Annotated in this window: 49 protein-coding genes, 2 tRNA genes and 3 pseudogenes; 21 read left to right on the forward strand and 33 right to left on the reverse strand. The window is 70.3% G+C overall.

Annotated features, from left to right (window positions below; all coding sequences use genetic code 11):
* A pseudogene (locus AB0F40_RS16155) lies at positions 1-407 on the reverse strand (hydrolase); the annotation flags it as partial.
* Positions 408-650: 243 nt separating this feature from the next.
* On the opposite strand from AB0F40_RS16155, the gene AB0F40_RS16160 reads away from it, so the two are divergent.
* Complete coding sequence (locus AB0F40_RS16160; RefSeq protein ID WP_357469362.1) at positions 651-2,246, forward strand: NAD(P)/FAD-dependent oxidoreductase; 1,596 nt, start codon at positions 651-653, stop codon at positions 2,244-2,246.
* Positions 2,247-2,278: 32 nt separating this feature from the next.
* On the opposite strand, the gene AB0F40_RS16165 is transcribed toward AB0F40_RS16160, so the two are convergent.
* Entirely contained in the window at positions 2,279-2,737 is a 459-nt protein-coding gene (locus AB0F40_RS16165) for an SRPBCC family protein (protein WP_357469365.1), read from the reverse strand.
* Between the two features lie 201 nt (positions 2,738-2,938).
* Between AB0F40_RS16165 and AB0F40_RS16170 the strand changes: the two genes are divergently transcribed.
* Complete coding sequence (locus tag AB0F40_RS16170) at positions 2,939-3,805, forward strand: SDR family NAD(P)-dependent oxidoreductase (RefSeq protein ID WP_357469367.1); 867 nt, start codon at positions 2,939-2,941, stop codon at positions 3,803-3,805.
* Here the strand turns inward: AB0F40_RS16170 and AB0F40_RS16175 are convergent.
* Positions 3,736-4,434 carry a PAS and ANTAR domain-containing protein gene (locus tag AB0F40_RS16175; protein WP_357469370.1) on the reverse strand — a complete coding sequence of 233 codons (699 nt, stop codon included), beginning with the start codon at positions 4,432-4,434 and terminating at the stop codon, positions 3,736-3,738. The genes AB0F40_RS16170 and AB0F40_RS16175 overlap by 70 nt on opposite strands.
* 101 nt (positions 4,435-4,535) lie before the next feature.
* Here AB0F40_RS16175 and AB0F40_RS16180 point away from each other — a divergent pair, with 101 nt between their 5' ends.
* Positions 4,536-4,814 carry a hypothetical protein gene (locus AB0F40_RS16180; RefSeq protein WP_357469373.1) on the forward strand — a complete coding sequence of 93 codons (279 nt, stop codon included), beginning with the start codon at positions 4,536-4,538 and terminating at the stop codon, positions 4,812-4,814.
* A gap of 57 nt (positions 4,815-4,871) precedes the next feature.
* On the opposite strand, the gene AB0F40_RS16185 is transcribed toward AB0F40_RS16180, so the two are convergent.
* On the reverse strand, positions 4,872-5,615 hold the full coding sequence (locus AB0F40_RS16185) for an SDR family oxidoreductase (protein ID WP_357469376.1): 744 nt from the start codon (positions 5,613-5,615) through the stop codon (positions 4,872-4,874).
* 26 nt (positions 5,616-5,641) lie between these two features.
* The gene (locus tag AB0F40_RS16190) at positions 5,642-6,802 is read right to left on the reverse strand and encodes a PQQ-dependent sugar dehydrogenase (RefSeq protein WP_357469379.1); all 1,161 of its coding nucleotides are present in this window, start codon (positions 6,800-6,802) and stop codon (positions 5,642-5,644) included.
* 96 nt (positions 6,803-6,898) lie between these two features.
* Between AB0F40_RS16190 and AB0F40_RS16195 the strand changes: the two genes are divergently transcribed.
* The 4 genes from AB0F40_RS16195 (at position 6,899) to AB0F40_RS16210 (ending at position 10,133) form a co-directional block, all read left to right on the forward strand.
* Positions 6,899-7,600 (forward strand): TetR/AcrR family transcriptional regulator, encoded by a 702-nt coding sequence (locus tag AB0F40_RS16195; protein ID WP_357469382.1) that lies wholly within the window; start codon positions 6,899-6,901, stop codon positions 7,598-7,600.
* Positions 7,601-7,791: 191 nt separating this feature from the next.
* Positions 7,792-7,950, forward strand: coding sequence for a hypothetical protein (locus AB0F40_RS16200; RefSeq protein WP_357469385.1), 159 nt, complete (start codon positions 7,792-7,794; stop codon positions 7,948-7,950).
* Positions 7,947-9,053 (forward strand): NAD(P)/FAD-dependent oxidoreductase, encoded by a 1,107-nt coding sequence (locus AB0F40_RS16205; RefSeq protein WP_357469388.1) that lies wholly within the window; start codon positions 7,947-7,949, stop codon positions 9,051-9,053. The genes AB0F40_RS16200 and AB0F40_RS16205 overlap by 4 nt, the downstream gene beginning before the upstream one ends.
* Before the next feature lie 495 nt (positions 9,054-9,548).
* Entirely contained in the window at positions 9,549-10,133 is a 585-nt protein-coding gene (locus AB0F40_RS16210) for a DUF305 domain-containing protein (protein WP_357469391.1), read from the forward strand.
* Positions 10,134-10,180: 47 nt separating this feature from the next.
* Here the strand turns inward: AB0F40_RS16210 and AB0F40_RS16215 are convergent, their stop codons facing one another.
* The 4 genes from AB0F40_RS16215 to AB0F40_RS16230 all read right to left on the reverse strand — a co-directional run bounded on the left by AB0F40_RS16215 (position 10,181) and on the right by AB0F40_RS16230 (position 14,382).
* Positions 10,181-10,855, reverse strand: a complete 675-nt coding sequence (locus tag AB0F40_RS16215) for a haloacid dehalogenase type II (RefSeq protein ID WP_357469394.1) — start codon at positions 10,853-10,855, stop codon at positions 10,181-10,183.
* A gap of 559 nt (positions 10,856-11,414) precedes the next feature.
* A complete protein-coding gene (locus tag AB0F40_RS16220; RefSeq protein WP_357469491.1) occupies positions 11,415-12,302 on the reverse strand; it encodes an ABC transporter ATP-binding protein in 888 nt (295 codons plus the stop codon).
* Positions 12,303-12,331: 29 nt separating this feature from the next.
* Entirely contained in the window at positions 12,332-13,363 is a 1,032-nt protein-coding gene (locus tag AB0F40_RS16225) for an iron chelate uptake ABC transporter family permease subunit (protein WP_357469397.1), read from the reverse strand.
* Positions 13,360-14,382, reverse strand: a complete 1,023-nt coding sequence (locus tag AB0F40_RS16230) for an iron chelate uptake ABC transporter family permease subunit (RefSeq protein ID WP_357469400.1) — start codon at positions 14,380-14,382, stop codon at positions 13,360-13,362. The genes AB0F40_RS16225 and AB0F40_RS16230 overlap by 4 nt, the downstream gene beginning before the upstream one ends.
* Positions 14,383-14,483: 101 nt before the next feature.
* On the opposite strand from AB0F40_RS16230, the gene AB0F40_RS16235 reads away from it, so the two are divergent.
* Entirely contained in the window at positions 14,484-15,467 is a 984-nt protein-coding gene (locus AB0F40_RS16235) for an iron-siderophore ABC transporter substrate-binding protein (protein WP_357469403.1), read from the forward strand.
* Between the two features lie 36 nt (positions 15,468-15,503).
* On the opposite strand, the gene AB0F40_RS16240 is transcribed toward AB0F40_RS16235, so the two are convergent.
* Positions 15,504-16,052 (reverse strand): FMN-binding negative transcriptional regulator, encoded by a 549-nt coding sequence (locus AB0F40_RS16240; protein WP_357469494.1) that lies wholly within the window; start codon positions 16,050-16,052, stop codon positions 15,504-15,506.
* Between AB0F40_RS16240 and AB0F40_RS16245 the strand changes: the two are divergent.
* Positions 15,954-16,469, forward strand: a pseudogene (locus AB0F40_RS16245) (leucyl aminopeptidase); the annotation flags it as partial. The gene AB0F40_RS16240 and the pseudogene AB0F40_RS16245 sit on opposite strands and share 99 nt — an antisense overlap.
* Positions 16,470-16,629: 160 nt before the next feature.
* Here AB0F40_RS16245 and AB0F40_RS16250 read toward each other — a convergent pair.
* From AB0F40_RS16250 to AB0F40_RS16260, 3 genes are all read right to left on the reverse strand, one after another.
* Entirely contained in the window at positions 16,630-18,744 is a 2,115-nt protein-coding gene (locus AB0F40_RS16250; RefSeq protein WP_357469406.1) for a beta-galactosidase, read from the reverse strand.
* 101 nt (positions 18,745-18,845) lie between these two features.
* Complete coding sequence (locus AB0F40_RS16255; RefSeq protein ID WP_357469409.1) at positions 18,846-20,942, reverse strand: right-handed parallel beta-helix repeat-containing protein; 2,097 nt, start codon at positions 20,940-20,942, stop codon at positions 18,846-18,848.
* 148 nt (positions 20,943-21,090) lie between these two features.
* On the reverse strand, positions 21,091-21,867 hold the full coding sequence (locus tag AB0F40_RS16260) for a FadR/GntR family transcriptional regulator (protein WP_357469412.1): 777 nt from the start codon (positions 21,865-21,867) through the stop codon (positions 21,091-21,093).
* A 113-nt stretch (positions 21,868-21,980) separates the two neighbouring features.
* Between AB0F40_RS16260 and AB0F40_RS16265 the strand changes: the two genes are divergently transcribed.
* Complete coding sequence (locus tag AB0F40_RS16265; protein WP_357469415.1) at positions 21,981-23,150, forward strand: mandelate racemase/muconate lactonizing enzyme family protein; 1,170 nt, start codon at positions 21,981-21,983, stop codon at positions 23,148-23,150.
* A gap of 42 nt (positions 23,151-23,192) precedes the next feature.
* On the opposite strand, the gene AB0F40_RS16270 is transcribed toward AB0F40_RS16265, so the two are convergent.
* A complete protein-coding gene (locus AB0F40_RS16270; protein WP_357469418.1) occupies positions 23,193-23,756 on the reverse strand; it encodes a TetR/AcrR family transcriptional regulator in 564 nt (187 codons plus the stop codon).
* 107 nt (positions 23,757-23,863) lie between these two features.
* Here AB0F40_RS16270 and AB0F40_RS16275 point away from each other — a divergent pair, with 107 nt between their 5' ends.
* Positions 23,864-24,529, forward strand: coding sequence for an SDR family NAD(P)-dependent oxidoreductase (locus tag AB0F40_RS16275; protein WP_357469421.1), 666 nt, complete (start codon positions 23,864-23,866; stop codon positions 24,527-24,529).
* Between the two features lie 176 nt (positions 24,530-24,705).
* On the opposite strand, the gene AB0F40_RS16280 is transcribed toward AB0F40_RS16275, so the two are convergent.
* The 7 genes from AB0F40_RS16280 to AB0F40_RS16310 form a co-directional block, all read right to left on the reverse strand.
* Entirely contained in the window at positions 24,706-27,375 is a 2,670-nt protein-coding gene (locus tag AB0F40_RS16280) for a right-handed parallel beta-helix repeat-containing protein (protein ID WP_357469423.1), read from the reverse strand.
* 179 nt (positions 27,376-27,554) lie between these two features.
* Positions 27,555-28,550: an aldo/keto reductase gene (locus AB0F40_RS16285; protein ID WP_357469425.1), complete on the reverse strand. Its 996-nt coding sequence runs from the start codon at positions 28,548-28,550 to the stop codon at positions 27,555-27,557.
* Positions 28,547-29,395 carry an amidohydrolase family protein gene (locus tag AB0F40_RS16290; protein ID WP_357469427.1) on the reverse strand — a complete coding sequence of 283 codons (849 nt, stop codon included), beginning with the start codon at positions 29,393-29,395 and terminating at the stop codon, positions 28,547-28,549. The genes AB0F40_RS16285 and AB0F40_RS16290 overlap by 4 nt, the downstream gene beginning before the upstream one ends.
* Complete coding sequence (locus tag AB0F40_RS16295) at positions 29,392-29,718, reverse strand: L-rhamnose mutarotase (protein ID WP_357469430.1); 327 nt, start codon at positions 29,716-29,718, stop codon at positions 29,392-29,394. Before AB0F40_RS16295 ends, AB0F40_RS16290 begins: the two co-directional genes overlap by 4 nt.
* A 2-nt stretch (positions 29,719-29,720) precedes the next feature.
* The gene (locus AB0F40_RS16300) at positions 29,721-30,629 is read right to left on the reverse strand and encodes a carbohydrate ABC transporter permease (RefSeq protein WP_357469433.1); all 909 of its coding nucleotides are present in this window, start codon (positions 30,627-30,629) and stop codon (positions 29,721-29,723) included.
* Positions 30,616-31,389: a sugar ABC transporter permease gene (locus AB0F40_RS16305; RefSeq protein WP_357469435.1), complete on the reverse strand. Its 774-nt coding sequence runs from the start codon at positions 31,387-31,389 to the stop codon at positions 30,616-30,618. The genes AB0F40_RS16300 and AB0F40_RS16305 overlap by 14 nt, the downstream gene beginning before the upstream one ends.
* A 185-nt stretch (positions 31,390-31,574) precedes the next feature.
* Positions 31,575-32,951 carry an ABC transporter substrate-binding protein gene (locus AB0F40_RS16310; protein WP_357469438.1) on the reverse strand — a complete coding sequence of 459 codons (1,377 nt, stop codon included), beginning with the start codon at positions 32,949-32,951 and terminating at the stop codon, positions 31,575-31,577.
* Positions 32,952-33,100: 149 nt separating this feature from the next.
* On the opposite strand from AB0F40_RS16310, the gene AB0F40_RS16315 reads away from it, so the two are divergent.
* The 4 genes from AB0F40_RS16315 (at position 33,101) to AB0F40_RS16330 (ending at position 36,756) form a co-directional block, all read left to right on the forward strand.
* The gene (locus tag AB0F40_RS16315) at positions 33,101-34,195 is read left to right on the forward strand and encodes a C-terminal binding protein (RefSeq protein WP_357469441.1); all 1,095 of its coding nucleotides are present in this window, start codon (positions 33,101-33,103) and stop codon (positions 34,193-34,195) included.
* Entirely contained in the window at positions 34,192-35,220 is a 1,029-nt protein-coding gene (locus AB0F40_RS16320) for an alcohol dehydrogenase catalytic domain-containing protein (RefSeq protein WP_357469444.1), read from the forward strand. The genes AB0F40_RS16315 and AB0F40_RS16320 overlap by 4 nt, the downstream gene beginning before the upstream one ends.
* Before the next feature lie 20 nt (positions 35,221-35,240).
* Positions 35,241-35,978, forward strand: coding sequence for a glucose 1-dehydrogenase (locus AB0F40_RS16325; protein ID WP_357469497.1), 738 nt, complete (start codon positions 35,241-35,243; stop codon positions 35,976-35,978).
* 166 nt (positions 35,979-36,144) lie between these two features.
* Positions 36,145-36,756, forward strand: coding sequence for a substrate-binding domain-containing protein (locus AB0F40_RS16330; RefSeq protein WP_357469446.1), 612 nt, complete (start codon positions 36,145-36,147; stop codon positions 36,754-36,756).
* 649 nt (positions 36,757-37,405) lie between these two features.
* On the opposite strand, the gene AB0F40_RS16335 is transcribed toward AB0F40_RS16330, so the two are convergent.
* From AB0F40_RS16335 to iolC, 11 genes and pseudogenes are all read right to left on the reverse strand, one after another.
* Positions 37,406-37,479 (reverse strand) — tRNA-Pro (locus AB0F40_RS16335).
* Between the two features lie 102 nt (positions 37,480-37,581).
* The gene (locus tag AB0F40_RS16340; RefSeq protein ID WP_357469500.1) at positions 37,582-38,766 is read right to left on the reverse strand and encodes a Gfo/Idh/MocA family oxidoreductase; all 1,185 of its coding nucleotides are present in this window, start codon (positions 38,764-38,766) and stop codon (positions 37,582-37,584) included.
* Positions 38,745-39,698 carry a TIM barrel protein gene (locus tag AB0F40_RS16345; RefSeq protein ID WP_357469449.1) on the reverse strand — a complete coding sequence of 318 codons (954 nt, stop codon included), beginning with the start codon at positions 39,696-39,698 and terminating at the stop codon, positions 38,745-38,747. The genes AB0F40_RS16340 and AB0F40_RS16345 overlap by 22 nt, the downstream gene beginning before the upstream one ends.
* A 42-nt stretch (positions 39,699-39,740) precedes the next feature.
* Positions 39,741-40,760 (reverse strand): inositol 2-dehydrogenase, encoded by a 1,020-nt coding sequence (gene iolG, locus AB0F40_RS16350; RefSeq protein ID WP_357469452.1) that lies wholly within the window; start codon positions 40,758-40,760, stop codon positions 39,741-39,743.
* A gap of 26 nt (positions 40,761-40,786) precedes the next feature.
* Positions 40,787-41,620, reverse strand: a complete 834-nt coding sequence (locus AB0F40_RS16355) for an ATP-binding cassette domain-containing protein (protein WP_357469455.1) — start codon at positions 41,618-41,620, stop codon at positions 40,787-40,789.
* The gene (locus tag AB0F40_RS16360) at positions 41,617-42,678 is read right to left on the reverse strand and encodes an ABC transporter permease (RefSeq protein WP_357469458.1); all 1,062 of its coding nucleotides are present in this window, start codon (positions 42,676-42,678) and stop codon (positions 41,617-41,619) included. Before AB0F40_RS16360 ends, AB0F40_RS16355 begins: the two co-directional genes overlap by 4 nt.
* Positions 42,678-43,658, reverse strand: coding sequence for a substrate-binding domain-containing protein (locus AB0F40_RS16365; RefSeq protein ID WP_357469461.1), 981 nt, complete (start codon positions 43,656-43,658; stop codon positions 42,678-42,680). Before AB0F40_RS16365 ends, AB0F40_RS16360 begins: the two co-directional genes overlap by 1 nt.
* A gap of 99 nt (positions 43,659-43,757) precedes the next feature.
* Complete coding sequence (locus AB0F40_RS16370) at positions 43,758-45,260, reverse strand: CoA-acylating methylmalonate-semialdehyde dehydrogenase (protein WP_357469464.1); 1,503 nt, start codon at positions 45,258-45,260, stop codon at positions 43,758-43,760.
* A gap of 79 nt (positions 45,261-45,339) precedes the next feature.
* Positions 45,340-47,283, reverse strand: a complete 1,944-nt coding sequence (gene iolD / locus AB0F40_RS16375) for a 3D-(3,5/4)-trihydroxycyclohexane-1,2-dione acylhydrolase (decyclizing) (RefSeq protein ID WP_357469467.1) — start codon at positions 47,281-47,283, stop codon at positions 45,340-45,342.
* Positions 47,280-48,281 carry a 5-deoxy-glucuronate isomerase gene (gene iolB / locus AB0F40_RS16380; RefSeq protein WP_357469470.1) on the reverse strand — a complete coding sequence of 334 codons (1,002 nt, stop codon included), beginning with the start codon at positions 48,279-48,281 and terminating at the stop codon, positions 47,280-47,282. The genes iolD and iolB overlap by 4 nt, the downstream gene beginning before the upstream one ends.
* A 923-nt stretch (positions 48,282-49,204) precedes the next feature.
* A pseudogene (gene iolC / locus AB0F40_RS16385) lies at positions 49,205-50,161 on the reverse strand (5-dehydro-2-deoxygluconokinase); the annotation flags it as partial.
* Positions 50,162-50,337: 176 nt separating this feature from the next.
* Here iolC and AB0F40_RS16390 point away from each other — a divergent pair.
* The 4 genes from AB0F40_RS16390 (at position 50,338) to AB0F40_RS16405 (ending at position 53,778) form a co-directional block, all read left to right on the forward strand.
* Positions 50,338-51,075, forward strand: coding sequence for a GntR family transcriptional regulator (locus AB0F40_RS16390; protein ID WP_357469473.1), 738 nt, complete (start codon positions 50,338-50,340; stop codon positions 51,073-51,075).
* A 163-nt stretch (positions 51,076-51,238) separates the two neighbouring features.
* Positions 51,239-52,348, forward strand: coding sequence for a transaldolase family protein (locus tag AB0F40_RS16395; protein WP_357469477.1), 1,110 nt, complete (start codon positions 51,239-51,241; stop codon positions 52,346-52,348).
* Between the two features lie 105 nt (positions 52,349-52,453).
* Positions 52,454-52,524: transfer RNA gene (locus AB0F40_RS16400), tRNA-Gly, on the forward strand.
* An 804-nt stretch (positions 52,525-53,328) separates the two neighbouring features.
* Positions 53,329-53,778 (forward strand): hypothetical protein, encoded by a 450-nt coding sequence (locus AB0F40_RS16405; protein WP_357469480.1) that lies wholly within the window; start codon positions 53,329-53,331, stop codon positions 53,776-53,778.
* A gap of 30 nt (positions 53,779-53,808) precedes the next feature.
* Here the strand turns inward: AB0F40_RS16405 and AB0F40_RS16410 are convergent, their stop codons facing one another.
* The gene (locus AB0F40_RS16410) at positions 53,809-54,252 is read right to left on the reverse strand and encodes a hypothetical protein (RefSeq protein WP_357469483.1); all 444 of its coding nucleotides are present in this window, start codon (positions 54,250-54,252) and stop codon (positions 53,809-53,811) included.
* Positions 54,253-54,371: 119 nt separating this feature from the next.
* Here AB0F40_RS16410 and AB0F40_RS16415 point away from each other — a divergent pair, with 119 nt between their 5' ends.
* Complete coding sequence (locus tag AB0F40_RS16415; RefSeq protein WP_357469486.1) at positions 54,372-55,283, forward strand: ABC transporter ATP-binding protein; 912 nt, start codon at positions 54,372-54,374, stop codon at positions 55,281-55,283.
* Positions 55,280-56,821: an ABC transporter permease gene (locus tag AB0F40_RS16420; protein WP_357469489.1), complete on the forward strand. Its 1,542-nt coding sequence runs from the start codon at positions 55,280-55,282 to the stop codon at positions 56,819-56,821. Before AB0F40_RS16415 ends, AB0F40_RS16420 begins: the two co-directional genes overlap by 4 nt.
* The last annotated feature ends 393 nt before the right edge of the window (positions 56,822-57,214 follow it).

Below are 57,214 nucleotides of genomic sequence, written 5' to 3' on the forward strand. Positions count from 1 at the left end.
TCGGGGCGGGCGAGCCAGTGCGCGTCGGGTGTGCTGATCAGGATGGGGACACCGCCGAGGCGGCGGCTCCACTCGACCTGGACGCCGTACATGTGCGGGTGGCTGGCCACGATGTACGCGAGGCCGCCCAGGCCCTGGACGGCGGCGATGCCGGCGTCGTCGACATAGCCAGGGACATCGAACATCAGGTTCCCCCGCGCGGTCCGGACGACCTTCGCGACAGGACCGATACCGACGTCGGGCACCGCCGCCAGGCCGAACAGGTCGGGCTCCAGCTCCCTGACGGCGATGCTCTGCCCCTGCGCAGCCAGTTCCTCCAGCGTCGTCCAGTGCTGTCCGTCGGCCGGAACCAGCTCCCGCTCGTCGGCACAGATGGCGCACACCGCTGGCCGGGACGCGTGCTCCACGCCGCATCTCCCGCAGATCCAGAACGTCATTCGGCCGCCTCTCTCCGTCGGGCTTCGCCACGACACCTCCGACCCCGTCAGGAGAAGTGTTCGGCAAGCAGCATCCTCTCGCACTGCGACGCACTGGCGACCGCGGTCGATCGTGGGCACGCTGGACCGGAGCCGACGGAGGAGGTCGATGGTGGGCAACGTCGTGGTCGTACAGCGCCCGAAGACCAGCAGCCCCGGGGTGGTGCCGGGCCCGTGGTGAGGGCCGTCGACGCCGTGGTCGTCGGCGCAGGACCCAACGGCCTGGTCGCGGCGAACGCGCTCGTCGACGCGGGCTGGGACGTCCTGGTGCTCGAGGCGCAGGACACCCTCGGTGGCGCGGTCCGCACCGCCGAGGTCGCCGCGCCCGGGTTCCGCACCGACCTGTTCAGCGCGTTCTACCCGCTCGCGGCCGGCTCGCCCGTGATCCAGGGCCTGCACCTCGAGGACCACGGGCTCGCGTGGTCACGCGCTCCGTCGACCCTCGCCCACGTGCTCGACGACGGCCGGGCCGCGGTGCTGCACGCCGAGCCGGCGGACACCGCCGCAGGTCTCGAGGAGTTCGGCCGGGGCGACGGCGACGCCTGGCTCCGGATGTTCGCCGGCTGGCAGCACGTGCGCGACCCGCTGCTCGACGCGCTCTTCAGCCCGCTCCCCGCCGCCGGTCCGGCGCTGCGGCTGCTCCGTCGGCTGGGCGTCGGCGGAGCGCTGGACCTCGGTCGCCTCGCCGTCCTGCCTGTGCGCCGCCTGGCGGACGAGACGTTCCGCGGCGAGGGCGGCGGGCTCCTGCTGACGGGCAACGCGATGCACTCCGACGTCCCGCCGGACGCCGCCGGCAGCGGCCTGTTCGGCTGGTTGCTGGCGATGCTCGGGCAGGACGTGGGCTTCCCCGTGCCGGTGGGCGGCGCCGGGTCGCTCGCCGACGCGCTCGCCGCCCGGGTGCGTGCGAGCGGCGGCGAGATCGTCACCGGAACGCGCGTCGAGCGGGTGCTGGTCGCGGGCAACCGGGCGGTCGGTGTCCGGACCGCGCAGGGCGAGCTGGTCCGTGCCCGGCGTGCGGTGCTCGCGGACGTGACCGCTCCCGCCCTGTACCGCGACCTCGTCGGCATCGAGCACCTGCCGCCACGCCTCGTGCGCGACCTCGACCGGTTCCAGTGGGACCACCCGACGTTCAAGGTGAACTGGGCGCTCGACCGCCCGCTGCCGTGGACCGCCGAGGGGGCGCGGGGCGCCGGGACGGTGCACCTCGGCGTGGACCGCCGCGGCTTCGTCGACGTCGCCGCCGCCCTGTCGAAGGGTGAGGTCCCCGAGCGGCCGTTCCTCGTCCTGGGGCAGATGACGACGTCGGACGCGACGCGCTCGCCGGACGGCACCGAGTCCGCGTGGGCCTATACGCACGTGCCCCACGGCGTCGACTGGACGGCGGACGCCGTCGCTGACGTGGCGCACCGCATGGAGGAGACCCTCGACCGCGTCGCACCCGGCTTCCGGAGCACGGTGGTGGGCCGGTCCGTCCAGAGCCCTGCCGATCTCGAGGCGGCGGACGCCAACCTGGTCGGCGGCGCGGTCAACGGCGGGACCTCGGCGGTCCACCAGGAGCTGATCTTCCGGCCGACACCGGGGCTCGGCCGGCCAGAGACACCGGTCGAGAGGCTTTACCTCGCGAGCGCGTCGGCCCACCCGGGCGGCGGCGTGCACGGTGCGTGCGGGTGGAACGCGGCGCGCGTGGCGCTGGCCGCGTCGAGCCGGTGGGGCACGCTCCCCCGGGCTCTCGTGCGCAGCGCGTGGGGGCGGCTGCTGCGCGACACGTGACGGAGCCGGGCCGCGCGTGCCGCGCCTCCCGGTCAGCGCGAGCGCTGCTCGGGTGCTCGCCGCTCGGCGAGGAAGATGAGGCGCCGCAGCGTCTCGACGTTCCGCGGGCCGATCATCGCGCTGCGCACCGGCCGGGGCAACGCCTTACCGGGGCCCTTGTCGGCGTCCTCGGTGACGCGGATCCTGCACCCGCTGCCTGCGCGGTCCGGCTTCACCTCGATCAGCACGCGTGCCTCGCCGGCGGGCCAGCCCCTCGCCTGCAGCTCGATCGACCGTTCCGGGTCCCAGCCGCGGACGACGGTCTCGTCGTCGATCAAGGCCGGCCACAGGCCGACGGAGTGGAGGATGCGTGCACCCGGCTCCGGCCACGCCGTGTCGACCGCCCGGATGCGGGCCGTGCCGACCACCCAGGTCGAGTACGTCCAGCCGTCAGCGAGCACGCCAAGGACCGCTCCAGGGGTGCATCGGGCGGCCCGCGTGACGCTCACCATCCCTTGACCGTAGCGAAGTCCCGGGCACTGGCAACCGGCCGGGGCACGCGCCCGCGTAGCCAGATGCGGGCAACCTGGAAGGTGCCTAATGTCGAAGTGGCGGCTTCGAGACGAGGAGCGAACCCGACCGAGGGAGCGCCCGATGACCGAGCACCTACTCCTCCGCGCCGACACGTGCGCGCTCCTGCGCAGCGGTCCGTCATGAGGCGTCGCTCCCGGCACGGGACGCGGCCCGGGGGTCCGACGGCGAGGCCGGACGTCGCCCTCGTCACCGGGGCGTCCAGCGGCATCGGGTTCGCGGTGGCGCGCGAGCTCGCACAGCGGGGCTACGGCGTGCTCGTCGTGGCCGAGCGGGGCGTGGACGAGGCAGTGCGCCAGTTGCGCGAGCACACGGCCGCCCAGGTCACGGGCCTCGAGGTCAACCTCGCCCTGCCCAGCGGCGTCGAAGCGGCCGTCGCTCGTGCCCGGGAGCTGGACGTGCGCACCTTCGTGTTCAACGCAGGCGTCGGCGTCCACGGGCCGTTCCTGCACACGCCGCTGCAGGACGAGCTAAGGCTCGTCGACCTCAACGTCCGCTCCGTGGTGCACCTCGCGCATCTCGTCGTCCCGGATCTGGTGGCAGCCGGCGGGGGGCGGCTCGTCGTCGTCTCGTCGATCGCCGCGACGATGCCCGCACCCCTCTTCGGCACGTACGCCGCGTCGAAGGCGTTCCTCCGCTCGTTCGCCTGGTCGCTGCGCGGCGAGCTCGCCGGCACGGGCGTCACCGTGACGACGGTCCTGCCCTCAGCGACCCGTACGCCGTTCTTCCGCGCGGCCAGGATGGAACGCACCCACATCGGGCGGGCCCCGAAGTCCAGTCCCGCGATGGTGGCTCGGCGGGCGGTCGAGGCGCTCCAGGACGGCCGGGCAGAGATCGCCACCGGCTTGCAGGCCAAGGCGATGGTCGCGATCGCCCGGGTCCTCCCCCAGCCCGCGCGCACGGCGTTCCACGGCTGGTTCTACGCGCCGGGTACCCCGCCGCCCTCGTCTCCCGCTGGTCCCGCTGCTCCCGCCACGTTCGCGGAGTGACGTGGCTCCAGGACGGCGATCACGTCCGCCGCCGAGCACTTCTGCGTTGAGGCCATCTCGACGATCCGCCGGGCGACGTCCCGCACAGCGACGTTCGTGACGTTCGAGGTGGTGCGCAGACGCTCGAAGGCGTCCTCGGTCTCGATGCCGAGGGAGAAGGCGATGATGCCCTTGGCCTGCTCGATCGGGGCACGTGTCGCGGCCGACGCGCGGATGGACGCCGACGCCGCCTCGCCCGCCCGGGCGCTCACGGCAGCCGTGACATCGACGAAGTAGCCCACCAGCTCGGAGACCTTCCGGGTGCGAGCGTCGCGTCGGCCCCGACCGATCACCGTCAACGTCCGCTCCCGCCCCCGCGCGTCCATGATGCGGTGCACGCTGCTGAACGGCTCGCCGCTCACCGCAGCACTCGCCAGCACCCGGGACACCCGGGCCCGATCCTCCGGATGCTTGTGCGCGAGGACGAGCGTCGTGGTCGGCACCACCTCGCCGGGCTCGAAGCCGTGGATCTGAAATGTCTCGTCCGACCACCACCACCCCTGTGTGGCGATGCTGTACCGATACCGTCCGACGACATGGTTCAGGCCGAGCGTAAGAGCACGCTCGATCTCCATCGGTTCTGCAGTCATGGGCGCAGGCCTCCCTCATCGCGTGATGCGCTGACGAGCCGCGGCCTGACTCTCGACGACCGTAGCGAGAAAGTCCGCTCACCGAAAGCCCAGGGTGAAAATTGGCTCTACACGAGTCCGCATTCGTCCGAGAACGGCCGGGTTCGCCGACGCCGTCGGGCCAGGGCCCTGAGCGCGAGGTAGCCACCACCATCGGCATGATCGGCGTCCTGTTCGACCAGCCGATCCTCATCGTCGGGGCCATGGTGACCGGTCCTGACTTCGGTCCGCTGGTCGCGATCTCGATTGCGCTGGTCGGGCGGCGCTGGCGCACTGCCCGGCGTGGTGGCGGTTCCAGCGGGGCGGCGGGCCGGTCCGGCCCGCCGCGGTTGTGCACATGATCTGTACTCCTTGTTGCGAGTCGTGGTGCACGGTGGTGCTGCGGGTGGGCCGGAGGCTCAGGCGAGCCCACCGTTGGCGAAGACCGTCTGCCCGTTGATCCACCGGCCCGGCCCGGCCAGCGTCGCGACGATCTCTGCGATGTCCTCCGGCGTGCCGAGCCGGCCCATCGGGCTGGCGCCGGCGATGCGGTCGACGACCTCCTGGGGCTTGCCCTCGAAGAACAGCTCGGTGGCAGTGGGGCCGGGAGCGACGGCGTTGACGGTGATGTCGCGGCCCGCCAGCTCCTTGGCCAGGATCGGGACCAGCACCTCGACCGCACCCTTGGTCGCCGCGTAGGCGCCGTAGGCCGGCAGGTGCGTGCGGGTCACCGTGGTCGAGAACGCGATGATCGCGCCGCCGTCGCGCACCTTCCGGGCGGCCTGCTGGGCGACGACGAACGCCCCGCGGACGTTGGTGCGCAGCAGTCGGTCCAGGACGTCGAGGTCGAGCCCGGCCACAGGGGCCAGCGGCATGATCCCGGCGGAGTTGACCACGACATCGACGCCACCGAGCCGTTCCTCCACCGCCTCGAAGACCCGCTCGACGGCGGGCGCGTCGGCGATGTCCGCCTGGTACGCCAGACCGGTACGGCCTGCGGCCTCGATCTCCTCGACCGCGGCAGCGGCCTCGGACTCGTTGGAGGTGTAGACGATGGCGACGTCGTACCCGTCGGCGGCGAGGCGGCGCGTGATGGCGCGGCCGATGCCACGCGACCCCCCGGTGACGACGGCGACGCGGGACGTGGTGCTGGCGATGCTCATGGTGCTCCTTGGTGTGGTGATGCCGGTCATTCGGTGGTGTCGAGCTCGAGCCGGAGGATCCGGTCGTCGCCCGGGCGGGCCTCGGTCCCGCCCCAGGTCGCGCCGTCGGTGTTGGACGTGACGAGCCAGAGCGCGCCGTCGGGCGCGACCTCGACGGTGCGGATGCGGCCGTACTCGCCGGTGTAGTGCTCGATCGGGTCCCCGGTCGCCTCGGGTCCGTCCACGGGCAGCTGCCACAGGCGCTGCCCGCCCAGGGCGCCCATCCAGAGAGACCCGTCGGCGTAGGCGATGCCGGACGGCGACGCGTCGTCAGGATGGATGGTGAACAGGGGCGGCTCACCGGTGTCCCCTGCGACGCCCTCCGTCTCCGGCCAGCCGTAGTCCGCGCCGGGACGCAGCACGTTGACCTCGTCCCAGGTGCGGTGCCCGAGCTCCGAGGCGTACGCCGTCCCGTCCGGACCGAAGGTGATGCCCTGGACGTTGCGGTGGCCCGAGGAGTAGACGGCGGTCCCGGACGGGTTGTCCTCCGGGATCGAGCCGTCGAGCGCGATCCGCAGGATCTTGCCGTTCAGCGACCCGTCGTCCGCGGCGTTCTCGGGCAGGAACGCGTCGCCGGTGCCGATCCAGAGGTGGCCGTCCGGGCCTATCCGCAGACGGCCGCCGTGGTGCCGGTCGGCGGTCTCGATGCCGTCGAGCAGCACCCGCGAGACGTCCAGCGAGTCGAAGTCAGGCCCGATCTCCAGGGCGACCACCCTGTTGGTCGACGAGCCGGAGGCGTAGGCGAACACCGTGCGGTCCGTCGCGAAGTCGGGCGATGCGACCAGGCCGAGCAGGCCACCCTCCGAGCTGGTCTCCACGTCGGGGACCACGCCGACCTCCCGCGGCTGTCCACCGTCGGCAGGCACCCGCAGCACCCTGGCCGTCAGCCGCTCGGTGAGCAGTGCCGACCCGTCTGGGAGGAAGGCCAGCCCCCATGGTGCCTCGAGCCCTGTCGTGAGCTCGGTCAGCTCGCCAGGCCCGGAGGCAGACGCCGCATCGCCCGCCGGGTCCGGCGTTCGCGCCTCGCCTGCCAGCCCGGCCTCGCCACCGGGGGCGGACGTCGGTCCACCGCACCCAGCGGTCACCAGAACTGCCAAGGACGCCGTGGCGGCCGCTGCCACCAGGGCAGTACGCCTTGCGTTGAGCACGGGCGTTCCTTCCGTCGAAGTGTTATCGCCGGTAACGCTACCTGCGTTATCGTGTGTACGCAACTGTCGATATCAGATCTGCGTTATCGTTGATACATGAGCGAGCCCACCAGCACCCGGCAACGGATCCTCGACGCGGCCGCAGGCCTGCTGGAGGAGCACGGGCGAGACGGCGTCACCACGCGCGCCGTGAGCGCCGCGGCCGGGGTCCAGGCGCCGACCATCTACCGACAGTTCACCGACATGAACGGCCTGCTGGAGGCCGTGGCGGCGCACGGCTTCGACACGTACCTCGCCCGGAAGCACGCCATCGACCTCACGGACGACCCGGTGCAGGACCTGCGCAACGGCTGGGACCTCCACGTCGAGTTCGGCCTCACCCACCCGGCCCATTACCTGCTCATGTACGGCAGGCGCACTCCGGGTGAGACGTCGGCAGCCGCCCAGCGCTCGGCCGACCGGCTGCACCTGCTCGTCGAGCGCGTCGCCGCGGCGGGCCGTCTGGCGGTCACCGTTCAGACCGCCGCCGCGATGATCCACTCCGCGGGCAGCGGTCTCACGTTCCACCTCATCGGGACGGCGCCCGGCGAACGCGACCCCGACCTGCCCCGCCGCCTGCGCGAGGCCGTCCTCGACGCGGTCACGGGTGACGCACCGCCCAGTGCCCCCGGGTACGCACAGCACGCGACGGCCCTCAAGGCCGGACTGAGCCAGACCGACGGACTCCTGAGCGCCGGGGAGCAGGCCCTGCTCGGCGAGCTCCTCGACCGGCTCGGCGACTCCCGGCCCGGGCGGTAGCACCGCGGTCACGTGCCCGTCAGAGGCGTCACGCGCGCCTCAGTGGTGAGCGACGCACAAGCGTTCTATCAGCCAGTAGCGAAGTACTTCTCTGTGTGACTTCTGAGGCGGTGGGCACCTGAGCAGGTCAGACGTATTCTTGCTGGCTAATCAACGGGCGATGCGCACCGTGTTCGCGAGAAGGAGTCTGAGTGGCGGCGCTGACCGAAAGCGGCGATCAGGTGCTCAGCTGCCTGCAGACCGAGCATGGAGGGCTGGCCGACCGGATCTTCGGCGAACTCGGCCCACAGCCACCAACTGCGTTCCACGAGATCCCCGGAAGCGTGATGGAACGGTCGTCGCCACCGTGACCGGCCCGGCCACCCGCGCGGTCGAGGTGCTGGTCATCGGCGGTGGCCAGGCAGGCCTGTCGATGGGCGAGCGCTTGCGGCACGCCGGTCGCGAGTTCACCATCCTGGAGGCGAGCGACCGCATCGGGCACAGCTGGCGGTCACGGTGGGACTCGCTGCAGCTGTTCACCCCTGCGCGGTACAGCCACCTGCCTGGTCTGCCGCTGCCGCTGCCGTCATGGTCCTACCCCGGCAAGGACCAGATCGCCGACTACCTCGAGGAGTACGCCGCCGAGCTGCGTCTCCCGGTGGAGGCCGGAACGCGGGTCACGGCATTGCGGCGAACGGGACCGGGGTTCAGCGTGGAGACGGCCGCAGGGCCATGGGAAGCCGCTCAGGTGGTGGTGGCCACCGGCCCGTTCCAGACCCCGTCCGTCCCGGCGGCCGCACGCGGCCTCTCGGGTCACGTTGCCCAGGTCCACAGCAGCGGATATCAGCGGCCGGCGCAGCTGCGCGGCGGGACGGTCCTGGTCGTCGGTGGCGGGAACTCGGGCTATCAGATCGCGTTGGAGCTTGCCCGCAGCGGCCGTGGCGTGCACCTGTCGAGGGGGCAGCACAACGTGAGCGTGCCGCAGCGGCTCCTGGGCCGCGACCTCTTCTGGTGGCAGGAGGTACTCGGCGTTCTCGACATCCCTGGCGAGAGCCGGGCCGGTCGCCGTATGCGCGCGAACGACAGCACCGTGATCGGCCTTCCGCTGCGCCGGCTCACCGCCGCCGGCGTCACGCTGCACGAGCGGGTCGTGCGCGCCGAAGGGAGCTCGGTCCAGCTCGCCGACGACACCACCCTGAAGGTCGACGCGGTCGTCTGGGCCACGGGGTTCCACACCGACTTCTCGTGGATCCAAATACCGGAGGCCCTGGACGAGTCAGGCAGCCCCGTCCATCACCGCGGCGTCAGCACCGTCCGTGGCCTCTACTTCCTGGGCCTCCCGTGGTTGCACACCACCGGCTCGGCGCTGCTCGGCTTCGTCTGGCGCGACGCCGCCCACCTGGCCGCCACGATCAAGGCCCGGTGTCCTCCCGCCGACGACGGCACGACCGGCACGTCCGGCCGGTTCGGCTGAGCCGGTCCGCCTGGGCGTGCAGGTACTCCTGTTCGGGACTGCTGGTCGTCAACCGCGCGGCCCGCACGTAAGCCTCCCGGGCCGCCGCGCGATTCCCCTCGGCCTTGAGCAGGTGTGCGCGCACGGCGTGCAACCTGTGGCGTAGTGGATGGTCAAGCTGGTCTCGGGCGCGCTCTTCCTCCGGGCGTGGTTGGTGTCCTCCACCTGCTGAACGGTTCCCTCGCCGGATCCAGGGGCAGCGTGCAGGCGACCGACCTGTCCCATCCGGCCTCGGCCATCCGCCGACCGCAATCCGGCAGCACTGTGCGACGGCGCCGTTCGGGACTCGGTCCCGGGAGGACGCGTCGCCGATTGGCCCGAGTGCGAGCGTCCGCGACGCTCCATAGCGTGGTTGGAGGCCGGATACCGCCCCTGCGCCGAACTGCGGAGCGCCATCTCCTGGCAAGGCCGCCCGAGGAAGTGAACCTTCCGTGAGCACGGTGAGGAGTCTGAACTGTGGCGACGAAGGAACCTGACAAGCACGCCGAGCGGCACCAGTCTCATGATTCGAGGATGTATCTGCGGTTCGCCGCGATGATCCTCACCGCGATGGTGGTCATGTACTGGACCATGTTCGTCGGGTCGTGGGAGTGGAGCCATGTCCGCTTCAGTCAGAGCCGCGTGTTCATGGCTCTCACCATGGGCGGCGCGATGGGTCTGGTGATGCTCGCGTGGATGCTGAACATGTACAAGAGCGCCAAGGCGAACGTCGTGGTGGTTGTGGTGAGCGCCCTGTTTCTAGCGGGCGGGGCATTCCTGGACCGTAGTCAGGTCACGGTGGATGACACTGCGTTCATGCGCGCGATGATCCCGCACCACTCGCTGGCCATCACGCGCTCCGAGCGCGCGCAGATCCAGGACGTACGGGTGTGTGAACTCGCAGTCGAGATCAGCGAGGCCCAGCGCCGCGAGATCCTTGAGATGGACTGGCTGATCGACGACATCAATCGCAACGGCGTAGCCGCGACACCCGAGGAGGCGCAGGCACGGGCGGTGCCAGACTTCTCGGAGCCTGCAGAGCGTGAGTGCCCCGCACGCTGAGCTGACGCCGACGCCGACGCCGGTGAGAATCAAGTTGTGCACTGGCGTCATGCGGCCAAAGCCAGCGCGAGAGCGGTGACAGAGTCCACGGTAACCTCCGGCGGGGTGAAGCTGGTCGGGTACGGTCGGCCGCTGCGATTGATCCACGCCGTGCGCAGGCCGCAGCGCCGCGCCCCGTCGATGTCCCAGGGATGGACCGCGGCGAGCATCGCCTCGCCAGCGTCGACGCCGCACGCGGCCAGCCCGTATGCGTAAGCCTCCGACGCGGGCTTCCACCGATCTGCGTCCTGGACGCTGAGCAGCTGCTCGAACAGATCGCGGACGCCGGCCCGGCTGAGCAGTCCGTCGGCCACGGCGGTCGCCCCGTTGCTCAGGGTGACCAGCCGCTTCCCTGCGCGGTGCAGGGCCCGTAACCCGTCCGGGACGTCGGGATGCACGTCCAGCCCGCCGAACCCCGACATGACCTCCGCGACGGCGTCGTCGATGCCCCGGTCGAGAAGCTCGCCCGCCAGGAGCTGCCGGAGGTTCTGCTCGGCGAGCGTGGCAAAGTCTTCGTTGGCGCCCGCCGCAGTGAGGGCGAACCCGTCGCGGAGTACGGTGGCGAACCAGAGCGTGGCGAGGTGCGACGGTGCGCCCACAGCGCCGAACCGCTGGGCCAGCGTGGACATGTCGCTGAGGGTCTCGTTGACGTCGAAGATGATCAGCGTGGGACTCGTCGGCATGGCGGATCGGGGCTGGTGGCGTGAGGCCGAGTCAGGCGTTGACGCTGTCAGTGGTCTGGACACCGGTTTCAGTTCTTGCGCAGTGGCTGCAACAAAACGTCTCGTCGTTCGCCTCGATGCCGTGCCCGAGAATGGTGCAACCGCAGTGCTTACACCGCGGAGCCATGTCCTGAGCCGCGCACTCGAACGAGTCGTAGACACCGCTCGCGCCATCGTCCTTCGTGATCGTAAACGTGTGGGCGTAGTCATTACCGCACCTGTCACAGGTCGCCATATCGTCCTCCGTCTCATCGTCCAGCTGGGGCCTAGTGCCCGAGGCCGGGCCTTGCTTCAGGCTCGCGACGGCTTCGTCCGCTCGCAACAGTTCGTGTACGCGTGCACGTGCTCGCGGACATCCCGAGTTCCGCGGGTGAGGAGCAGTGAGCGGACGTGGCCCTTCGGCGTGGCCGTCGCCGTCACCGTGGTCCTCGCCACGGGGTAGGCGTCGTCACGGCCGTGGCCCAGATCGCGCAGGTCGGATCAAGCGGGCGCTCGACCGGGCCGCATCTTCATCTGGAAGTCAGACCCGGCGGGGCGGACGCTGCAGCCGCGGACCCGGAGCCTTGGCTGACGGCGCACATCGCGTCGAAGCGCTGTGCGGCACCACGAGCGGCCGGCCGGTGAGTGGATCGTCGATCACCATGCTGGCCAGGCCGAACACCGCTTCGATGAGCTCTTCGGTGACGATCTCCTCGGGTGTGCCGGTGGCGACGATCGCGCCGTCCTTCATGACCACGAGGTGGGTCGCGTAACGGGCGGCGTGGTTCAGGTCGTGCAGCACCGCGACGAGCGTGGTGCCCTCGTCGTTCAGCCGGGCGAACAGGTCGAGCAGCTCGATCTGGTGGGCGATGTCGAGGTAAGTGGTCGGCTCGTCGAGCAGGAGCAGCGGCGTCTGCTGCGCGAGGGCCATGGCCACCCAGGCTCGCTGGCGCTGGCCACCGGAGAGCTCGTCGACGGGTCGTTGTGCGAGCGCCTCGGTGCCGGTGGCCGCCAACGCGGACTCCACCGCCGCCCGGTCCGCAGCGGTGTCCCGGCGAAACAGGTCCTGGTGCGGGTACCGCCCGCGCGAGACGAGGTCGGTCACGGTGATGCCGTCCGGCGCGACGGCGGTCTGCGGCAGCAGCCCGACCTGCCGTGCGACCTCCTTGGTACGCAGGTCAGCGACCGAGCGACCGTCGAGCACGACCATGCCCGCCGTCGGACGGAGCAGGCGTGCGAGCCCCCGCAGCAGCGTCGACTTGCCGCAGGCGTTCGGTCCGACGATCACCGTGAACGACCCGTCGGGCACGTCCAAGGTCAGCCCGTCGGAGACCACCCGCCCGTCGTAGGCGAGCGTGACATCGTCGGCGCGCAGGCGGGCTGTCGGTTCCACGGGTTCCTCCGGGCGGTTCGACGACGGGTCGAGCATGATGTTCGAGGTGAGATCGGGCGTGGGGCTCACAGGCGCCTGGCCTCCCGGACCAGCAGGCTGAGCAGGTAGACGCCGCCGAGGACGACGGTCACCACCCCGACCGGCACCGGGTTCGGCGGCACGTACTGCGCCACCAGGTCGGCACCGAGCAGCAGGAACGCGCCGGTGAGCGCTGCGTGCGGCAGCGGGATCCCCGGGCCGGCATCGAGCCGTCGGGCGATCTGCGGCGCGGCGAGCGCGACGAAGGCGATCGGCCCGGTCACGGCGGTCACAAGGGCGATGAGCAGGATGCCGAGCCCGATGATGGCGAGGCGCGCGGGCTCGACCCGCACGCCGTGCGCGGCCGCGGCGTCGTCGCCCAGCTCGAGCTGCCGCAGCGGGCGGTACGCTCGGACGATCAGCGGCACGGTGACGAGCAGCACGCCGGCGGCCGGGGCGACGTCGGCCCACGAGGTGAGGCTGAGCGAACCGGTCCCCCAGATCGCGGCGCCCATGGCCACCTCGTCCTGCGCGCGCAGGAGCAACCAGGTGTTGACGGCGTGCAGCGTTGCCGTCACCCCGATGCCGACCACGATGAGCCGGAAGCCCTGGATGCCGCGCCGGTAGGCCAGCAGGTAGACCAGGATCGCTGTCGCGAAGCCGCCCAGCAGCGCGCCCGCCGTCGTGGTGACGACGCTGGTGCCCAGGACCAGCGTGACGATGATGACGCCGGTGTACGAGCCGGTGGCGAAACCGATGAGGTCGGGCGAGCCGAGCGGGTTGCGGGTCAGCGTCTGGAAGAGCGCCCCCGAGAGGGCGAGCGCGGCCCCGAACAGCACTGCCGCGGTGACGCGCGGGAGGCGCCACTCCAGCACCACCGTGGTCTCGAAGCCGCCCGATCCGGTGAGGGCGCCGAGCACCTGGGGAACGGTCAGCGGGTAGTCGCCGAGCATGAGCGCCACGACCGCGAGCGCGCACGTCGCCGCGGCGAGCAGCAGGGCCACCGCTGTCGGGCGCGACAGGCCACGCCGGACGCCCGCCGGGCTCGCGCCGCCCCGACGGGCGCGGACGGCGGTCACAGCGCGAAGGCCTTGCGACGGCGGACCAGCGCAACCAGCACCGGCGCCCCGACGAACGCGGTGACGATGCCCACTGGCATCTCGCCCGGCCAGAGCACCACGCGGGCCAGCACGTCGGCGGTGAGCAGCAGGACCGGAGCGAGGAGCACGGTGAGCCCGATGATCCAGCGCTGGTCGGGTCCGCCGATCCACCGGGCGACGTGCGGGACCATGAGGCCGATGAACGAGACGGGCCCGACGATCGCCGTCGCGCCCCCGGCCAGCAGCGTCACGGCGAGCACGGCGGCGGCCCGCGTGGCCCAGACGGTCGAGCCGAGCGTGGTCGCCACGTCGTCACCGAGCGCCAGGGCGTTCAGCGATCCACCCAGCAGCAGCGCCGTCCCGAGGCCCACCGCCATGAAAGGCAGGACCGGGCCGGCCACCTGCCAGCCGCGGTCGACGAGCGAGCCCGTCTCCCAGGCCAGGAGCGCGTTGAACGTCCGCGGGTCCGCTATGCGCAGCCCTGAGACGATGCCGGCCAACACCGCGGTGAGCGCGACGCCGGCAAGGGTGAGCCGGACGGGGTCGACGCTCCCGCCACGCGATCCGCCGACGAGCGCAACGGCGACCGTCGCGACGAGGGCACCCGCCAGGGCGAACCACACGTACTGGTCGGGGCTGCTGAGCCCGAACCCGACCACCCCGATCGCGACGAAGAACGACGACCCCGCGGTGACGCCGAGGATCCCGGGGTCGGCGAGCGGGTTGCGGGTGACGGCCTGGATGAGGGCACCGGCGACGCCGAGGGCTATGCCGACGGCACAGCCGATGACCGTGCGGGGAACGCGGAGCTCGACGACCGCTCGCCGGTCCCCCGCGGAGACGTCGTGGCCGAGCAGTGCCTGGACGACGACCTCGGGCGGGACCGGCCTGCTCCCGATCGCGAGGCTGGCCAGCAGCACGGCGAGGAGCGCCACGAGGCCGGCGCCGAGAGCGAGGTAGCGGGTAGCGACGCGACGCTGGACGAGTGGCTTGGACATGTCGGAGGATAGGCTAACCTAATTCGAAAGCGCTCCGGCACGCCGCCCGTCGTTCGTCCGCGTTCCACAGCAGCCCATTCCACAGAAGAGAGCTCTGCCCGATGCGTTCCGCACGCCTGTCCGCTGCCCTCCTCGCTGTACCCCTCCTCGCGCTCGCCGCCTGTTCCACCGCGGCCGACGCGTCGTCGTCCGACGGCGCCGCGCCGGCCGACGGCGCCTACCCTGTCACCATCGACACGGCGTTCGACGAGGTGACGATCGAGGAGAAGCCGGAGCGCGTGGTGGCGCTCGGCTGGGGTGACGCGGAGATCGCGCTCGCGCTCGGAGCCCAGCCGGTGGGAGCCTCCGACTGGCTTGCCTTCGGCGGAGAGGGCGTGGGTCCGTGGTCCGAGGGACTGTACGACGAGGCACCGGAGATCCTCGGCACCCTTGAGCTGTCCTACGAGGCGGTGGCGGCACTGGAGCCCGACCTCATCCTCGACGTGCGCAGCTCGGGCGACGCCGAGCGCTACGAGCGGCTCTCGTCGATCGCACCGACGGTCGGCGTCTCCGAGGGCGGCGAGTCGTACCGCACGCCCCGTGATGAACAGGTGACCATGATCGCCGAGGCCTTGGGCGAGCCGGACGAGGGTGCCAAGATGCTGGCCGACCTGGAGGCCGCCTTCAAGAAGGTCAGCGCCGCGCACCCGGAGTGGAAGGGCCGGACCATCACCGCCGCCACCCGCTCCAGCGAGGGCTGGGGCGCCTACGTCAACGACGCGCGCACCGAGTTCATGGAGCGGCTCGGCTTCGTGTCCAGCCCCACCATCACCGAGCTCCCCGTCGAGGCCAACGGCTGGAGCGTCAGCATCTCCGAGGAGCAGCTCGACCTGCTCGACGCCGACCTCATCGTCGCGTTCCCCATCTGGATCGACGTGGAGCAGATCACCGAGGACGCCGGCTGGAAGCAGATCCCGGCCGTCGCCGACGGCCGCTCCATCGTCCTGACCGACGACCTCTCGGCCGCGTACTCGCTCGGCACCCCAGCGTCCTGGCAGTACGCCCTCGAGGAGCTCCCGCCCCGCATCGAGGACGTCCTGAGCTGATGACCGGCCAGGCCGCACCGGGCCGCGCCGCTCCCGTCAGTCACCGTGCGTGCGGCGCATCCAGTCGGCGAGTCGTGGGTTCTGGTAGGGGCCGGGCTGCTGCAGCTGGGCGATGACGCGGTCGACCACCTCGGCAGGCTTGTCCTGGCTCATCTTGTTCTTTGCGGCGCAGCGTTCGAGTCGCATCCGGAAGCCGGCCGTGCCGTGCACGATGCGCTCGGCATACGCCGCGTTCAGCTCGTCGCGACGCATGCGGAAGGGGTCGGGGAGCAGGCCCTCGAAATGGTCGACGAGCCGTTCGAGCACGGCGAGATTCTCGTCGTCGTCGAGCAGCACCGGGGTGCCGTAGCCGTGCACGACGGCGAAGTTCCACGTCGGGACGGCAGGTGACGTGCCGTACCAGCTCGGCGAGACGTAGCCGTACGGCCCCTCGAAGATGACGAGCAGCTCGCGCTCGCCGAGCCCGTGCAGGCGCTCGTCGGGGCGTCCGACGTGCTCCGGATCTACGGGGGAAAGACCGTCGAGGTGACGAACACCGACGCCGAAGGGCGCCTCGTGCTCGCGGACGCGCTCGTCGCCGCCCAGGAGGAGTCCCCGGACCTCGTCGTCGACATCGCCACGCTCACCGGCGCCCAGGTGACAGCGCTGGGTTACCGGACGACCGGAGTCATGGGAACGCCATCAGCCCGAGAGCAGGTGCTGCTCGCATCCGACACCGCTGGTGAACCGATGTGGACGATGCCGATCCCCGAAGAGATGATCCGATTCTTCGACTCCGACACCGCCGACCTCAAGAACGCGGGCGCCAGAGCAGGAGGGATGCTCGCGGCCGCCGCGTTCCTCCGCGAGTTCGTCGACGACGGCGTCGAGTGGGCCCACCTCGACATCGCCGGACCGGCGTACAACGCGGACACGCCACACGGGTTCACGATCCTGGGTGGTACAGGCGTGCCGGTGCGAACACTCGTGGAGCTGGCACGGGCGGCGAGCGAGGGTCTCTAGCTCGACCGTCGACGGGACACAGACGACAGCCCGTCGGCCTGCTCGAACAAGCAAAGATGATCACGCCGACCATCGGCACGACGTACGTCCACCAGGGCGCGTGAACCTACTTCGGGTCGCGAGACTCGTCCTAGAATGCCGGTGCTGCGCTCTCGCCCTCCTACTCCAGAAGGACTCGGACGTCCCACGGTCCCAGCCCGACCAGCGCGTCGGCCTCTAGTGGCTCGGCGGAGAGCAGATCCGTGACGTCGGCAGGCAACCGCACCGAGCAGGCCTCCCACGACCAGTTGTGCAGGACACGCAGCCGACGACCTGCAGCCGTCGTCGCTGAGGTCGCCGTGACCGAACCGGTCGTCAGAGAGCTCCAGGCGTCCCTGTCAGCTGGCACCGCCCAGGACACCAACGCAGCCGACAGTTCGGCGTTGGGAACGGTACCGACGACGGTGAGGCGCCCCAGCCCCGCCTCGGCTGTGGTGATCGCCGGGTACTGGCCGAACGCGGGGTGCTGATACTGGGCGAGGACCCGAACCGAGTCGTCCGAGACCTGCAAGTAGTCGAGCCATGCTGCGCCGGCGGCGGCGTCGGGCAGCTCCAGTGCGCCGTCGGAGCCCGTCACGCGCACCGGTGTCGCCAGGTTGCTGAACTCTTGGTAGCTGACGCCGGCGCTGGCGGCGAGCCGCGCCGGCTTGACCTCCGTGCGCGCTCGGGCCTCGGTGTCCGCATATCCAGTGCGCGGTCCGAGCACCAGGTGTCCGCCCGCCTCGGCGTAGTCGCGCAACCAGTCGAGCAGCGCGTCGCTGGCCACGTAGAGCGCCGGCACCAGCAGGACCGGCAGCTCGGCGGCGACCTCGGCCGGTTCGCGGAGCCGCGTGCCGTCGCCCTGTTCGACCAGCTGGACGTCGTGGACGATTCGCACCGGCGCACCGGCGTCGAACGCTCCCCGGTAGAAGGCGTGCACTATCCGCTGGTAGCTGCCGGGGTCCGCGGATCCGTCGTCGCGGGCGAGCGCCGGCTGACCTTCGAGGCCCCACATCGACTCGTTGGACCACAGCAGCCCCACGGTGGCGTCCGGGACGAGTCCGCTCAGGTGATCCTCAGCAGACTTGATCTCCGCACCCAGCGCGGCCAGCTGTTCGTAGACCCGCCCGGGCCGCTGGTCGTGCGGGAGAATTCCGATCCAGTACGTCTCGGTACCGAAGTGCAGTGTGTGCCAGTGCCAGTACTCGATCATCCGGGCGCCCCGGACGATCATCGCCCAGGCGGCCTGTCGCCACTGGCCGTCGAACGCGGGCGCGTTCATGGCCGGGCCGCCGATGGCCCCGGCATTCGTCTCGGTGACCAGGAACCGCGCCTGCTTCGAGGAGTACATCCGGTCTGCGCTGTGGAATATCGCCCAGGTCCCGCTCGTGGTCCAGCCCAGCGGGAGCTGTTCTGCGGCGGGGAGAGCGAGACCGTCCTGCATCGCGTAGTACGGATTGCCCGCGGTCACATCCAGCGCTGCCGTCAGCTCCGGGTCCTGCGCTCCTGGCCTGTCGTAGGCGATGCAGGTGGTCACGAACTTCTCGGCGCCTGCGATCTCCCGGACGATCCCGGCCTGCCAGCCGATGAACTCGGTGACCATCCGGGCCTGGAACTTCCGCCAGGCAAGGTCGTACTGCGGTTGGGCGTTGTTGTCCGGTCGCCAGAGATCCGCCCAGGTGGTGAGCCGATGCGACCAGTAGACGAGTCCCCACTCCCGGTTCAGGGTCTCGACGTCGCCGTAGGTGCGGCGCAGGTCGTCGACGAAGGCCTGGAACACACCCTCGTTGTGCAGCAGCTCGAGACCGGGTTCGTTGTCCACCTGGAACCCGACCACAGCGGGATGGTCGTGGTAGCGCCCGACGACTGCGCGGATCACGCGCTCGGCGTGGAAGCGGTAGGCGGCGTGCGTCAGGTCCATCTCTTGACGGGCTCCCCAACCGATGCGCTCTCCGGTGCGTCGTTCTCCGGCGATCTCGGGATACTTGCGCGTCAGCCACGGGGGTACGGCGTAGGTGGGCGTACCCAGCACGACGGCGATCCGTCGCGAGTGCGCCCCGTCCAGGACTGGCTGCAGCCAGTCAAGGTCGAACACTCCGTCCTCCGGCTCCCAGGTGGCCCACGTGGACTCGCCCACCCGGATCACGGTGAACCCAGCTTCCTGCATGAGGTCGAGGTCCTGGTCGAGCCGGGGGGAGGGTTGGTACTCGTGGTAGTACGCGGCGCCGAAGAGCACGCGGTCGTCAATGTCTGTCAAGGCAACGAGGTCCTAGTCTGGAGGGGTAGGTGAGACGGGCGACGGCGCCCTCGCGCCAGGAACGACGCGGGGGCGCCTCGCCGGCAGTGCCGGCAGCTGCGCTACGGGGTCTCGGTCGCGGCGACGGTCTGGCACCGCGGGTCGATACCGCCGAGGTTGGCGTTGAGTTCCGTGCGGTACTCGGGGGCGACGCCCGCCGCGCAGATGACCTCCCACGCAGCGCTGGGCCAGTCGTTCCCGCTGACCTGCACGTTGTCGATCAGCCGGTTGTTGCGCTCCTCGGCGTTCGGCATCTGGGCACCGCCGGAGTTGTACCAGTTCTCCTGCAGCGTGTTGTCGTTCGTGCCGTTGCCGGCGCTGTACGCGTTGGTGAACACCCATGGGTTCACGCCACTCAGGACATTGTTCCGGGCGAGGATGCCGCGGCTGCCTTCGTCCAAGTAAAGGCCGACACCGTGGACGTTATACAAGTAGTTGTTCTCGATTACCGTCCCCGGGCTTGCCGAGAGGTTGTAGATGTTTCCGGAATCAGCAAAGTCGCCTTGGATGTCGTGCACAAGGTTGCCCGCGATCAGGTTGTCCTTCAGCGTCGTCGGCGTCTCATAGAGCGGGTTGTACTGGTAGTACCCGCGGCGGAGGTACTCCTGAGAGCCGCCTGCGTCGTTGATTCCCCATCCGTAACCGGTATCGATCGCGTAGGCGAGGTCGCTGAGCTCGTTGTTCACGATCTGCGCCCTGGTCACGTAGGTGCTGAGAATGCCGGTGGTGTCCTGGTACTCCACGGCGATGTCGCTGATGGTGTTGTTCGCGATGCGGATATCGTGGTTCGTCATCCTGGGGTCGCTGGGGTGATGGGCGTCCGCCCGAATCCCGCCCACCATCAATGCGTGCGCACCGATCTCGGTGAACACGTTGCCGGTCACGTCGATGTTGCTCGCGCCAAGCCCGGTTCCGGTGAGCATCGCGTTGTCGTCATTGCCGATGCCCAGGGCCGCCGTTCCGAGGTTGCGGAAGGTGTTCTCGGCGAACGTGATGTTGTCGGCGGCGGACACCTGCACTCCGGAGGGGATCTGGTGCCAGCTGTCGCGCGTCCGCTCGTACGGGTCACAGCCACGGCTGCAGTTCTCAAACGCATCGGCGGGTCGATAGTCGTATTCGCCCTTGATGTAGCCACCAATCTGCTGACTGACGTACCCCTCGGCCGAAGAGGGGCCGAGCCAGGAAGTCCCGGTAAAGGTGAGACCGCTGAACTCCAGGTGGGAGACGGGGGCGTCGTAGGTGCCGCCGATGCTGACGAGGGTCTCCACCCGCGGGAGCTCGATGTCGAGGTCCTGTGGGTTCACGCCGTCCGCGGGCTTGTAGTAGAGCTTTCCTGCGTCGGGGTCGACGTACCACTCCTCCGCCTCATCCAGGAAGCTGAGTGAGTTCACCAGGAACCACGTCGAATCGGCGAGCAGCGAGTTCTGCACCGTGTCCCAGCCCCACGTGTTGTTGTCCCAGGCGGGCTGGGTCATCGTGATCGTATCGCCCTCGATGCTCTCCACCGGCGAGTAGCGATCCGTGAAATCTCCCAGCGACTCGAATTCGATCCGGTCCTGGTCCGGAAGGTCCGCCAAATAGGCGAGCGCAGGGTTGTTGATCGTCATCCCCGTGGGGGTGAGCGTCAGGTCGCTCAGCGCCAGGCTGGTCGCGGCCCGCGGCGCGGCGACGCCGTCGACGTAGAGCTGCCGGGTCTCGAAACCGGCCGGCGTGTCCGCGACGTAGATGTTCGCGGCCTCGTCGTACTGCTGCCAGCCCGTGAGCTGGGTCGAGCCCGTGATCTCGGGCTGCGCGCCCTCAGCAGCCGTCCAGCGCACGGTGTGCCCGTCCCGGCCACCGTCCGGCGCACGGAACTCGAGCGGGCGGTCGATGCGGTAGGTGCCGTCGGCGAGCACGACGGTGACATCGCCCTTCCCCTTGGCGGTCGTGTGTCGCACGACGCCCTGCACGTGCTCCAGCGAGCACGGGTGCTGCTCCTGGCACTGCCCGTGGTCGCGACCGTCGGGTGACGCGTAGTAGATCCTGTCCTTCTCCGGTGGTGCCGCCTGAGCGACCGATGTGCCCAGACCGCTCAGGAGCAGGGCTGCCGCGCTGGCAGATCCGGCAGCCGCTCGCCACCGGCCCTTCCTTCGAACAGAGACTTCGCGCGTGCGTGACATCAATGTCATGGCTGTTCGCTTCCGTGATGTTGAGCAGGGCTGCTTTGCCCCGGGGCCTTACGGAAGCATACGTATGACGTATGCGCAAGAGGCGTCGCAGCGCAAGTCTGCGGTGATGCAGTGGTGACGCAGCGGCCTCCTTGGGGGCCTACTTGGCGCCCTTGGTCCCTCGATGGTCGGCCGGCCTCCGGCGCGTCCAGGCGTCCACGATGTGCCCGAGCATGGTCGAAGCCGCCTCGTCGGCCGACCCTGCCGCAATGGCGGCAAAAACCTGTTCGTGCTCCTGGAGGGTCTGCTCGTGGAAGGTGGCGGGCACGTCGACGGTGTACCGGCTGCTGTCCCGTGCCCGCTCGAACAGCGATCGCGCGATGCTCTCCGCCAGGCGGTTGTGCGACATCGCCATCACGGTCTCGTGGAAGGCGACGTCGGCCGCCAGGAAGCGCGGGACGTCGTCGAGGGACGTCCGCATCTCCTCGAGGACACCCCGCAGCGCATCGAGCTCGGCGGGAGAGCGCGAGGTCGCTGTTTCCCGCGCCATCGCCGACTCCAGCTGCGCCCTGACCACCGTAATCTCGTCAAGGACTCCCAACGAGCGATCGTGGGCGATCAGCGCCTCGAGCACCACGCGATCGAGCATGTTCCAGGACCTGGTGGGCTGGACGACCGTGCCACGGCCCTGGCCCACGGTCACGAGGCCTTTTTCCTCGAGCTTCTTGACCGACTCGCGCAGGACGGTCCGACTGACGCCGAACTGCTGGCCGAGCGGCAGCTCAGGCGGGAGGGTATCCCCGGGCTCCAGCTCGCCGGACACGATCAGGTCCACGAGCGCCTCGACCACCACAACCCCCAGCCGCTTGGCCGGCGCGCGCAGGGGCAGCGAGAGCGCTCCGGTCATCTGGTCGTCAGCACCATCGCGTTCCGTCATGCGTGAACTATAGCGAAGGGGCCCAAGATCAGCAGACGTGTGATGTATGCTGTTTGCGGGCGTCAGGGCGGCGCCGCTACCCGGTGACGGGCCCGCGCCTAAGGAAGGCAACTATGAAGATCACTGGCTTCCGCACGCTCACGACCGTGCAGGACTGGGGGCGCCCGGTGGGAGACGTCAACGGCTTCATCGACGATGGCATCACTGACGTCCCCCTGGTCGTGATCGAGACCGACGGCGGGCTGGAGGGCGTCGGCGTGGGCTCGCACGCGGACCTGGACCGCCTCTTCCCCGCACTCGAGGGCCAGGACCCGCGGGCGACCTCCAGCCTCCACGACCGCATGCTGGCGCACGTCTTCAAGAGCGGGCACGCGGGCGCCACCTTCGGCGGCGTCGGGGCGTTCGACATGGCGCTGTGGGACCTGAAGGCCAAGATGGCCGAGGAACCACTCTGGCGCACGCTCGGCGCCGCCGACCGCTTCGTCCCCGCCTACGCCTCAGCCCTCGAGGTCGCCGTGCCGGACGAAGACCTCGGGGCGCTGCTCCAGGGCTGGGTCGACCGGGGCTTCGCCAGCGTGAAGATCAAGGGCGGTCTCGACCTCGACCGGGACGCCGCGCGGCTCCGCCTGGTCCAGGACCTCTTCCGGCAGAACACGCCGCGACCGGCGCTCATGCTCGACGCGAACGAGTCGTGGAACCGCAAGCAGGCCGTCCGTCACATCAGCGAGCTGGAGCGCGAGTTCGACCTCACGTGGGTCGAGGAGCCCCTGCGCCGCTGGGACGCCGAAGGGATGGCGATGCTGACCCGCTCGGTCCGCGCGGCCGTCGCGACCGGTGAGAACCTGACGGGCCTCGAACAGCTGCGGCCCCTGCTGGACGCCGGCGCGGTCGACATCGTGCAGGTGGGCAGCATGTGGGGAGTGACGCACTTCCTCCGCGCCGCCGCCGTGGCCCACGCGCACGACCTGCCCGTCAGCCCCGTCGGCTCGCTCGCCAGCCCGGTGTGGCACGCAGCCGCTGCCGTCCCCAACCATCTAGCGCTCGAGGTGCAGAGCCTGACCGACCCTGTCGGCCTGCACACCGACCACGAGGTGGCCGACGGCGGCGTCGTCCTCGGCGACCTGCCGGGCAACGGTCTCTCGATCGACGAGCATGCCATCTCCGAGGCGCATGGCCGTGCGGGATGGTCCCGGGCGGCCGGTCCGCACGTCCGCCCCGCACGTGCCGGTCTGCGGCTCGTCGCGGAGGACGCGTCGGGCCGGCTGTCGTCCGAGGGCCGCTGAGCCCGACAAGTGAGCCCGGCAAGGCCCGCCGTCAGGACCAGATCAGCTGGTCCATGCGGACAGAAGAGTGCGGTCGAGCACCTGTCGCCAGCCGCCGGGTGCGGCAGGTTCACGGCTGGCGGTGCCGGCGAGCCACAGGAGGGCGAAGAGGTCCTCCGCGACGAAGTCGGGCGAGAGCGACCCGTCGGCGTGCGCCTGGTCCACGAGCTCTTGCCCCAGCTTGCTCGAGGCATCGCAGATCCCGAGGAGCGCGACCGCTTCGGGGAAGCGGCGCAGGATCGCGTCGTTGAGGGCCGGATCCTGGGTCTGCAGGTCGATCATGCCGTGCACGAACACCTCGAGGCGCACGCGGGGCGTTGCCTGGGCCAGGACGAACGCGCCGAGCTCCTGAAGCTTCTGACCGGCGACCTCGGGGACGACGGCGTCGATGAGCCCCTCGCGCGAGCCGAACCGGTTGTACAGGGTGCCACTGCTGACTCCCGCCGCCCGTGCGATCTCCTCCATCGGTGCATCGAGCCCCTTCGCCAGGAAGATCTCCAGTGCCGCGGCGCGGATCCTCGCGACGTTGTCACGAGCGTCGCGTCGCAGTGTCTTCGGTCCGGTCACAGCAGCTCCCATCGTCGACTCCGGAACAATTTGAGGGCCCCTCAAGTTAGGTGCTAGTGTCAGATCTTGAGGGTATCTCAAAATACTACGTACCGAGGAGCACCACCATGCCTGTTGTCGCAATCATCGGAGCCGGACCCGGCCTGGGCATCGAGATCGCCCGCGCCTTCGGCGCCAAGGGTTTCACCGTCGCGCTCATCGCCCGCAATTCCGCCAAGCTCGAGCAGCTCGCCACCCAGCTGGGGGACGAGGGCATCGAAGCCGCCGGTTTCCCCGCCGACATCGCTCAGCCGGACACGATCACCCGCGCCTTCGCCCAGATCAGGGAACGCTTCGGACGCGTCGACGTCCTGGAGTTCTCCCCCGCCGACCGCGCCCTCGGCGCGACCAACGTCCTGGACGTCGACCCCACCACGCTCGGCCCTCAGCTCGACTTCTACCTCCACGGCGCGATCCACGCGATCAAGCAGGTCGTCCCGGACATGATCGAAGCAAGGAGCGGCACGATCCTGGTGACCAACGGGGCCGGCGCCATCGACCCCGTGCCCTTCCTGGCCGACATCAACATCGCCGCCGCGGGCCTGCGCAACTGGACCCTGAACCTGCACAAGGAGCTGAGCCAGCACGGCATCTACGTCGCCCACATCGCCATCAGCGCCTGGATCGGAGGCGGCCATCCCGACGCCGAACCCGGCGCGATCGCCGCCGCGTACCCCAAGCTCTACGAGGCCCGCACCGAGCCCGAGCTGCACTACATCGCCCTCGACGAATAGCGAGCACCCACCTGGCGCTCTGAGGTCTCCGCCGGGTCAGGTAGTGGCCGCGGCGAGTCGACTCAGGAGGCGGGAGGTCTCGTCGTCGGTCAGGGAGGCGCCGAGGCCATGGAGAGAGCCCCCGGACCGACCGGTCCAGGGGCTCTCTCCGTACGTGCTGCAGACGCGGCTCTTTTTCAGCCGACGCTGAGGTCGCTGAAGACGTTCACCGCCGCCCTGCCGCGATCGTGCGAGGTGGAAAAGACGCCCGCGTCCTGCGGCGCCGCTGCTGGCAGCGTGATCGGCGCCCCGACCGGGACGAAGTTCACGCCATCGTAGGAGTACGAACCCGACAGCTGGTCGCCGGAACGAGACAAACGCACCCATACCGGGCGGAAGGTGTCGACCTCCGCTGTTGCCTGCGCCTGCTCGAGGTAGCCGTCCCCGTTACCGTCCCACTGCATGACCACGCCATTGCGCCCGGCGACGGCGAGCACGGCGTACCCGGTGGACTCCCCGCTCGCAGTGAGATCGTCGCGGACCATCACGCCGCTCTTGGCCCACACGTCGGTGTCGTTGAGGGAGTCGACGCGCGCCGTGACGCTCGCGCCGTCGGTCAGGGCGGCGGGGCGGTAGACGCTGGCGTACTCATCGTCCCGCTGGTCGCCGCCTCCCCACACGTCGGCGCCGGCCGCCGCTACGCCCAAGCTGTCGCCCAGCTGCCCGGTGTATGACCGGGCGACCTGCTCCGCGGTCACGAGGAGCCCGTCGCGCACCGGGGCGTCGACGGTGCATCCATCAAGGCCGAAGAGGTTCGCATTGAGCGCGGTCCGGTACTCCGGAGCCACCCCGGCCGCGCAGATGACCGCACGGGCCTCCGCGGGCCAGTTCGTTCCGTCCACTCGGATGTTGTCCACGAGACGGTTGTTGCGCGCCTCGGCGTTCGGGATCTGCGCGCCACCGGAGTTCAACCAGTTGTTGCGCAGCAGGTTGTCGTTCGTGCCGTTCCCGTCGCTGTACGCGTTGGTGAAGACCCAGGGACTCGTGCCGTCGAGGACGTTGCGCTCGTACGTTGTGTAGCGGGTTCCTTCGTCGAGGTACAGGCCCACGCCCGAGACCCTCGTCAGGTAGTTCTCGGAGACCACGGTTCCCGGGCTCGCCGACAGGTTGTACAGGTTGCCTCCGTCCGCGAAGCGCGCCTTGGTGTTGCGGATGAGGTTGCCCGAGATGGTGTTGTCTCGCAGCGTCGTCGGGGTGTCGTAGCGCGGGTGCCAGTTGTAGTAGCCGCGACGCTCGTACTCGTCGGATCCGCCGGGGTCGTTGGCGCCCCAGCCGTAGCCTGTGTCGATGCCGTTGTAAGCGACGTTCGCAACCTCGTTATGGATGATGTCGATGTTCGTCACGTAAGTGCTGAGGATGCCCGAGTTGTCCTTGTAGTCGACGGCGACACGGTTGACCGTGTTGTTCTCGAGGACGATGTCGCGGTTGGTCATGGCCGGGTCGCCCGGGTGGTGGGCGTCGGCGCGCACGCCGCCGACGGCGATGCCATGACCTGCGATCTCGTTGAAGACGTTACCGGCCACGGTGATGTCGCTGGCGCCAAGACCGACACCCGTCAGGTGGGCGTTGTCGTCGTTGCCGATGCCCAGTGCCGTCGAGCCAAGATTGACGAAGCGGTTCTCGACGAGGGACACGTGCGAGGCGGCGGAGACCTGGACCGCGGCTGGCTCCTGGTACCAGGCGTCGAACCGGGCGCGCTCGAAAGCCTCACAGCCGCGAGAGCAGCTGGCGAAGGCGTCGTCGGGTCGGAACTCGTAGTCCTCGGCGATAAAGGTTCCGTTCTGCTGGTTCGCGTACCCGTACGTGGACGGCCCGAGCCATGAGGTGCCGGTCAGCTCGAGGCCGCGGAGCTCGAGCCCGGTGACGGGTACGTCATAGGTTCCCCCGATGCTCACCAGTGTCTCCAGCCGCGGCAGCTCGATGTCCAGCTCATCGGGGTCGACCCCCTCCCCAGGCTTGTAGAAGAGGCGTCCGGCCCCGGGGTCGAGGTACCACTCGCCGACCTCGTCGACGAAGGCCAGGGAGTTCTGCAGGAAGTACGTCGGAGCGGCGAGGAACGAGTTCTGGAAGGTGTCCCAGCCCCAGGTGTTGTTGTCCCAGGCGGGCTGGTCCATCGTGATGAGGTCGCCGTCGACGCCCGCCACCGGCGAGTAGCGGTTCGTGAAGTCGCCGAGGGACTCGAACTCCATCCGTTCGGCGTCCAGGAGGTCGCCGAGGTACGCGAGCTCCGGATTGATGATCCTCAGGCCCTCGGGCGTGACCTCGACGTCGGAGTTCTCCAGTGACAGCGCGGCCCGGGGGGCGACGACCCCCTCGACGTACAGCTGGCGGGAATCGATCCCGGCCGGTACCTCGGCGACATACACGCCGGATTCCTCGTCGTGGACCGACCAGCCATCGACCTCCGTTGCACCCGAGAGCACCGGTTGCTCGCCGGGCGCGGCGGCCCAGGTCACCGTGTGACCGTTTCGCCCGCCGTCCGCGGCCCGCAGCTCCACCGGGGCGTCGAGCCGGTAGGTCCCGCCCGCGAGCTCGACCGTGATGTCCCTCTGCCCCTGCGCCGCCTCACGCCGGACGAGCTCCTGGGCGCGCTCGATGGAACACGGACGCTGCTGGATGCACGCCGCCCCCCGCGCCTCGTCGTCCGGGACCACGTAGACGATCCGATCGGTGGGCTGGGGCGCCGCGATCGCCACGGGGGCCAGGGCTGTCGCGCCGAGGGCTGCGGCTGCGGCGAGCGCGGACAGCGTTCGCGCTGTGCTGCGGGACCGCCCAGCCCGGGAAGTTGGTCGTGACGTCGTTGTCATCTGTCGCTCCTCATGAGTGAACATCAGTCTTTGGATCCAACCATACGTATGACGTTACAACAATAGTGAGTCCGGCCGTCGTGGCTGCATACGGTGACGCCCCGGCCGGTCAGGGTGCGGGCACGGGGACATGGCGGCGAGCACCCGGGCACCTGCCAGGCGCCTTCCTCAACGCCTCATCAGCGAAGTACTACAGCTCCGGGATCCAGCAGGCCCGACTCCATCAGCTCCGACCAGAGCTCGGCCGGCACACCCTTGTCGTGCCTGTCGAGGTTCGCGTCGAGCTGTGCGGCGTCGCGCGCACCGAGCGCCACCGCCGCGACGGCGGGGTGCAGCAGCGGCAGCTCGACGGCGGCGGCGGGCAACGTCGTCCCGTGCCGTTCGCACACCTCGGCGAGCCGCCGCGCGCGCGCGAGCATGTCTGCCGGCGCCGGCCCGTACTCGTACCTGGCGTCGTCGGGGGGCCAGGCTCTGCTGAGCAGACCCGAGTTGAACACGCCGGCGACGACCACGGCGGCGCCCCCGGCCCGAGCGGGCTCGAGCGCCGACTGCAGCCCGCCCTGCTCGAGGAGCGTGTACCGTCCTGCCACCATCACGACGTCGGCGAGCCCGGGCGTGAACAGTCCCGGCACCTTGTGCGGAACGTTGGTCCCCACGCCGATCGCGCGCACGACTCCCTCCGCGCGCAGACCGGCGAGGGCCTCGAGTGCCTGGTGGCCCGACTCCGGCGCGTGCTGGTCCGGGTCGTGGGCGTAGGCGATGTCGACGTGGTCCAGCCCGAGACGCTCCAGCGAGGCGTCGATCGACCGCCGCACGCCGTCGCGGCTGAAGTCCCACACGCGGTGCACGTCGCCGGGGACGACGAAGCCGTCGTCGTCGAAGGCGGTCGGGCGGGGATTCGGCTCGAGCCGCCGCCCCACTTTGGTCGAGACGATGAACTCCGCACGGGGGCGACCCTGCAACGCGGCTCCCAGCCGGCGTTCCGACAGCCCGAGACCGTAGTGCGGCGCCGTGTCGAAGTATCGGATGCCCCGTTCCCACGCGCGGTCGACCGTCGCCGTCGCGTCCTCGTCCGTCATGGCGCGGCCGAGGTTGCCGAGCGTCGCGGCCCCGAACCCGAGCTCGGTCAGCCGCAGCCCCGTGGCCCCAATCGGGCGTGATGGCAGGGCGGTCATCGCGAGAGCCCGTAGACCCGGGCGGTGTTCTGCCCGTCAATGGCCGCCTTGTCGGTCGCCGAGAGGCGGTCGGTGAGCGCGAGGTAGGCCTGCAGCCACGGCTCGTAGCCCCCTTCGAGCTCCGCGAGCGGCCAGTCCGAGCCGAACAGCAGACGGCCGGGGCCGAACGTACGCAGCGCGTGGTCGATGACCGGGCGCAGTCGTGCGGCGGTCCATCGGCCTGGTTCGTCCTCCGTCACCAGTCCCGAGAGCTTGGCGACGACGTTCGGTCGGGCAGCGAGCAGGGCGAGGTCCCGGGCCCAGTCGATGAGCTCCGTGCTCCGCAGCGGCACCTTCCCCAGGTGGTCCAGGACGAACGCCGTCCGGGGATGATCTCGCGCGACGTCCGCAGCCTGGGCCAGCTGATGGTGTCCCACCAGGACGTCGAACGTGAGCCCGAGCTCCCCCAGGGCGTCGAGTCCGCGCCCGACGTCGTCGCGTGAGAGCCAGCGGTCGTCGTCCTCGACGAACGTGACGTGCCGGATCCCGACGAGCTTGTCGCCCCCTGGCCCCGCCCGCAGCGTCGCGACCTGCGCGGGCACGTCACCGGTGAGGTCGACCCAGCCGACCACGCCGGCCACGGCGTCCAGCTCACGGGCGTCGGCAAGGAGGTCGGCCGTCTCCTCGATCTCGTTGACGGCTTGGACCACGATGCAGCCACCGACACCGTTGCGGCCCAGCTCGTCCACCGCCGACGCCGGGGGGAAGTCCTTGTCGATGCCTGCCATCGTCTCGGGGTCGATCCAGGGCTGCGGGTGCTTCGCACGCTCCCACACGTGCAGGTGGGCGTCCAGGGTCTGCCTCATGCGAGGTGCCAGACCTCCTCGAGCCGCCGCCACCTGTCGCCGGGCCGTGCGTCGCGCCCGAAGGGCACCTGGCACGGGTCGGTGCGGGCGAGCCACTCCTTCATCACCGGGTCGGCGTCCACCTGTGCGATGTCGGCCCCGTGGTCGTCGCCCGTGTACTCGTAGTAGCCGAACAGGGTGTCCTCGATCTGGAAGATCGAGTAGTTGGTGATGTGGTGGGCGGACAGGGCCGCTTCCACCTGCGGCCAGACCGCGGCGTGCAGCCGCAGGTACTCCTCTCGCCGCTCGGGCACCATGTCCACCACGAATGCGAAGCGTTGCACGTCTACTCCTTTGTCCCGCCGGCCGTCAGGCCTGCGACGAGGAACCGCTGGGAGAACAGGAAGATCAGCAGCACCGGGGTGACCGAGACCAGGGTCGCCACCGCTAGCGTCGGCAGCTCGATCGTGGTCACCCCGACAGACGTCGGGTTGAAGGCCGGCACGTTGCTGAGCATCTCGGTGAGGCCCACCTGTATGGGTGCCGCCGGTCCGGGCACGGTCAGGAACGGTAGGAAGAAGTTGTTCCAGTTGGCCACGAAGCTGAAGAACCCCACCAGCGCTATCACCGGAAGTGCCAGCGGCATCGCGATCCTGCGAAACACGGCGACCTCCCCGCAGCCGTCGATCCGCGCGGCGTCGAGCAGGTCGCGCGGGACGCTCGTGGAAAAGTAGATGTACGTCAGGTACACCCCGAACGGATAGAACGAGAACGGCAGGATCGCGGCGAGAGGAGTCCCGATCAGGCTGACGGCGGAGAGCTCGAGGAAGACCGGGAGCACCAGCGCGGTGTTCGGGATCAGCATCACGACCAGGGTCGTCGTCAGGAGCACCTTCCGTCCACGGAAGTCGCCGAGGGCGAGGGCGTAGCCGGCCGGGATCGTGGTCACCAAGGTGATCACGAGGGCGGACAGCGAGTAGTACGCGGAGTTCCCGAGCCAGCGCAGGATGATGCCGTCCTGAAAGTGGACCAGCGCGTTCCAGTTGGCGGCAAGGTCCCCGAGGGTTCCCGGTGTGAACGGCCCCGTGGTGATCAGGTCGTACGGCGACTTCCCGGAGGCGATCAGCAGCCACACCATGGGCACGACGAAGAAGAGAACGAAGAAGACCGTGACGACGACGGCGAACGCGCGTCCGAGCCAGTCCCTCGGACTGAGATCGTGGCGGGGTCGCGTGCTCTTGCTAATCGCGCTCAAAGAGGCCTCCTCGGATGACGAAGAACGTGCTCAAGCCGAGCGACACCACGAGCAGGATGACGGCGATGGCTGACGAGCCGTTGAGATCTTGCTGTTTGAATGCGTACAGGTAGGCGAGCTGATTCAGCGACCAGTCCGAAGGCACTACCGCGTGGCTGGCCTGGGAGAGCACCCGCGGCTCGACGAAAAGCTGCGCACCAGTGGCCAGAGACATGACGGCCATGTAGGAGATCCACTTGCGCAGCATCGGCAGCTGGATGTGCAATGCGGTGCGTACCACACCTGCCCCATCCATGCGTGCGGCCTCCAGCACCTCGTGCGGGATGCTGTTGAGCGCGCCGTACATGACGACGATCCAGCCACCGGCCCCCGTCCAGAACGCGATGATGGCGAAAACGACCGGCAGGTTGGCCGGCGAGACCGTCTGGACGAACGTCTCGAACCCGAAGGCGCGCAGCACGGCCGCTACCGGGCTCACGGAGGGGTTGAGCACGAACAACCACAGCACCACCGACGACGCTCCGGCCAGCGCCCCCGGGATGTAGTAGACGAAACGGATGCTCGAGCTCAGCCAGCGCCGCCCGATGCCGTGGACCAGCAGCGCCAGGACCGTGACGAGCACCAGCAGGGCGACCAGCCAGACCAGCAGAAAAGCGCCCACGTGAAGGACCGCGGGCCAGAACCTGAAGTCGCCCACCACCCGCGTGAAGTTCGCGATGCCGGCGAACCGCCCGTCACCGTCCAGGAACGCGAGGAACACGGCGTACAGCGTGGGCAGCACTCCGAACGCGAGAGCGAGCAGGGTGTAGCCGGAGACGAAGACGTAGCTGACCCGCGACCACCGTCCGGTGACGGTCCTCCGCTTGCTCGTCGGGCGCTGTCGCCGCCCCCCGCGAGGGGAGCCGGCGGCAGCGTCGGTCAGCGATTGCTGGGCTGATGACGTGGTCACTTGATCGCGTACCCGTTCACCTGGGCCTGGTTCTCGATGGCAGTCTCCCACTCCGGCAGGAGGTCGACGAGGCTCTCCCCGGCGGCCAGCTTCGGCGTGACCGTCTTGGCCCAGACCGCCTCCTGGCTGAATCGCGGGTAACCCCAGCCGTCCCAGATCTGGGACGACGCGGTCGAGACGTTCTCCGCGAAGTCGCCGGTGAAGAAGCCGGCCTCGTCCTGCTTGGCGAGCCACTTGTCGGCCGCAGCCTCGTACGCCGGCAGCCCGGCCGCCAGGTCCACCTGGTAGCGCTCGTCGCTCGTGACGAACTCGAGGAACGTCTTGGCGGCCTCCAGGTTCGCGGAGTGCTGCGAGATGAACCACGTCCCGCCGCCGACGTTGCCGGCAACCGCGTCTTCACCCTCCCACGCGAGAGGCAGCCCCGCGGCGATCGTGCCCGGCTTGGCGTTGAGAGAGTCCGGGTTGCTGAAGAGCGCGCCCGAGTACCAGACGGGTCCGGGAAGCATCAGGACCTTGCCGGTGTACTTCTGCACGAACTCCGGGCTGAAGACATTCTCCTGCGCGAGGACGCCCGCATCGAGCAGGTCGTCGATGATCGCCGCCATGTCCTGCGCGTACGGGTCGGACGTGTCGGAGCTGAGGGTGTTGGCGTCCACCACGGTGTTCACCGGAGCCTTGGCGCCCCAGAAGTAGATCTCCTCGGCGAACGCGTCACCAACACCACCGATGATGTACCCGGGGTGCTCGGCCGCGACCCTCTCACCCAGCTCTTGGTACTCCTCCCACGTCGTGGGAACCGTGTAGCCGAACTCGTCCATAAGGCTCTGGTCGTACCACGTCACGGTCGGTGCGAGGTCGTTGCGCAGGCCGTAGACCGTGTCGTCCACGGTGAGCGGCGTGAGGGCTCCCTCGGTGAACCCGTCGAGGAACGACTGCTCGAAGTAGCCCTTGTCGAGCGGCGCGGCAAAGGGCTCGTCTCCCTGGCTGGCCCAGGCCGCGTCGTTGTTCTGCGTCGAGAACACGACGTCGGGCCAACCACTCCCGGCCTGGTTGAAGGCCTGGACCTTGGTCTGGAACGAGCCCGAGCCGTCAGCCCCGCCGTCGTACGTCTCCACCGTGATCGGGATCTCGGGATAGGCCGCCTTGAAAGCGTCCGCAGCCGGCTGCCGCGAGGCGTCGACCCAGACGGTGATGGGAGCGTCGGCCTTCTGCTCGACGATCGGGAACCCGTACTGCGAGTCCGGCTCTTCGGCCGTCGAAGCACCCGGCGTGCAGGCCGCCAGCGCGAGCATCGATGCGCCGAGCACCGTGACCAGCGCGACCGACCTCGTGGGGATCCTCGTCAACCGCTCGCGAGTGTGCGGTGTAGTCATGGCTCTGTTCCTTCTTCCTCGGAGAAACACTCAGCACCGCACTGGCGGCGCCTCGTTGCAGTAGATCATACATGTGACGTTTCCTCCAAGTGCCGTTACCCTTCGGATGTAGCGCACCGCTGCGCCACCCGACCGCCCAGGAGGCACCAGTGCCCAGAACTGAACATCCCCGCGTCGAGCACGCGGATCACCCCATCTCTCGCGCCGGCTCCGTGTCGCGCACGAGCGCGCGGCCGCAGACGCCGACAGGAGTGGAGGTGCTCGTGCCAGGGGCACCGGGCGCGCCGGTGGTGCTGATCACCGAGTGCGACCACGACACCTTCGACGCGGAGATCGCCGTCGCACGGCAGGCCGGGGTGGAGCTGCGGCTGGCGCAGGCGCGCACGACGGAGGAGCTCGTCACCGCGGCTGCCGGCGCCGCCGGCCTGGTGGTGCAGTACGCCGAGATCAGCGCTGCGGTGCTGGATGCCCTGCCTGGGCTCCAGGTGGTCTCCCGGTACGGGGTGGGAGTCGACTCGGTCGATGTCGCCGCGGCCGCCGCGCGGGGCGTGACGGTGTGCAACGTGCCCGACTACGGCACGGAAGCCGTCTCTGACCACGCGATCACGCTGGCGCTGACCGCATCGCGGGGCGTCGCCCGGCTGGACCGCGGTGTCCGGGCGGGGCGGTTCGACCTTCAGGCGGTGCGGCCGGTGGGCCAGGTCCGCGGATCGGTCTTCGGCGTCGTCGGTGTGGGTCGCATCGGGCACGCGACGGCGCTCAAGGCACGCGGGCTGGGGTACGAGGTGCTCGGGTTCGACGTGCTCGCGCCCGACGCCGACGGCGAGCTGCACGGTGTGCCCGTGGCACCCCTCGACGAGGTGCTGCGCCGGGCCGACGTCGTATCGCTGCACACCCCGTTGACGGCGGCGACCCACCACCTGGTCGGGCGCCGGGAGCTGGCTCTGATGAAGCCCACTGCGGTCCTGGTCAATACCAGCCGTGGGGGCGTCGTCGACACCGACGCCCTCGTCGCCGCACTGGGCGAGGGCCGCCTGCGGGCGGCCGGGATCGACGTCCATGAGGAGGAGCCCGTACCGGTGGGGCATCCGCTGACCCGGCTCGAGAACGTGACGCTCACGCCCCACCTGGCCTGGTACACGGAGGAGTCCTACACCGAGCTCAAGCGCCGCACCGTCGAGAACGCGGTGGAGGCGATCGCCGGGCGGGTGCCCCGGAACGTGGTGACGGAGGAGGCGCGATGACGACGTCGATGCAGGCCGCAGTGTGGCAGGGACCGAACTCGATCACGGTTGAGCAGGTCCCCCTACCGGAGGTGCCAGCCGGGTGGGCGCTGGTCGAGGTCGAGTACACGGGCATCTGCGGCACAGACCTGTCGATCCTGCACGGCACCCACCCGCGCGCGCAGGCAGGGATCGTGCCGGGGCACGAGACCGTGGGCGTGGTCGCCGACGGCGGGACCACGGAACTCGCCGTGGGTGACCGGGTGGTGGCCGAGCCCCTCCTCTCCTGCGGGCACTGCTTGGCGTGCCGCTCGGGCAGCACGCACGTGTGCCGCGACCTCAAGCTGTACGGCATCGATGCACCCGGCTCCCTGGCCGGGTACGTGGCGCTGCCGGCCTCGGCACTGCACGTCGTCCCGGCGGGTGTGCCGGCGCGGCTGGCCGCGCTGGTCGAGCCGTTGGCCGTGGCGGTGCACGCCGTCGCCCGCTCGGGCCTGCGGGCGGGTGACACCGTCGCGGTGCTCGGCGGCGGCCCGATCGGGGGGCTGACCGCGCTCGTCGCGACGCACGCCGGCGCCGGGCGCGTGGTCGTCAGCGAGCCGCGCACCTGGCGGCGGGAGGTGATCGCCAGGCTGGGCCTTGACGTGGTGCCGGACGGCGTGGACGCCGCCGCCTACCTCGCCTCACTGACTGCCGGCGAGGGCGCCGACGTCACGTTCGACACCGCGGGGCACCCTGCGGTGGCGGCTCAGCTGCCCGGCGTGTCCCGCGTGCTGGGCAGCATCGTGATCGTGGGCGTGCACAAGCAGCCCGCCCCCGTCGACCTGCAGGCGATCTGCTTCAAGGAGCAGACACTCGTGGGAGTGCGCGTGTACACCCACGAGGACGTCGCACAGGCGGTGCGCCTGGTCGCGTCCGGAGACCTCGGGCTCGAGCGGCTCCCCGTCGCCGAGTTCGCGCTGGAGGATGTGGCCGCGGCGTTCGAGTCCGCGGCGGCAGGACAGGACAACCTCAAGGTGCTGGTGCGTTCGGGCGGTGCACAGTGAGCGGCGCGGCGCCGTTCTCGATGGCCGGGAGGACCGCCGTCGTGACAGGCGGCGGACGCGGCCTCGGTGCCGGCATCACCGCCGCGCTGCTGGAGGCAGGAGCGAATGTCGTCGTGCTGGCCCGCCGCGACCTGCCGCAGGATCTGACGGAGACGGCCGACGCCCTGGGACGCACGATCGAGCTGGTGTCCGTCGACCTGGCTGACCGCGAGGCCGTCGACGAGGCGGCCGACGACGTGCTGGCCCGCCACCAGGTCGACGTGCTGGTCAACAACGCCGGTGTGCAGGACCGGTTTCCCGCAGCTGAGTTCCCGCTCGACGCGTTCGACCGGGTGCTCGACGTCAACTTGCGCGCGGTGTTCCAGCTCGCGCAGCGGTTCGGGCGCCCGATGCTGGAGCGTGGGGACGGCGCGATCATCAACCTAGCCTCGCTGCTCAGCTTCCAGGGTGGCCTGAACGTCGCCGCCTACGCCGCGTCGAAGGGTGCGGTGGCGCAGCTGACCAAGGCCCTGGCCAACGAATGGGCCGGGCAAGGAGTGCGCGTCAACGCGGTGGCACCGGGCTACATGACTACCGAGATGAACGAGGCCCTGCTCACCGACCCGGTGCGGCTCGAGCAGCTCTCGGCCCGGATCCCCGCCGGACGATGGGGCACACCGGCGGACATAGGGAACGTCGTGGTGTTTCTCGCCTCGGCCGCCGCCGGGTACGTGCACGGGCAGGTGCTCGCTGTCGACGGTGGGTGGATGGGACGGTGACCGTGCGCGTTCACACCGGTGCGGGCTCCATGAAGCGAACCCGCACGCCACCCTGTCGAAGCAGAACCAGCCCACGTTCTACTTCGGCGGGGTGGGTGGCGTGGGGATGGGTTAGTTGGGCGACTGGGTGATCGACAGGACCGCCCACGGCGGTAGGTCGAGGTCGATGTCGAGCACCCCCAGCGTCGGCTCGGCCAACTGGGCCGGCGGGCGCACCGCGACGGAACACGTCCTGGAGCTCGGCCATCGCCGGATCGGCTGGATCGGCGGCCCGCCCGCGTCCGCTGCGGCGCGCGAGCGCCTGCACGGCTGCCAGGCCGCGCTGGACTCCGCCGGGCTCAGCCTCGACCGGTCGCTTGTGCGCAGCGACACGTTCTCGATCGCGACGGGTCTGGTGCACGGCCGCGACCTGCTCGCGCTGTCCGAGCGGCCGACGGCGATCGTCGCCGGCGACGACGAGATCGCCGTCGGCGTGCTCGCCGCGGCACGCGAGCTGCGGGTCGCGGTGCCTGAACAGCTCAGCGTGGTCGGCTTCGACGACACACCCCAGGCCGCCTGGACGACACCCGAGCTCACCTCGGTGCACCAGCCGCTGGCGGGGATGGGCCGGATGGCCGTCGAAACCGTGCTCACGATGGCGGACGGCGTCGAACCCGCGTCACGCCACGTCCAGCTCGCGACGAGCCTCACCGTCCGGGACTCGACTGCGCCGCCGCCCGGAGATCCCGACGCCGGGTGCCCGTCTCGGAGTGCGGCACGGCATCAAGCACCGACGTGACGTCGAACGATGGTTGGGGAACATCATACGTACTCTTGCGCAAACATGATACGTATGCTCTCCTGTTAGGCGTTATGGGCAATGACGCCCGCCGCCTACACGAAGGTGATTCGAGCCATGACACTGCAGTCAGACGTAACGAAGCACGGAAGCGGGAGACAGAAGGGGCGAACTGCAACGTTCGCCGCAATCGCCACCGCCGCGGTCGTGCTGAGCCTCATGCCGGTGAGCGCGCAGGCAGCGCCGGACGACAAGGATCAGACCTTCTACGCCGCTCCTGATGGCAGGGACATCGGGCAGTGCCAGGACCAGCACCCGTGCTCGCTCGAACGGGTCCAAGAGGTCGTGCGGCAGGAGACTCGCAAGGCGAAGGGCGACATCACGGTCGAACTCGCCGACGGCACGTACCGGATCAGTGAACCGCTCGAGTTCCGCGCCGAAGACCCGCCCGCCGCTACGGCGTCTCTCAGGGCTGGGTCTCCCGGCTCATGGCCCGCTACGCAGCCGAGGGCAACGCCGCCTTCGAGGCCCGCTCCCGCCGACCGCACACCACACCGAACGCGACCGCGCCTGCTGTCGAAATGACGAATGGCCTGAACCTACGATTCGTAGGTTCAGGCCATTCCGATGTCCTGCGACATCACACGTGTCGGGCTGACTGGATTCGAACCAGCGACCCTCTGCTCCCAAAGCAGATGCGCTACCAAGCTGCGCCACAGCCCGCGAAACGGCACGGAAGCATGATCACCCTGGGGGTTCTCCAGGCAGGATCCGTGGCCGACGCGCCCTCATCATATCCGGTAGGTGCGGCGGAGACGCCAGTCGTTACCCGACCTGGACGGCGTGCCATCGACCGTCGGCCGCCGAGGCCTCCGCGGCGGCCGCCACGCGAGCCGCCTGGAGCCCGTCGGCCACTGACGGCGCCAGCTGTTCGCCCGTGAGCACCGAGGTGATGAACTGCGCGCCCTCGACGACCTTGAGGTCCTCGAAGCTCACCCCCATACCTCCGCCGGGGTTGAACCTGCCGAACTCCCCGTGCTGCCCGTCGGTGAGCACCCGCGTGAAGCCATACCCGGCCTCGCCCGGACCGAGGCAGACCTCGAGCTCGTTCATCCGCTCGAAGTCCCATCGGGCGGTGCCCTGGCTCCCGAACACCTCTATGCCGTACCCGCACCGCGGCCCGACCGCCACACGGGACGACTCGAAGGTGGCCACGGCACCGCCGACGAGGCGTGCGAACACCGCCGCGTAGTCCTCGTTCTCCACGGGCAACAGCTCCCCGTCGAGATCACCATGGGCCTGGTGCCCGACGCCGCCACCCGCCGGCGCCGGACGCTCAGCGATAAACGTCTCGGTGAGCGCCGTCACCTCCCGCACCGGGGCGACCACGTACTGCGCCAGGTCGAACCCGTGGCTGAGCAGGTCGCCCAGCACGCCGGACCCCGCCGTCTCGCGCACAAAACGCCAGGTCCGCGGCCCGGACGGCGACGACGAGTAGTCGGCGTCGAGCACCACACGAACATTCATGACCCGGCCGAGCCGCCCCGAGCGGACCAGCGACCGTAGATGCTCGACCGCCGGGGCGTGCCGGTAGTTGAACCCGACGGCGGTGACCAGCCCGGCATCCCGCGCGGCGTCGGCGATGTCCTGGGACTGCCCGACGGAGGTACCCATGGGCTTCTCGACCCAGAACGGCTTACCGGCCGCCGCGGCTGCGAGCGCATGCTCGCGGTGCAGGTAGTTGGGGCTGCAGATGGACACGACGTCGACCTCGGGGTGGGCGAGGACGTCGCGGTAGTCGGCGGTCGACTGCCGGTAGCCGAAGCGGCGTCGTGCTGCGTCGGCGTTCGGGGCGGAGGTGTCGGCCACGATGACGGGGACGACCTCGACGTCGAGCTCCGGGTACCTCTCCCCCAGCGCCCGGTAGGCGTGCGAGTGGACGGCGCCCATCCAGCCGGCCGAGATCAGACCGACGCCGATCCGGCGGTTCAGAGCAGCCCCAGGCCGCAGGACGCCAGGTACTGGCGGGTCATGACTGCGTTGGGCAGGGGCAGCCGCGGGTCGCACGGGTACAGGTCCTGCTCGCAGATGACGTTCAGGTCCTTGTCCAGGCCGGCCAGCGCGGCGACGAGCTCCTTCATGTCGGGAGCACCGGCCGGGGGCCGGACCGACGCACCGCGCGCGACGGCCTCGCCGAAGGGCCAGTCCTCCTGGTGTGCCTGCTCGGTCAGCCCGACGTCGAACGCCTTGATGTGTACGTAGGAGATGCGGTCGGGGTAGGTGCGCACCATCTCCAGCGGGTCTCCGCCGCCGTAGACGATGTGGCCGGTGTCGAGGCACAGGTTGACGTAGGCGGGGTCGGTCGCGTCGAAGACCCGCGCGATGTCCTCCGGCGTCTCGATGTGGCTGTCCCCGTGCGGGTGGAGCACCATCTTCAGCCCGTACTCGTCCTTGAGGATCTGGCCGAGCCGGTTGGCGTTCTCGGTGTAGAGCTGCCAGGCGTCCGGCGTGAGCACGCGGTCGTCGGTCCACTCCCAGGTCTTGTCGTCGCGGAACAGCGGGGGCAGGTGGACTATGTACTCCGCGCCGACCGCCGCGTGGGTCTCCGCGATGGCCCGGAAGGTCTTCTCGGTCTCCGCCCAGGCCTCGGCCTTGTGCAGCACACCCCAGCCGGTACCGGCGACGACGGTGAAGCCGTTGTCGTCCATCACCTTGCGCAGGCGCGCCGGGTCCGTGGGGAAGTAGCCGTACGGGCCCGTCTCCATGTACTCGAAGCCGGCCTCGGCCATCTCGGCCAGCGCCCTCTCCCAGGGAATCTGCTTCTCGTCGTCGGGGAACCACACGCCCCACTGGTCAGGGCAGACGCCGACGGTGAGCCTGCTGAACCGGGGGTCGGTGTTGCGCGCCTTGCTGGTGGGCACGCCGGAGGATGTCTCGGTCATGTCGCTCTCTCTCGTCCGGGGTGGGTAGGGGTCCGGCAGGGCTCAGACGGCTGCCGCCGACGCCGGGGACGGGACTGGCGCGGGGGCCACGCCGCGGCCCGTGCGGGCGGACTCGGTGGCGGCGTCGGCGAGCGCCAGGGCCTGGCGTCCGTCGAGCAGCGACGGGGACGGCGCGGCGCCCTCGCGCACTGCGGCTACGAAGGCGGCCAGCTCGCTCGTGTACGCGTCGGCATATCGTTCGAGGAAGAAGTCGAGGTAGGGGTCGCGGGCGCCCGAGGTGCCCGCGGCGTCCAGCACCACCGATGTCGCCGTGTGGTTCTCGGCCCGCAGCGCGCCGCGCGGCCCGAACGCCTCGAGCCGCTGGTCGTAACCGGCGGCGCAGTGCCGGCTGTTGACGATCGTCGCCACGGCGCCGGAGGCGGCGGTGAGGGTGACGACGGCGGCGTCGTAGTCGTCGATCTCCGCGAAGGCCGGGTCCAGGCGCTGGGGTACCGCCTGGACGGCGACGATGTCACCGAGGAAGAACCGCACCATGTCGAGGTCGTGGATGGTCATGTCGCGGAAGATCCCGCCCGAGCCCGCGAGGTAGCCGACGGGCGGCGGCGCCGGGTCGCGGCTGATGATCGTGAGCTGTTCGACGGCCCCGATCTCGCCGGCACCCGCACGGCGGTGGATCTCCGCGAAGCCGGCGTCGAACCGGCGGTTGAATCCCAGCATCACCCGGTCCGCGCGGTCGCCGACCTGGGCCAGGCACCGGTCGGCGCGCGCCAGGTCCAGGTCCACCGGCTTCTCGGCGAGGACCGCCTTGCCCGCCTCGACGCTCGCGAGGATCTGCTCGACGTGGTGGGCGGTCGGGGACGCGATGACCACCGCGTCCACCGTGTCGTCGGCGAGCACGTCGCCGACGTCGGTGGTGGCCGCCGCTCCGTGGAGCGAGGCGAGGCGCGCCGCGGCGCCGTCCACCGGGTCGGCGACGAGCACGAGCTCGGCGTCGGGGGACGCGGCGATCGAACGGGCGTGGACGGCGCCGATCCGTCCGGCGCCGATGAGCGCGATGCGCATGGTTCCTCCTGGGGTCATGTCTCGGGTCATGCCTCGGCGGCCCGGACGTCGGCGATGAGCGAGCCGTCGCCGCCCGCCTGCTCCAGCTCGTGCGCCAGCTCCTCGAGCTCGGCGCCGCCGGCCATCTGCGACGTCAGCTCGTCGAGCGTCACGTCCTTCTTCTCGTGGTACCCGAGGGGGCGGCCCCGCTTGAGCAGCAGGAACCGGTCGCCGACGGGGTAGGCGTGGTGCGGGTTGTGGGTGATGAAGACGACGCCGAGCCCCCGGTCGCGCGCCCGCAGCACGTAGCGCAGCACGACGCCCGACTGCTTGACGCCGAGCGCGGCGGTGGGTTCGTCGAGGATGAGCACGCGGGCGCCGAAGTGGACGGCGCGTGCGATCGCGACGCACTGCCGCTCGCCGCCCGAGAGCTGGTGGATCGGCTGGTTCACGTCCCGCAGGTCGATGCCCATGTCGAGCAGCTCCTGCTTGGCGATCCGCTGCATCTGCTTGACGTCGAGGATGCGGGCCGGGCCTCTCCCCCTGGTCAGCTCGGAGCCGAGGAAGAAGTTGCGCCACACGGGCATGAGCGGCACCACCGCGAGATCCTGGTAGACGGCGGCGATGCCGAGGTCGAGGGCCTCGCGCGGCGAGGCGAGCGTCCGCTCCTCGCCGTGGATCTCCAGCACGCCGTCGGAGTGCTGGTGGCGGCCGGCGATGATCTTGATCAGCGTGGACTTGCCCGCGCCGTTGTCGCCGAGCACGCACGTGACGCTGCCCGCCTCGACGTCGAGGTCGACGTCCTTGAGGGCGAGGATGTTGCCGTACCGCTTGCCTACCCCGCGCATCCGGACGAGGGAGTCGCCTGTCGTGGTGCTCATCGCTGCTCCGCCCGCTTCTTGACGACGAGGTTGACGATGGTGGCCACGAGCAGCATGAGTCCGAGGAAGAACTTGAACCAGTCGGGGTTCCACTGCGCGTAGACGATGCCCTTGTTGACCATGCCGAAGATGAGCGCGCCGAGGGCGCCGCCGACCGCCGAGCCGTAGCCGCCGGTCAGCAGGCACCCGCCGATCACCGCGGCGATGATGTAGAGGAACTCGTTGCCCACGCCCTCGCCGGACTGCACGGTGCCGAACGCGAACAGGTTGTGCATGCCGAGCAGCCACGCGCACAGCCCGACGCCCATGAACAGGCCGATCTTGGTGCGCACGACGGGGACGCCCACCGCGGAGGCCGCCAGGTCGTCCCCGCCCGCGGCGAAGATCCAGTTGCCGACGCGCGTGCGGACCAGCAGGTGGGTGGCGATCACGACGAGGGCCAGCCAGAACAGGACCGTCACGTCCCAGCGCACGCCGAGGAAGCTGATCTTGGCGGCGAACAGCGAGCGCGCGGACTCGAACCCGTCCATCGCCGCGATCGACGGGCTCGACACCCCGCCGGCCACGAGCCGCGTCACGCCGAGGTTGACCCCGGTGATCATCAGGAAGGTCGCGAGCGTGACGATGAAGGAGGGCAGCCTGGTCACGATCAGCAGGTAGCCGTTGAGGAACCCGAGCCCGAGCGACACGACGAGGGCCACACCGACGCCCACCCACACGTTGGTGCCGAAGAACCAGGAGAACTGGGCGGCGGTCAGTGCCGAGAACACGACGGCGACGCCGGTGGACAGGTCGAACTCGCCGCCGATCATGAGCAGCGAGACGCCGACCGCCATGATGCCGATGGTCGACGCCCCGTACAGCACCGTCGCGACCGACGAGAGCTGCGTGAAGACCGGGGCGACGGTGGCGAAGAACGCGAAGACGGCGACGGCACCGACGACGGCGCCCATCTCGGGCCGCGCGAGCAGCCTCGCGACCACCGAGCGACGCGCGAGGCGCTCGTCGGCGGGCGGTGGCGACGCCGCCTCCCGCGACGGGCTGGTGTCCGCGACCATCAGCGGATGCCGTCCTTGGCACCCGTGAGGACGTCGGCCGCGTTGTCCTTGTCGATGATCGCCGGGCCGGTGAAGACCGGCTGGCCGCCGCCGAGCACGAAGCCGCCGTTGTTCTGCAGCCACAGCGACTCGATGGCGATGTACCCCTGCAGGTAGGGCTGCTGGTCGACGGTGGCGAGCACCTCGCCGTCGGCCACCGCCTGGGCGAGTTCGGCGTTCAGGTCGAACGAGGCGACCTTCGCCTCGGACCCGGTCTCCGCCACCGCGTCGACGATGGTGAGCGTGAAGGGCGCACCGAGGCCGATGATGACGTCGGCGTCGGCCGTGGACTGGAGCTTGGCGGTGACCGTCGAGCGCACCTGCGTCATGTCGGTGCCCTGCACGTACAGCACCTCGGTGTCGGGGACCTTCTCCTTCACCCCGGCGCAGCGCGCCTCCAGACCGACGTTGCCCTGCTCGTGGATCACGCAGATCGGGTGCGTGAAGTCCTGCTCGGTGAGCAGGTCGCCGAGCGCCTCGCCGGCGAGCCCGTCGTCCTGGCCGATGAACGTGAACGCGCCGTAGTCGAGCGCGTCCTCCATGCCGCCGTTGAAGCCGACGACGGGGATGTCGGCGTCGACGGCGTTCTGCGTGACGCCCTGGAGCGCCTCACCCTTGGAGAAGGTCAGTGCCAGCCCGTCCGTCCCCTGGTCGATCGCCTGCTGGGCGAGCTGGCTCTGCCGTGCGGCGTCCGGGTCCCCCGAGTACTGCAGGTCGACGCCGTACCGTTCGGCCGCGGCCTCCGCGCCCCGGCGGGCGATGTCCCAGAACGTGTCCCCCGGCGCGGCGTGGGTGACCATCACCGCGGTCATGGTCTTCTCGGCGGCGGCAGCGGGAGCGGCGTCGTCCTCCTGCTGCCGCCCACCCTCCGAGCAGGCGGTGAGGAACAGCGCCAGCACGCCGCCGAGGGCGAGCGCACGGACGAGGGGTGATCTGTTCACGAGCTGGACTCCTTGTGTCACGTCGTTGTGAAGGATCTGCGTGGCCCACGCTACCGCTGCCGGAGCCTATGTCAAGACATATTGACTACCGGTCAAACCCTACTTCTGCGAGTCGCCGGAGAAGTGGAACGAGGCGTCGCCACGCTGCTCGCGGTGCGGCCACCGCTGTGTGACGACCTTGCCGCGCGTGTAGAACGCGATGCCCTCGGGGCCGTAGACGTGGCTCTCGCCGAACAGGGAGTCCTTCCACCCGCCGAACGAGTGCCAGGCGACCGGGACCGGGACAGGCACGTTGACCCCGATCATGCCGACCTTCACGCCACGCTGGAAGGTACGGGCGGCCTCGCCCGAGCTCGTGAACACGGCGGTGCCGTTGCCGTAGGGATTCGCGTTGATCACGTCGATCGCCCCGGCCAGGCCGGACACGCGCACGACGTCGATCACCGGCCCGAAGACCTCCTCGCGGTAGACCTCGTGCTCGGGGGCGACGTGATCGATGACCGTCGGGCCGACGAAGAAGCCACTCTCGTAGCCCGGCACGCTGGGCCCACGGCCGTCGACCACGAGCTCGGCGCCGTCGCGCTCGGCGGAGCCGATGAGGCCCTCGATGCGCTCCTTCGCAGCGGCCGTGATGACGGGACCCATGTCGGCCCCGGGCTGGTCGCCGGCCGTGACCCTGACCGCGCGGGCCTTCGCCGCGAGCTTCTCGACGAGCGCGTCGGCCACCGAGTCCTCGACGACAGCCACCGAGATCGCCATGCACCGTTCGCCCGCCGCGCCGAAGGCCGCGGCGGTCAGGTGGTTCACCGCGTCGTCTAGGTCGGCGTCGGCCAGCACGACGCCGTGGTTCTTCGCGCCGCCGAGCGCCTGGACGCGCTTGCCCTGCGCCGACGCCGTCGCGTGGACGTACCTGGCGATCGGGGTCGAGCCGACGAACGAGACGGCAGCGACCTCGTCGTGGTGCAGGATCGCGTCCACCACCTCCTTGTCGCCCTGGACGACGTTGAACACGCCGTCGGGCAGCCCGGCCCGCTGCCACAGGTCGGCCAGGAACAGCGAGGCCGACGGGTCGCGCTCGGACGGCTTGAGCACGAACGCGTTGCCCGTGGCGATCGCCATGGGGCTCATCCACAGCGGCACCATGACGGGGAAGTTGAACGGCGTGATGCCCGCGACCACCCCGAGCGGTTCCCGGAACGAGAAGACGTCGACGCCGGTCGCGGCCTGGTCCGAGTACTCCCCCTTGAGGAGGTGCGGCAGCCCGCACGCGAACTCCACGACCTCCAGGCCGCGGCCCACCTCGCCCGCGGCGTCGGACACGACCTTGCCGTGCTCCCGGCTGACCAGCCGCGCCAGCTCGTCGGTGTGCGCGGCGAGCAGCTCGCGGAACCGGAACAGCACCGCGGCGCGCTTGCCGAGCGAGTACCGCGACCAGGTCTCGAAGGCCTCGGCGGCCGAGGCGACCGCACGGTCGACGTCGGCGGCCGTTCCGAGCCCGAGGCGCGCGATCTCGGCGCCCGTCGCGGGGTTGAAGACGGGCTGGGTGCGCTCGCCGGAGGGCTCGACCGGTTTGCCGTGGATCCAGTGGGTGATCAGGGACATCAGCTACCTCGCTCGTGCTGGGTGGGGTCGGTCGAGTCGGTCGGGTCCGGCGGTTCGGTGGGGTCGGCGGGGCGCGGCGTCACAGGTAGTGCCGCCGCGCGGCGCCGCCCGCCTCGTACTCGGCGCGTGCGGTACGGGTGCTGGCCAGGGTGGAGACCTCGCTCACGGGCACGTCCCACCAGCTCGACGACGGCGGATTCGGCCCCTGGAGGTCGGTCTCGACGTGGATGAGGGTCGCGGCGTCCGAGGCGACGGCGGTGCGGAAAGCCGCGCGAAAGTCCTCGACGCTCTTGGCGACCAGCACGTCGACGCCGAAGCTCTCGGCGTTGCGCACCAGGTCGAGGGGCACGTCGTCGCCGTCGAGCAGGCCGGTCTCGGGATTGCGCATCTGGTACCTGGTGCCGAAGCGCTGCGAGCCGTGCGACTCCGACAACGCCCCGATCGAGGCGAACCCGTGGTTCTGCAGCAGCACCACGATCACCTTGACGCGTTCCGAGACGATGGTCGCGAGCTCCTGCGGGAGCATCTGGTAGGTGCCGTCGCCCACGATCGCCACCACCTCCCGGCCGGGCGCCGCGAGTTTCGCGCCCATGGCCGCCGGGATCTCGTAGCCCATGCAGGAGTAGCCGTACTCCAGGTGGTACTGCGACGGCGTCCGCGCCCGCCACAGCGCCTGCAGGTCACCCGGCATCGAGCCGGCGGCGTTGATGACGATGTCCTCGTCGCCCATCAGCTCGTTGAGCGCCCCGAAGATCTCGGTCTGGGCGGGCAGCGGGCCGTGGCCCAGGTGGTAGCAGCGTTCGGTGACCTCCTGCCAGTCGGCCACGCGCCGTGTGACATCGGCCCGGTACTCGGCGTCCGTGTCGTGGCCCGCCAGGGCCTCGGTGAGCGCGGCGAGCCCCTCGCGGGCGTCGGCGACCAGCATCTGGGCCGAGTGCTTGGCTGCGTCGAACGCGGCGACATTGAGGTTGACGAACCGCACGCCCGGGCCACGGAAGGCGGTATGGCTGGCCGTCGTGAAGTCCGTGTAGCGGGTGCCGACACCGATGACGACGTCGGCGGTGGCCGCGAGCGCGTTGGCTGCGGCGTTGCCGGTGGCGCCCACTCCCCCGACGGCGAGCGGGTGGTCCCAGGGGATGGCGCCCTTGCCTGCCTGCGTGTCGGCGACGGGGATGCCGGTCGCGGTGGCGAAGGCGCGCAGCGCCTCGCTCGCCCCGGAGTAGACGACGCCGCCGCCCGCGACCACGAGCGGCCGCTTGGCGGAGCGGATCACCTCGACGGCGCGGGCCAGCGCGGCGGGCTCCGGGACCGGGCGCGCGACGTGCCACACGCGGTCGCGGAAGAACTCGACGGGCCAGTCGTAGGCCTCGGCCTGCACGTCCTGCGGGAGGCAGATCGTGACGGCGCCGGTCTCGGCGGGGTCGGTCAGCACGCGCATGGCGGCGGGCGCGCTGGACAGGAGCTGCTCGGGCCGCCAGATCCGGTCGAAGTACCGCGACACCGGGCGGAACGCGTCGTTGACCGTCACGTCGGGGCCGCCGGGGTGCTCGAGCTGCTGCAGCACCGGGTCCGGGAGCCGGCCGGCGAAGACGTCGGAGGGCAGCAGCAGCACGGGGATCCGGTCGATGGTCGCCAGGGCGGCGCCGGTGATCATGTTGGTCGAGCCGGGGCCGATCGACGCGGTGCACGCGAAGGTCTGCAGCCGCTCCTTGGTACGGGCGTAGCCGACGGCGGCGTGCACCATCCCCTGCTCGTTGCGGGCCAGCAGGTAGGGCAGCTCGTCGGCTCCGGTCTCGCCCACCGGTACGCCGGACTCGGCGGCCTCGACGTGCGCCTGCAGCAGCCCCTGCCCGAACCCTGCGACGTTGCCGTGCCCGAAGATGCCGAACGCGCCGGCGAACAGCCGCTGGGTCACACCGTCGCGCTCGGTGTGCTGGTGCGCGAGGAAGCGGACCAGGGCCTGACCGACCGTGAGGCGGACGGTGGCGCCGGGGCTGGGGACCGTGCTGGTGGTGGTGCTCACGTGGGCTCCTCGGTGAGATCCGTGGTCGGGTTCGTGGTGGGCGCGGGGGTCGCACCCAGCGGGAGACGCGGGTCGACGGGCTCCGACTCCCACGTCCCGCGCACCCAGTGGTGGGCCGGGTCGTCGACGGACAGCCAGGTGCCGTCGTCGGCCGGGCCGGCCATGACGTTGAGGTAGTACAGGTCGTAGCCCGGAGCCGCGGCGGACGGCCCGTGGTACCCGTGCGGGACCAGCACGGTGTCGCCGGTGCGGACCTCGGCCAGCACGTCGATCGGCCGGTCCGCCGTTCCGTACACCTGGTGGTGCGCGAGCCCAGGGCCGGCTGGCCCGTCGGCCACCTCGAAGTAGTAGATCTCCTCCAGCTCACGTTCCTCGTGGCCGGGGACGTCGCTGTGCACGTCGTGCTTGTGCGGCGGGTAGCTGGACCAGTTGCCGCCAGGGGTGAGCACCTCGCACACCAGGATGCGGTCGACGTCGACGGCGGTGCCGATCGTGTAGTTGTGCACCTGGCGGCTGGCCCGGCCGGCGCCACGCAGGTCGACCGGCACCTCGCTCGCCCGCAGCACCTGCACGGGCAGCGCCCGGCCGGCGCGCGCGGTGCCGATCGCCACCCTGGCGTCCGCGCCGTCGGGGGCGTCCCCGCCGTCTGGGGCGTCCCCGCCGTCTGGGGCGTCTGCGCCGTCGGGTCGCAGCGTGACCGTCGAGCCGACGGGCAGGTAGGCGACGTCCGCCGGGCCGGCGAAGACGCTCTCGCGGCCGGTCAGCCGCAGGTCGTGCCGTCGGCCGTCGGGGTCCGTCACGTCCAGGCGCAGGCTGCCGCGCAGCGGTACGACGACCGCTTCGTCGGCCGTGAGCTCCAGGTCGAGGTGCCCGCCCGGGGCGATCTCGTGGACCAGGAGGCCGCTGTAGCCCCAGCCGGCCCGCTCGGGGGTCACCTCGGCGACCGGGCCGCCGGTGCGCGGGTCTGGGACGCCGGCTCTGCGGATCAGATCGTTCACAGCAGGGTCACCGCCTCGTCCACGGCCGCCGCGACGTCGCCGTTCGGCGGATACAGCAGCGACCTGCCGATCACCAGGCCGCGCACCGTCGGCAGGGCGAGCGCCTTGGCCCAGCCGGCCATGGCGGCGTCCTGGTCACCACTGACCTCCCCGCCGAGGATGAGCGCGGGCAGGGTCGACGCCGACAGGACCCGCTCCATGTCCTCCACGACGGGCAGCTTGAGCCACGTGTAGGCGGAGGTGCGGCCCAGGCCGGACGCGACCGCGATGGCGCGCATCACCGCATCGGGGGTCAGGTCGTTGCCCACGCGCCCGTCGACCCGCCGGGAGATGAACGGCTCGACCATCGCCACGAGGCCGCGGTCGGCGAGCTCGTCGACGGCGCGGGCGCTCGCCTCCAGCGTGACGACGGAGGCGGGGTCCTGCGGGTCGATGCGCAGCAGCATCTTGCCGCCGTCCAGGCCCGCCTCGGCGATGCCGCGGGCGTCGTAGCCGGTGAAGCGGTCGTCCAGCTCGAACGATGAACCGGCCAGGCCGCCGCGGTTCATCGACCCGTAGACCAGCTTGCCATCCAGCGCGCCCATCGCGGCCAGCTCCTCGACCAGGTCGGCGGTACCGAGGAAGCCCCCGACGCCCGGCCGCCCCAGCGCGATCGCCGTCCGGCGCAGGAGGTCGCGCCGGTCGGCCATCGCCATGGGGTCGCCGCCCACGGCCACTGCGCCGCGCGCCGGATGGTCGGCGGCGATGACGAGGAACCGCTCGCCCGGGACCGAGCCCGGGTGCCGCGGCCGGGCGAGGAGCCGCTCGCGCAGCGCCCGCGGGTCGCTCAGCCGCAGCTCGGCGACGTCGTCCACGGTCAGGGCGGGTGCGGTCGCACGCTCGCGGACCTGGACGGAGGCACCGGTCCCCTGCGCGGGCACCCTGCCCGTGGCCAGCAGGTGCTCGACCTCGGCGACCGTCGGCATCGACGTCGAGCACTCCAGCCGCGCGGCCACGATGGCGCCGGCGGCGTTGGCGAACCTGAGCGTCCGCTCGAGCGACCAGCCCTGCAGCAGCCCGTGGCACAGCGACCCGCCGAAGCCGTCGCCGGCGCCGAGCCCGTTGACGACGTCGACGGCGACCGGCGGCACGACCACCCGTTCGTCGCGGGTCTTGGCCAGCACCCCGCGGGGCCCCTGCTTGACCACCGCCAGCTCGACGCCGGTGGCCAGCAGCGCGTCGGCGGCCCGGTCGGGGTCCTTCTCGCCGACGGCGACGAAGCATTCCTCCCGGTTGCCCACGGCTATCGTCACGTGCGGCAGCACCGCACGGATCTGCTCGCGTGCCGCCTCGGCGTCGGGCCAGAACATCGGGCGGTAGTCCAGGTCGAGCACGGTGTGGCCGGACCGGCCGCGCGCGGCGAGGGCCGCGAGGTGCGCCGACCGGCTGGGCTCCTGGCTCAGGCCGGTGCTGGTGAGCCAGAACAGGCGAGCCGACCTGACGGCTTCGATGTCGACGTCCTGCGGCGTGACCCGCAGGTCGGGGGCCGACGGCGACCGGTAGAACCAGAGCGGGAAGTCGTCGGGCGGGAAGATCTCGCAGAACGTGACGGGGGTGTGCAGCTCGGGCACCACGACGACATGCTGGTCGTCGACCCCGAACGCGCGGAGCTCGCGGCGTACGTACCGGCCGAAGGGGTCCTCCCCCACGCCGGTGACGAGAGCGGTGGCACAGCCCAGCCGGGCGGCGGCGACCGCGACGTTCGTCGGGCTTCCCCCGAGGTACTTGCCGAAGGACTGCACGTCCTCCAGCCCGACACCGCTCTGCAGCGGGTACAGGTCGACCCCGGTGCGGCCGATCGCGAGCACGTCCGGCGCCCAGGCGTCGTCGCGTCCTGTCATGCTGCCTCATCCCCATCGTCGCGGATCCGCCCGCACCACCCGTGCGGCAGGTATCTCGACCCTGCCTTCGACGCGCTCTCCTGTCAATACTTTGTCCTGACATTTGAACATCCCGTCCTCAGGACCACCGGCGGCTAGACTTTCGCCGACAAGAAGACCCTGAGGAGGAGCTCCCCGTGCCCCAGACGCTGCGTATCGACCTCGACCGGTCGAGCCCGGTGCCCCTGTACCACCAGGTCGCCACAGCTATCGACGCAGCGATCGAGGACGGGCGGATGCAGCCCGGCGAGTTCCTCGAGAACGAGGTGGCACTGGCAGCGCGCCTCGGCATCTCGCGCCCCACCGCGCGCCAGGCGCTGCAGGACCTGGTCGAGCGCGGGCGCCTGGTGCGTCAGCGCGGCGTCGGCACGCATGTGGCCCCCGCGCGCGTACGCCGGCCCGTCGAGCTGACGAGCCTGCACGACGACCTGTCGAAGTCCGGCCGCAAGCCCAGCACCGAGGTGCTCGAGCATCGGACCGTGCCCGCGAGCGCCGAGGTCGCAGAGGCGCTCGAGCTGCCGGAAGGCACGGAGGTGGTCATGATCCGCCGCCTGCGCCTGGCCGACGGCGAGCCGCTGGCCGTGCTCACCAACTACGTTCCGCCGAGCATCGCTCCCGGCGCCGAGGAGCTCGCGACGAGCGGGCTGTACGACCTGCTGCGTTCGCGCGGCGCCAAGCCCAAGGTCGCGCGGCAGCGCATCGGGGCCCGCTCGGCGACGGCGGCAGAGGCCCGCACGCTGAACGAGAAGCCGCGGGCGGCGCTGCTGACCATGGAGCGCACCGCGTACGACGACAACGGCCGTGGTATCGAGTTCGGGCAGCACATCTACCGTGCGTCCCGGTACATGTTCGACACCATGCTGTTCGCGAGCTGACCGCCCGGTTGTTCCCGAACTGGCATCGGCCTCCCGATCTTTGTCCTGACATTCGGTTGACAGGTTGCCTGGACGCACTGTCGAATGGGGCCACGCCGAACCCTGCGACGAAGCGGGCTCGGGTGCGGACGCGCACCGTCGGCCTACGCCTCCGGAGGATCTCGTGACCCAGACGCTCGACACCGCCGCCACCGACGGCGCCGCCGGGGAGTCCCCCCTGGCGCGCATGACGCGGGAGCACCCGCGGACCGCCCTCTGGAACGACTCAGCAGACCCGGAGCAGCTCGGCCGCGCGATCGCCTGGGGCGCCGTCGGCGCGACCTGCAACCCGGTGATCGCGCTCGCGGCGATCGAGGCGGACCTGCCGCGCTGGACGTCCCGGCTGCGCACCCTCGCGGACGAGCGGCCCACCGCCACCGAGTCGGAGCTCGGCTGGCTGGTGGTCCAGGAGCTGAGCGTCGAGGCGGCCCGCCTGCTGCTGCCGGCCTTCGAGGAGTCCGGCGGCCGGAACGGGCGGCTCTCGATCCAGACCGATCCGCGCCTCCACCGGGACCCCGCTGCCCTGGTGCGCCAGGCGGAGCAGTTCGCCGCCCTGGCCCCGAACATCATCGTGAAGATTCCGGCGACCCAGGTCGGCGTCGAGGCGATCGAGGAAGCGACCTACCGCGGCATCAGCGTCAACGCGACGGTCTCGTTCACCGTTGCGCAGGCCGTGGCCGTCGCCGAGGCCGTCGAGCGCGGTCTCGTCCGCCGCGAGCGCGCGGGACTGCCGGTCGAGGAGATCGGCGCCGTCGCGACCATCATGGTCGGCCGGCTCGACGACTGGCTCAAGATCGTCGCGGCGCGTGAGGGCCTGCTCCTCCCGCCGGGAGTGCTCGACTGGGCCGGTGTGGCTGCTCTGAAGAATGCGTACCGGATCTTCCAGGAGCGGGGCTATCGCACGCGAGTGCTGTCTGCGGCGTTCCGGACGCACCTGCACCTGTCGGAGCTGGTTGGTGGTGACCTCGTGATCTCGCCGCCGTTCGAGTGGCAGGAGTCGATCAATCGGAACGGGTTGGCCCTGCCGTCTCGTATCGACTCGCCTGTGGATCCTGAGATCCTCGACGCGCTCACGCGGGCGCTGCCGGACTTCCGGGCTGCTTACGAGCCTGATGGGCTGGCGGCTGGGGAGTTCGCAGGGTTCGGTCCGTCGCGGCGGACGCTGCGGCAGTTCCTCGAGGCGGATGCGCAGCTAGATGCGCTGGTGCGGGACGTGCTGGTTCCTGCGCCGTGAGGTGTGGCCGGTGCGGAGCGGTGGTGTTCGGCGGGGGACGGCGGGGTCGACGAGGTACTGATGTTTGCTAGTGTGTTCACCGCACCGCGCATCGCGCGCGGTCGTGCGGGCGTAGCTCAATGGTAGAGCTCTAGTCTTCCAAACTAATTACGCGGGTTCGATTCCCGTCGCCCGCTCGCCATGCGAGAGCGCAGGTCAGAGCAGGTTTCTGGCTTGCGCTCTTCGCACTCCCGGAGGCATGGAAGGCACTCTCCGTGCCCTATCGTGCCCTTGGTTGGTAACGACTGGGGCTGGAGCGGAGTTACCCGATGCCCGCCTCACCCACGGTCATAGACACTCACCCGGGCCTTCCGGGCACAACTGCGGGTATGAAGACGCGACGACGCGGCCGCCGCGCCGCGTACGGCAACATCCGCGAGACCGCCCCGGACGCTGGCAGGCCCGCTACACGGGTCCCGACGGTCGTCGACGGCCGGTCGGCACCTTCGACAAGTACGAGCATGCAAACGCCGCCCTGGCCAAGGTTCTCGCCGATGTTCACCGCGGCACGATCGCGAGCCGGAGACCGGTGATGTCCCGCTGCGCGAGTACGCCCGGACCTGGCTCTCGATCCGCGAGCTCAAGCCGACCACCCGCGACGGCTACATAGACCTCCTGGATCGGTGGATCCTCGCGGCGCTCGACGTGCCTGGCACGATCGAGCGAGATGCTGCCCGGCTGCGGGAAGCCGGGATCCCCCTTGAGATGATCATGGGTGTTCGAGGCGGATACCGGATCGCCGCCAGAGACCAGGACTGCCAGGTGCGGCTGTCGCCCGGCGAGGTCTCGGCGCTTCTTGCCGCCCTCGTCTCGATCGGGTCATGCAGCTCAGCCACCGCGCAGAGCGCGTTCGGAAAGCTCACCGCTGCCCTCGCACCAGACAACGATCCGCCCGGAACACCGCCATATCCTTGGCGGCGTTCGCCACTAGGGTCGAAGACATGAGCCAGACCGATCCCGAGATCGACTACTATCTGACCCGCTACGCAGCCACCCTGACCGCCTTCGATTCCAAGGCCGCCGCCGACCTGTGGACCACGCCGGGGATGATCCTCGACGACCGCTTCGCCGGCGTCGTCGAGGACCGCGCGACCATGGCTCAGGGCCTTGAACAGTCCTACCCGCTGTACCGAGAGCTCGGCCTGGCCTCAGTCAGCCATGAATGCCTCAAGGTCGAGGACCTGACTGACGCCATCAAACTGGTACAGGTGCGCTGGCTCTTCCTGGACGCCGACGGGAATCAGCTCACCGACAGCAACGCGTACTACATCGTTCGCCGCGACGTCGACGGCCTTCACGCGTGCGTCTGCATCCAGACCGACGACGCCGAGAAGCTCCAGACCCTTGCCACCGAACGCGGCATCGATCTCTCCCAGTTCACCCACGACTAAGCGGCCCCCTTCCTGCAGCGCGGAGCGGGCTCAGCGCGTGGAACGCCATTGCTCCACGAGTGCGGGGAGCTGTGCACGGAGGAACGCGAAGAAGTCAGCCGTCTCGGTCAGGCGGGCGGTAGCTCGCTCGTCGTGAACGGCACGAGCACCTTCGTTGAGGATCGCTTCCAGTGCGCGCAGGTTGTCGTTCTGGCTGACGGTCGCTGTCACCCAGGCGTCCGGCCGGACCTCGTAGACGAGCTGTCGGTCGCTGCGGCGGACGGTGTCCACGAGGCCCAGGGTGCGGAGCATCTTGGCGCCGTTCGAGATTGCCGACGGTCCCACTCCGAGTCTCGTCGACAGCTCGGCGGCAGTGAGCGTCCCGTCAGGCGTAGCCATGAGGTCGGCGAACATCCGTGCCGACATCCGCGGCCATCCCGAGCGGGAGAGCAGCTCGGCAAACCGGTCGACGAACTTCTCGGTGCTGTCTGTCACTGGGTCCTCCCTGCGTCCTCCCTGCACACCGCCGTGCGCGACGGCACGGCGTCCTCCTGGTGAGGAGCCAGGTTACACGCAGTTCACAGAGTTCACGTAATCTGTGTAGTGTGTGAATTATGGCTCCAGTCATCCACCTCAATGGTGTGTCCAAATCATTCGGCCGCGTGCCTGCCCTCGACGGTCTCGATCTGACCGTAAACCAGGGTGAGGTGCACGGTCTGCTCGGCCCCAACGGGGCGGGCAAGTCCACCACTATCCGCGTCCTGCTCGGCATGCTGCGCGCTGACGGCGGCACTGCTCGCGTCCTGGGCCAGGACCCTTGGTCGGACCCGGTCGGCGTACGTCGCCGACTCGCGTACGTACCCGGCGACGTGAGCCTGTGGCCGAGCCTCACCGGTGGAGAGGTGGTCGACCTGCTCGCACGCATGCACGGCACCTCCAACAGGGCACGGCGTGACGACCTGATCGAACGGTTCGAGCTGGACCCCGCCAAGAAGTCCCGGACGTACTCCAAGGGCAACCGGCAGAAGGTCGGCCTGATCTCAGCGTTCAGTCTCGAGGCGGACCTGCTGATCCTCGACGAACCCACCTCCGGCCTGGACCCCCTCATGGAGGAGGTCTTCAAGCAGTGCGTGCGCGAGGCGCACGACGCCGGTACGACGGTCCTGCTGTCCAGCCACATCCTCTCGGAGGTCGAACAGCTCTGTGAACGGGTCAGCATCGTCCGGGCCGGCACGGTCGTCGACACCGGCTCGCTCGGCCAGCTGCGCGCCCACGCCGCAACGGTCGTGGGCGCCGTGCTCTCCACACCACCGACCGGTCTGGACGGCGTCGCCGGGGTGCAGGACGTCACCGTCGACGGCGCCCGGGTGACGGTCACGACCACCCAGTACGACGAGCTGATGACCCGGCTGGCCGGATTCGGCATCGAGTCGCTCACGGTCAACCCTCCGACCCTGGAGGACCTGTTCCTGCACTACTACCAGTCGACCGAGCACGGGACAGCCAAGAAGGAGACCGTGCGATGAGCGCGCTACCCGGCACCGCACCGATGCTCGCCGTGACCGTTCGGCGCGAACGCGTTCACGCGCCGGTCTGGTATGGGCTCGTCGCGCTCGTGCTCGTCGCCGTCGGCGCGGGCATCGTCGGCACCTACCCGACCGAGCTCGCCCGCGCCGAGCTCGCGCAGATCGTCAACGCCGACGCCGGCGAGCTGTTCCTGATCGGGCCGATGACGAGCACCGGCATCGGCGGCCTCGTCGTCTGGCGCATCCAAGGCATCGCGGCGATCCTGATCGGCCTTGCGTCCACCTTCGTCGTCATCCGCAACACCCGCACCTCTGAGGAGGACGGCACGATCGAGCTGCTGGGAACCGCCGCGATCGGCCGCGCGGCACCGCTGAACGCGGCACTCCTGGTCGCGGCCGCCGGGTCGCTCGGCGCCGGTCTGATCGTCACGAGCGGGCTGGCCGCACTGGGCGCCGAGACCGGGGGAAGCGTGCTCGCCGGCGCCCAGGTCGTCGTCACCGGTCTGTTCTTCGCGGGCATCGCCGGCCTTGTCGGACAGGTCGTCCGCACCGGTCGCGGCGCGACGAGCCTGAGCGTCATCGTCCTGGCGGCCCTGTACCTGGTTCGCGGGGCCGTCGACGCGTCCGGTGGCTCGCCATGGCTGTCGCCCCTCGGCTGGATCGCCGCAGCCCGGCCCTTCGCGCAGAACAACGTCATCGCACTACTGCCCGGCCTCGCACTAGCTGTCGGTGCAGCACTCCTCAGTCTTCGCATCGCAGCAGGCCGAGACTTCGGTGCCGGTCTCCTGCCGGACCGCGCCGGTCGCACCCAAGCATCGCCCACGCTGCGCGGACCGTTCTCCCTGGCGCTGCGAATCAGCCGAGGCACGATCATCGGCTGGAGCATCGGCTCGATGGTGGTCGGGCTGCTCATCGGAATCGTGGCATCGACCGTGGACCAGCAAGCCGACCTCCAGCTCGGCGGAACCGGCGCCGGCCTGGCGAACGTCGCGCTCTACCTGGCGCCCGAGGTCATCACCGTCCTCGGGCTGGTCACAGTGCTTCGGCTGCGCGGCGAGGTCGCCAGCGGACGAGCCGAAGCACTCCTCGCGCACCCCGTACGACGCAGCCGCTGGCTGCTCGCCCACACCACCACCGCAGCTATTGCGAGCCTCGCGGCACTGCTCGGATTCGGCCTGGGCATCGGCCTCGGGATCGCACAAGGCGACGGCTACGAAGTCCTCGCATGGACGTGGGGCGCCATCGTCCGCGCGCCCGCTGTGTGGATTCTGATCGCCGTGGTGACCGCCGTCCTTGCGACCACACCGCGCTTCGCCGCGGCGACGGGCTTCACCTTGCTCGCGCTGTTGCTCGCGCTCGAATTCGGTGTCGAGCTACGGCTCCTGCCACCCGAGGCGTTCTACGCCTCACCCTTCGCTCTTGTCCCTCAACTGCCCGACGGCCCAGGAAACCTCACCTTCACAACACTCCTGCTCGCGCTCACCGCGGCTCTGCTCGCGCTCAGCCTGCGAAGGATTCGTCACCTCGACATCCACTGATCCTTCCGCGGCAGTGCCTACTCGGCACCTTGATTTGAGCTGCCGGGTCGGTACGGCGAAGTGGAATGTCACCCACGGTCCTTAGAGACAGCCGGTTGTGTCGAAGACGTCGAATGGTCGTCTCGAAGTGGCCGGATCCGCGCACGCCTGTGGCGGCTGGCTGAGCAAGTGACGTTGGACGCGAGCGGAACTGCGTGGCGGGAGCGTAATGACAGGTGTCGCAGGCCAGACTGGCTACGTGCCTGGACCCGACGATGCAGTGCCCGCACGCAGCGAGGCAACGCTGTCCAATGCTGATCGGGACTGCCCCAGGAACGGTTGACACGTCTTCTTTGATGAGTCAGGCCGCGAGGGCCAGGGTCTGGTCAGCGTAGACGGTCTCGAACTCGATTG

This window comes from Promicromonospora sp. NPDC023987 (assembly GCF_040639055.1).
Lineage (GTDB): Bacteria > Actinomycetota > Actinomycetes > Actinomycetales > Cellulomonadaceae > Promicromonospora.

Coding starts and splice junctions, on each gene's coding strand:
- AB0F40_RS16165 (WP_357469365.1), bottom strand. CDS start 2,737: ATGGTGAGCGTCACGCGGGCCGCCCGATGCACCCCTGGAGCGGTCCTT.
- AB0F40_RS16170 (WP_357469367.1), top strand. CDS start 2,939: ATGAGGCGTCGCTCCCGGCACGGGACGCGGCCCGGGGGTCCGACGGCG.
- AB0F40_RS16175 (WP_357469370.1), bottom strand. CDS start 4,434: ATGACTGCAGAACCGATGGAGATCGAGCGTGCTCTTACGCTCGGCCTG.
- AB0F40_RS16185 (WP_357469376.1), bottom strand. CDS start 5,615: ATGAGCATCGCCAGCACCACGTCCCGCGTCGCCGTCGTCACCGGGGGG.
- AB0F40_RS16195 (WP_357469382.1), top strand. CDS start 6,899: ATGAGCGAGCCCACCAGCACCCGGCAACGGATCCTCGACGCGGCCGCA.
- AB0F40_RS16215 (WP_357469394.1), bottom strand. CDS start 10,855: ATGCCGACGAGTCCCACGCTGATCATCTTCGACGTCAACGAGACCCTC.
- AB0F40_RS16220 (WP_357469491.1), bottom strand. CDS start 12,302: ATGCTCGACCCGTCGTCGAACCGCCCGGAGGAACCCGTGGAACCGACA.
- AB0F40_RS16230 (WP_357469400.1), bottom strand. CDS start 14,382: ATGTCCAAGCCACTCGTCCAGCGTCGCGTCGCTACCCGCTACCTCGCT.
- AB0F40_RS16235 (WP_357469403.1), top strand. CDS start 14,484: ATGCGTTCCGCACGCCTGTCCGCTGCCCTCCTCGCTGTACCCCTCCTC.
- AB0F40_RS16255 (WP_357469409.1), bottom strand. CDS start 20,942: ATGTCACGCACGCGCGAAGTCTCTGTTCGAAGGAAGGGCCGGTGGCGA.
- AB0F40_RS16260 (WP_357469412.1), bottom strand. CDS start 21,867: ATGACGGAACGCGATGGTGCTGACGACCAGATGACCGGAGCGCTCTCG.
- AB0F40_RS16265 (WP_357469415.1), top strand. CDS start 21,981: ATGAAGATCACTGGCTTCCGCACGCTCACGACCGTGCAGGACTGGGGG.
- AB0F40_RS16275 (WP_357469421.1), top strand. CDS start 23,864: ATGCCTGTTGTCGCAATCATCGGAGCCGGACCCGGCCTGGGCATCGAG.
- AB0F40_RS16280 (WP_357469423.1), bottom strand. CDS start 27,375: ATGACAACGACGTCACGACCAACTTCCCGGGCTGGGCGGTCCCGCAGC.
- AB0F40_RS16285 (WP_357469425.1), bottom strand. CDS start 28,550: ATGACCGCCCTGCCATCACGCCCGATTGGGGCCACGGGGCTGCGGCTG.
- AB0F40_RS16290 (WP_357469427.1), bottom strand. CDS start 29,395: ATGAGGCAGACCCTGGACGCCCACCTGCACGTGTGGGAGCGTGCGAAG.
- AB0F40_RS16310 (WP_357469438.1), bottom strand. CDS start 32,951: ATGACTACACCGCACACTCGCGAGCGGTTGACGAGGATCCCCACGAGG.
- AB0F40_RS16320 (WP_357469444.1), top strand. CDS start 34,192: ATGACGACGTCGATGCAGGCCGCAGTGTGGCAGGGACCGAACTCGATC.
- AB0F40_RS16325 (WP_357469497.1), top strand. CDS start 35,241: ATGGCCGGGAGGACCGCCGTCGTGACAGGCGGCGGACGCGGCCTCGGT.
- AB0F40_RS16330 (WP_357469446.1), top strand. CDS start 36,145: ATGTCGAGCACCCCCAGCGTCGGCTCGGCCAACTGGGCCGGCGGGCGC.
- AB0F40_RS16345 (WP_357469449.1), bottom strand. CDS start 39,698: ATGACCGAGACATCCTCCGGCGTGCCCACCAGCAAGGCGCGCAACACC.
- iolG (WP_357469452.1), bottom strand. CDS start 40,760: ATGCGCATCGCGCTCATCGGCGCCGGACGGATCGGCGCCGTCCACGCC.
- AB0F40_RS16355 (WP_357469455.1), bottom strand. CDS start 41,620: ATGAGCACCACGACAGGCGACTCCCTCGTCCGGATGCGCGGGGTAGGC.
- AB0F40_RS16360 (WP_357469458.1), bottom strand. CDS start 42,678: ATGGTCGCGGACACCAGCCCGTCGCGGGAGGCGGCGTCGCCACCGCCC.
- AB0F40_RS16370 (WP_357469464.1), bottom strand. CDS start 45,260: ATGTCCCTGATCACCCACTGGATCCACGGCAAACCGGTCGAGCCCTCC.
- AB0F40_RS16405 (WP_357469480.1), top strand. CDS start 53,329: ATGAGCCAGACCGATCCCGAGATCGACTACTATCTGACCCGCTACGCA.
- AB0F40_RS16415 (WP_357469486.1), top strand. CDS start 54,372: ATGGCTCCAGTCATCCACCTCAATGGTGTGTCCAAATCATTCGGCCGC.
- AB0F40_RS16420 (WP_357469489.1), top strand. CDS start 55,280: ATGAGCGCGCTACCCGGCACCGCACCGATGCTCGCCGTGACCGTTCGG.